This window comes from Lacinutrix iliipiscaria (assembly GCF_042686125.1).
Lineage (GTDB): Bacteria > Bacteroidota > Bacteroidia > Flavobacteriales > Flavobacteriaceae > Oceanihabitans > Oceanihabitans iliipiscarium.
On the sequence record NZ_JBHUOV010000001.1, the window covers coordinates 1,338,383 to 1,396,053 of the forward strand.

Genomic DNA, 57,671 nt, shown 5'->3' on the forward strand with positions numbered 1-57,671 from the left:
TTACTTCTAAAAAAGCTAGACTATTAGAAGTTTATGTTTAATTTTGCAGGAAAATAAATTAAGAAATTATGGCAAATAAAAGAATCCTAAAAAAAGACATTAATTATGTGTTAGGAGATATTATTGAAGCGGTTTATGTTTGGCAATTCGCTAATCCTGAAAAAGATGATAAAGAAAGTGAAAAAATAATTGATGAAGCTATTGCAGTTTTTGACGAGTTAATTGCTAAAGTAAACGACAGAAATGTTGAAGATAAGAAAGCACATTTTAAAGCTATTAACCAAGAGTTAGAAGCTAAAGGACGTTCGCTTATTGAAAAAATCAACAAGTTAAAATAAGTATTGAAATATATTTCGCCGATGTAGCTCAGCTGGCTAGAGCAGCTGATTTGTAATCAGCAGGTCGTGGGTTCGAGTCCCTCCATCGGCTCAAAAAAAATCCCAAACTTAAGTTTGGGATTTTTTTTGTTTTAGCTCTATCTGATGGCTTATTTTTTTCTTTCAGCAATCAATAGTTCGAGTTCTTTACCATATTTGGATGCTTTTATTTTAGGAGTTAGAATATTGTTTATAGTATCTAACCATTTAGTTTGAGCATTAGGAATTTCAGTAAGCGCTATATATGGAGCAACTTCACTATCATTATTCTGCATGGCAAAGTTTACTGTTTGTAAATATTTTGTTTTTAAAAGACTGTTAAAAGAGGCTTCATTTTCTGCAATTTTAATAGAGTCATTATCTTTTTTGGCTTCAAATTCTTCTTTAATTAAATCGAGGTGTTTGTCATTAATACGTGACATTAATAATAGGTAATTCTCTAAAGTTTGCTGTTGTTTAGAACCCTTTATTTTTGCATCTATTACAAAGTTTTTTAAACTTGTGTTTATTTCTGTGATGCCTTTATCCGCAAAAAATGTAATGCCTTCATCTTCTTTTGAGTTTTTATCCAATTGAATAAAAAATATTTCAGGAGAATCTAAATCACTATGCAATTCAATAGGATCTTCTCCATTAATATCTACAGAGTCAACAGTAACAATAATGCTGTCTTGTGCTTTTTTAAGATAAATTGTTCCTTTTTTTAAACCTTTTACTGAAACTTTTACTGTTAAGTCAGAAGCTTCTTTTCCGCAAGAAAATATAAACGTTAATAGAAGTAGAGCGACTATTTTTTTCATTGATGTCATTTTTTTTGAAGCGCAAATATCTTATAAATAATTATGAATTGCTAGCTTACTGCTGCTAATTCCATAAGAATAGTACAACCTATAGCTGCAATGGTTCCAATCGCATATCCAAAGACTGCTAAGAGGACTCCAACTGTTGCCAATGAAGGGTGAAAAGCAGAAGCCACAATAGGAGCTGAAGCAGCACCACCAACATTAGCTTGACTTCCTACAGCTAAAAAGAAATATGGCGCTCTTATGAGTTTGGCTACTCCAATTAATAAAACTGCATGAATTGTCATCCAAACCATACCAATAGCAATTAAGCCAAGGTTGTCAAAAATCATGGTTAAGTCCATTTTCATTCCAATAGAGGCGACTAAAATGTAAATAAAAACACTACCAATTTTACTTGCACCAGCACCTTCATAATTTTTTGCTTTTGTATAAGATAGGAGTATTGCTATTAATGTGGCAATGCTAATCATCCAAAAGAAGCTTGACCCTAAAAATGTAAATATATTTCGTGTTGTAGGAGATTCAATTCCAGATACCATGTTTTCAAAAAATGGAGCCAAATAGCCAGAACATAAATGTGCTATGCTTACAGTGCCAAAAGCAATGGCTAGGATAAGCATAAAATCGGTTAAAGAAGGATTTCTTTTAACACTTTCGGTAAATGTAGAGACTTTATTTTTTAGTTCTTCTATAGACGAAGTGTCAGCTTTTAACCATTTATTTATTCTATTACGTTTTCCAATTCCAATAAGTAGTATGGCCATCCAGATGTTAGCGACTACAATATCCACAAACACCATTCCACCATAAAGCTTTTGATTATAACCATAAATTTCAAGCATAGCAGTTTGGTTGGCACCACCACCAATCCAGCTTCCTGCAAGCGTTGATAAGCCTCTCCATACAGCATCTGGTCCTACGCCACCAACAGTTTCTGGTGACACCATTGAGATTAATAAAATAGCAATTGGACCACCAATAATAATGCCTACTGTTCCTGTAAAAAACATGATTAGAGCTTTCCACCCTAAATTAAAAACAGCTTTTAAATCAATACTGAGTGTCATAAGCACTAAAGCTGCTGGTAGTAAAAAACGGCTAGCAACATAATAAATACTTGACTTTTGACTAATAATTTCACCAGTATCTCCAGTAATTTCCCATTCAGGAGCAATAAGGCCTAAAGAGGTTAAAACGGCTGGAACCATGTACGCCATAAAAAGTCCTGGAACTATTTTATAAAATTTAGACCAAAAGCCTGTTTTAATATTTTCAGTATAAAAGACAAAGCCTAAAGCAAGCATTAGTAGTCCAAAAACAATAGCATCATTTGTAAATAGCGGTTGGTTTTCCATTTGTAGTAATTTAGAGATGCAAAATACCAAAATTAAAGTTCATAAAAAAAGCGACTTTTTTCAAGTCGCTTTTAGATTAATCTTTTTTAGGTTTTGGTGCTCTATTTTTATCTTTTAGGTATTGCATGAGCATCCATTCAATCTGACCATTGGTGCTTCTAAACTCATCAGAAGCCCATTTCTCAATGGCTTTGAGCATTTCTTCATTTATTCGTAGTGCAAAGGCTTTCTTTTTTGACATTTGCTTTTAAGATTGGTCTTTATTTTTTTTAAATATAACTAAAGCTAGAATAACTCCAATTATTGTTCCTATAAACGAACCATAAATAATTCCCATAGCTACGTTTCCAATAATAGCACCTATTGTTGTTCCAAAACTTGAGCCCAGAGCTACACCAAGAGCTATACTATATGTTTGGTTTTTATTCATTTTTAATGGTTTAAAGTTCCTGTGTTTAAAACAGGAGAAGCATCTTTATCTCCACATAGAATAACCATAAGATTGCTTACCATTGCAGCTTTGCGTTCTTCATCTAAGTTAACAATTTCTTTCTTGCCTAATTCTGCTAAAGCCATTTCTACCATACTTACAGCGCCTTCAACAATTTTATGCCTTGCAGCAACAATAGCAGTAGCTTGTTGGCGTTTTAGCATGGCATTTGCAATTTCTTGTGCATAAGCCAAGTAGCCAATACGAGCTTCTAGAACTTCAATTCCTGCAATGGATAAGCGTTCATCGATTTCTTTTTCTAAAGCTTCGCTAACTTCATTAACGCTTGAGCGTAAAGTAATGTCTTCAACATGACCTTCATCTGCAAAATTATCATAAGGGTACATGCTTGCCAGTTTTCTTACAGCAGCATCGGTTTGTACACGTACAAAATTTTCAAAATTATCAACATCAAAAGCAGCTTTGTAGGTGTCTTGAACACGCCAAACTAAAATTGTACTAATCATAACAGGGTTTCCTAGTTTATCATTCACTTTTAAGCGCTCACTATCAAAATTACTTGCCCTAAGTGAAATTTTCTTTTTCGTATAAAAAGGATTTACCCAATAGAATCCATTTTTTTTAACTGTGCCTACATATTTTCCAAATAGCAACAGCACTCTTGAATTGTTTGGCTGTACCATTATAAAACCAATGGCGATTATAATTGCTATTGGAATGATCAAGATATATTTGGGACTTTTAGTAGAAACAGCCATAACTATTGGTCCAAAGAATAATATAAGAAATACCAATAACATTAAATAACCGTTAGCTGGGATAATAATTTTCTCTTCTTTCATAAGTGTTTAATTTAAAATGATATTAAAATGATATCATAAAGATATAATTAAAGTTTGGGATTAACATACTACTTTACACTAAAAATGAAAATTTTAACATTTTTCACTATATTTGAACTCTCCCTATTTTTTATTTAACTAAATCTTTACAATTTGGAAGCATTTTTAACGTTTTTAGAAAGTGTCAACGACTTTTTTATATATAATATGATTGGGAGAATAATTCTAACTATTTTTTCTTCATTCCTGTTTATTTTATTATTATTAAGGTTTTTGAGACCGAATTTAAAAATATCAAAACATATTTGTTATACAGATATAGAGGGTAAAATGTATTACGTTTTTAAAGTTGTTAATATGTCAAAAAATGATTTATATGATATTCAATTTAATTTAGTTAAGAAAATACCATATATGGTAAATAAAGGCAAAAAAATTAATAATAGAATCATTCCTATATCTTTAAGCACCAACCATAAGGATCATTTTGCAAAATATAAAAAGGAAAAAGATTATGGCGATCATGCAATGCTTTTAAGAACTGAACATGATTTAAGTGGAGATATAAAGAATAAAAAAGTTCAAGTCAAATTGACAGTTACTGGAAGGCATGGTTTTAGTAATCTTACACGTATTGTATCTATGGAATTTTTAGACTCCGATGCGATAAAAGAAAATAAAGAATTTAAGTTTGGCAAGAGTCTTGATGTAATGTAGTATAATCGATAATTTGGAATATAATTAGAATATTTAAAATAATATATATATATTTAAATCATTAACACATGAAAAAACACTTTAAAAACAATAATATGGCAAATGATATTGTTACTTGGTAATCAGGAAATTACCAATATAATATTGCATATAACCCTCTATAAATAGTTTTTTTTATTCTTTCTTATCCTTTTTAGGATTGTAATGAATACTCTTTATTAGTGACTGATTAAATTCTGATAGTTGGTCTTTTCTAAAATAGCCTCTGTCAATATTTAATTGCCTAAAAGTCATAAACAAGTCAAAAGTGTTTCCGCCTTCTTGAACCCATTTTAATAGTGCGTTTAATGCAACTTCTAAATGGGTAGAAATATATGCTTGCCTACTATCTGCGCCTCTTTTACCGGTTTCGTCTTTTTTCATTCCACCAGTTAAGAAGATTATTTTTTCTTCTCTTACGAAGTCTCTAACCTCCTTGTATTTATCTCCTTTTGGTAAATGAGTTCTTAATATACCTTCGATAGCATAATAAACTTTATAGGACTTATCTGGGTTCTGAATATCATCTACAATGTCTAATTGTAAAATATTATCTTCAAATTCTGTTTCAAAGCCTAATTGAAAATTTTTATTCTTATCAGCTTCTGCTGCTAACTTTTTAATTTCTTCAAGGTCAATCTCGTTCTTTTTTAAATCTTTATCTTTTGCCATAATTTTAACTAGATATATTTTCTATTATTTGTTTAATTTCTTCTTTTGGATTTTCTGATGTCCAAATGTTACTTTTCATAGATTTTAAGGCAACTTCTGAACTGATTAAATGTTTGCTGAACTTCTTGTATAGATTTCTCTTTATGCTCTCGTCTTGATCGTGTATGTAGAAACCATAAATAATTGATGGATGGATTCCGTGTTCTTCTGCATACATAGAAACTGCATAAGGATTGTTTATATTAGATTCTATATATTTTAGCTTTTCATCAGAAAATAACATTGCTCTTGCAAAAAGATTTGCTCTATCTTCATTAAGCAATAATAAATCAGATGCACCAGATAAATGCAATTGATTCCGTTTTAAATCCTCTAAGTCATAATACACATGGCATAACTCATGAAAAAGAGTGAACCACATCATGTCATATTTCCCATAATAATCAGTAATTATAATACATGGGTTTCCATTAACAATAAATGTAGCGCCTTTAACAGATGTTTTAGAAACGTATTTCTGAACGATTACAGTTACTCCCACAACATATAATGCTCTTACAACCGTTTGGAAGCCTACTGATTCTAACCTTGTATATGGTCTTATTTTTGGAATTAATTTTTTAAAATCTTGAAAGTTAAATTCATTAGGATTATCTATTTTTTCTAACTGACTATAAGCAGACTTAACCCAAAAATCGTTCATCAAATCACTAGAAGCCCTTTTACCTTTACTAAATAAAGGAGCGGCAACCTTATCACTATAATCAAAAACTGATTCAATATCAAAAAAATCTAATATTCTTTTCTCAATATATTTAAAATCAGTTTTAGTTTTAATAAACCCAATTTTCTTTAAACCATCTAAATCAAAATTTTTAACTATATAATTAGCTTTTTTAGTTTCCTCAATTTGCGCTAACGCTTCTGGTTTTAATGTAGAGATATAAACTTTTACTGTTTCTTCAATATTTAATTCTAAAAAACTACTAATTTTAATAATTGATATTAAATCTACTTTTTGATTTTCACCATTTAAAATTCTATTAAGAGTATCATTATTTATCCCCAAAAGAGTAGATAGTTGTCTGTCTGAACTTATTGATAGTTCCTCTTTTTTATCTTCTATTAAATCATTTAAACTCTTGTTGCTACTTATGCCTAAAATCTGGTAAATAGAAGTCAATTCCTGTTCCGAACCCATAGTGTCTCATTTTTAAGACACAAAAATAGTCTATTTTAGGCAAATAAACAAACAGTGTCTCAAAAATAAGATTAATTTATTAAATTCTTGTAAGTTAGTCTGTTTTCAATATTTGAAAGAAGTAAGTTAAACCTTTCGTTTTCTGTTCCTTGACGTGTATTGTATCTAAATACAAATTCATCTACATAGAAGTGTAAGTGTTTTCTTGAAGTAAAATGGTAGATTCCATATATACCTCTTTTTAATATTGCCCAGAAGCTTTCAATAGTATTTGTTGTAACTCGACCTCTAACATATTCGCCTTTATTATGCCTTACTGTTTGGTGGTCGTAAACTCTTTGTAATTTATTATATGCTTTTAATTCATCAGTATAAATCGTAGCATCAAATGCTATGTTATTAAGGATTGGTGGTAACAAAGAATGCTCAGTAGAGTTTCCAACGTGTTTAGCTACTAATTTTCCATCACGCTGAACCATTCCTAAAACCGTTGATTTTCTAAATCTATCTTTAGTTTCAAAAGTCTTATCTTTTCTAATTGCAGCACGCCTGTTTTTAGCCTTACCACCTATATAAGTTTCATCAATTTCTACTTCGCCTTGTAATTGGTCGTTATCTTCTAAACCAAAGCAGTTTCTAATACGTTGTAACATAAACCAAGCTGATTTTTGAGTTATGTTTAAATCTCTACCTAATTGATGCGAAGAGATACCTTTTTTATGCGAAGTCACTAACCAAATACCAACAAACCAAGTTTGTAAATTTATTTTAGTATTGTCAAATATAGTGTTAGTCTTTACATTGAAGTACTTTCCTGTCTCTTTACACTTATACTTATTGCCTTTGCAGTTATACACTTTAGAATTTGGATCAAAAGGGCTTACAACGTTACCATTCCAACGTAGTATCTCTAAATGTTCTATGCAATCCTGTTCAGTAGGAAAGGCTTTAATAAGGTCTAAAATTGATTTTACTTCTTTGTTAAACATAACTGTTGTAATTAGTTATGTAAATATAAGTAGTTTATTACACTAATGCAAATTTATTTAGTGTAAAGTTGTATATTAATCCGTAAAGTTTTTAATATCAAAATAAACTTTGGCACGATGATTGAATAGTATATAACAGTTACTACAATAAAGCTTTTTAAAGTGTGGTTACTTTTAATAAAAGTGTAGTAACTAATTTTTGGTTGGTTAGTTAAGAAAAGCGTCTTTTTAGACGCTTTTCTTTTTTAGTATATGTTGTGTTTTTTTTATTTTATGAAATTAACAATGCGTTCTATGACTTCAGGGTTTATTTTTCTGAAAGCTTCATTATATGATTTTGAATTTTCTAAATCATCACCTTCGATAGTAAAAAGAATATGGTTCATATTTTCTATAATAACTAATTCTGCATTATTTGACGCTTCTTTTAACAGATTAGCTTCAGCGACACTTACTTGTAAATCTTTTGTTCCATTAATTAGTAGAATAGGCATATCAAGCTCTTTAATTAAACTCTGCGGATTGTATTTCATCCAGTTACTCATAAAGGGTTGAATAGAAACATCAAAAATTGAAGCAAGTGCAGGAGGAAAATCTGTTGTTGTTTTATGCTGTTTTAAGATGTCAAAAACTTTTTTTGAATCTTCAGTATACATTGGTGCTGTTTTTTCTATTTGTTCTAGTATAACGGCATCAATAGATTGACCAGCACCTGCTAACGAGATAAAACCATTAGCTCTAGCTTTAGCAGCTAACATTCCTACTAAACTCCCTTGACTATGTCCAATAATATATATTTTGGAAAAGCTGTTTTTTTCTTTGAAATGGTCAATTATTGAAATTGCATCAGTGACAAAATCATCAAACATCATGTTTTTGTCTACTTTACCCTTTCGTATTTGTTTGACAATACGCTTATCATACCTAAACGTAGCTATTCCTTGATTTGATAAGCCTTCTGCTAATTTTTTAAGGGAATTGTTTTTTAAAAAATTTTGATTTCCATCTCTATTAGTAGGGCCAGAACCAGCTATAATTATAGCTAGAACCGACTTAGAATGATCAAGAGGAGTTAATAACGTACCATCAATTAAATCATTAATAGCGATTTCTTCTGAACTAAAAACCTTGTCTTGTGCACAGACAGAAAGACTAAATAAGAAAGTAATAATTATAAATTTAAGCTTCATATAATTTATTTTTATTATAAAGTTAATCAAACAAAATGCCAACCCATTATTTACGTAAAATTAGATTATTTAAATTTTATAAAGATCATTTAAAGGCTGTTTTTTTATGTTAATAAACGTGCATTTCATCGATAATATTGATTATTTTGACTTTAAATGTTAAAAAAACGTGCATTTCATCGAAAATAAATACACTTAAACGTTATTTTTCAAATATAATTTTACATTTGAAGTGTACTAGAAATTTACTTTTTAGTTCAATGGATTAATTAATTAATATTTGCATTATGTTGATGATACTAGAGACCCTAAATCTGACCCATAATAAAAATGCAAATTATAAGAACCGAGGTTGAGGGACCTCGGTTTTTTTTATGTTATAATTTCACATTTTATATGTTAATGCTTATTTGATTAACGGTAACTTTATCAGATAATTATATTTTTCTCTAAATTAGCATTTAAAGAACTCACAATGAAATTTAAGAATTTGCTTTTATTGTTCCTGATGCATTTAACAGCATTTGCTCAGCTACCTGACGGATTTGTGTACGTTGAGGATGAGATTTTAGATATTCAATTGGAAATGCGTTACTGTTTGAATAATAATTTCGTTGGTCAACCTATTGATGGATATCATGCTGAAGTTTGTATTTTAACTAAAGAAGCCACTCATGCTTTAAAAAAGGTTCAAGAGGCCCTGAAAAAACAAAACTTAGGGCTTAAAATTTTTGATGCTTACAGACCACAACGTGCAGTAAATCATTTTTCTAAATGGGCCAAGAATGTGAATGACACCTTAATGAAACAAGAATTCTATCCTGAAGTTGATAAGCGTAATTTGTTTAATGAAGGTTATATTGCTTCGCGTTCTAGACATAGTAGTGGAAGTACGCTAGATCTAACTATAGTTGATTTATTAACAGGAGAAGAGCTTGATATGGGAACACCTTACGATTATTTTGGAAAAGCTTCTTGGTTGTTACATGAGGCGTTAACTGAAACTCAAAAGTCCAATAGAATGTTGCTACACAACACCATGATTAAATTTGGGTTTAGGCATTATCCCCAAGAGTGGTGGCACTTTACATTGCGAGGAGAACCTTTTAAAAATCAATATTTTGATTTTCCTGTAGAGTAATTATTCTTCTTCTTTGTAGACCTGTAAGCCTAAGCCAATACCATAATTATTTAAACCAGCTTTTAATAAATTAGAGTTGTCTATATTTTTTTCGTCAAACAAAACCCATTGATTATTATTTAAAAAGATGCGTTTTACATAGGTTTTTGGCGTATCAATGGCATCAGTAAATGGAAGTAAAGGTCTAAATGTGGTTGAAATCTTAACAATACCTTGTTTCGTTTTTATTTCTCTGTATTTTTTATTGGGTAATAATTTGCCAGTTTTATCTGTATAACCTAAAACTTGAAGTGATACAAATAGGCCTTCCTTTGGTATAAAAATGTCAGAGTTAGATACATCTAGTTCAAAAACACTTTCACTCGCTTCAGTAACTCGAAAAACAATTTCATCATAAGTAATAACATCACCAGGAAGTCCATTATTGTTTTCATAAAAATGAACTCTAAATAAAGTCGAAAACGGAATTTTATTAGAGGTCTTTGTTTTGCGTTTACTCCAATCTTTGGCTTCAACCTTAATAGGAAGAAACAAGGTGCTTATTTTTTTTGCTTTTGAAGGATTTTCGTTATTGAAAAATACAGCAATTTCACTCTCTATAGTTGGTAACCAGCACTTATAATAATCGTCATGTAACGTAGGTTTTAATTTTTCAACTTTAGATTTCCCTTTAGGTTTAAATCTTAATAATACTTCATCTAAAGCATCTTGAAATGGAGTTAATTCTATTTCTTTTGAAAGGTTTTCAGTAGGAATATCAAGACTTTTATAGCCTAAAGCCGAAATGTAAATAGTATCAATATCTGAATATAGTTTTTTTGTAAAAATAAACTGACCTTCATCATCTGCAAAGATGCCATTTCCATTTCCAAATGAAATTGTGGCATAAGAAACGGGTTCACCATTCTTTTGATCTAGAATTGTAGTTTGACTAAAAATACTAAGACTCGTAAAAAGTAGGATTATAAATCCAATATAAAGCTTCATTAATAATGAAATTTAATGTTTGAATGCTAAAGATACATTATTAAATAAAAAAAACTGCTAATGATGAGTTAGCAGTTTTAATGATTGATTGGTTGTTAAGTGCTATTCCTTGTCTAAATCTTTGGTCATTTTAAAGCCGATGAATAGTCCAATTCCAGCCATAAAGAAAATGGTAGCAGGGTAAACAGCTTCTTCATCTAAACTGGTATAGCTGTCTAATAAAGAGGCTATAAAAACACCAATTCCAATTCCCATTAATAATAAGGCTGCATTTAGTATTAGCACTTTCCAGATAGGAGCTGTATGGCCTTTTCCCTTCATGAAAATACTAGCGTCAGCACCTTTTTCAATAAGGGCTAAGCGTTCTTTATTGCGTGTTGAGAAGTATAAATAAAATACTCCAAAGATTGCACCAAATATAATTGGTATAATTATTAATTCTGATCCCATAATTGTTAGTTTTTAATTGATTATTTTTAATGTGTTCTTAGCTTAAGACGATAACTTTTAAATGATGGTTACAACTTTTCCAAAATATTTTCTTTTCTCGTTTGTAACCAAGCCTAATGATTGGTCGTCAAATGCACAAATGACCACCAACAGCGACCAAATATTAATTCATAGGATAATGAATGGCGATACACAAGTATTCGCTGTATTGGTTGATCGTTATAAGGATTTAGTATTTACTCTAGCGTTGAGAATGATGAAAAATAGGGAAGAAGCTGAGGAAGTGTCTCAAGATACTTTTATAAAAGTTTTTAAATCATTAAAAAAATTTAAAGGCGACTCTAAGTTTTCAACGTGGATTTATCGCATTGCTTATAACACGAGTTTAGATCGATTAAAAAGTCATAAACGTAAGCAGCAAACCGTTGAAATTAATGAATTTACAGAACATCAAGTCAAAACCATAGATGATGCTTTAAACATGATGGAAGTACAAGAACGTCAGCAAGCAATTCAAGACTGTTTGCAATTATTGCCATCTGAAGATTGTGCTTTATTAACCTTATATTATTTTGAAGAATTATCGTTAGAGGAAATATCTAAAGTGGTTAATTTGAAAGCAAACAATGTAAAAGTGAAATTATTTAGAAGCCGTAAAAAGCTGGCCGAAATTTTAAGAGTAAAGTTAGAACCAGAAATAATAGAGAGTTATGAAAGCACACGAAGATAAAGCAATAGAACGATTAGTGAGAAAAGTGATGCAAGACACTGAATTAAAATCACCATCAGAAGATTTTACAAGTCAGATAATGTCTCAAATTGAAGCTATAGAATCTAATACGATTACAACATACAAACCTTTGATTTCTAAGCGTGTTTGGAGTGTTATTGGTTTTGCTATTTTGGCGATTAGTGTTTATTTGTTTATAATAACACCTTCTAATGAAACAAGCTGGTTTAGTCATGTTAATTTTGAAAGCCTAACTAATAATAGTATTATACATACTGTTTCTAGTTTTAAAATGTCAAAAACATTAATGTATGCCCTTGTCTTTTTGTCAATAATGATTTGTGTGCAGATTCCTTTATTAAAAAATCATTTTGATAAACGATTTGAAGTTTAGTCTAAATAATACCAAAACGGAATTTTCGAGACTTCCCTAGTCGTTGTGTCATTTTTTTCAACAATTAACCTATTAATTTCTAGAAGGTGTTTTCCTTCTAGAAGTCTTTTAGTACTTATGTAGGTTTCAAAGCCAAGGTTTCCTTTTTTACTTTTTGAAATGATAAAATTAGAGTCAAATGATAAAGTGTCAATATTAATTTTATAAATAGCATTGAAAGTCTTTAAATACTCTCTACGTAAGCTATCTCTTTTATTAGTGCTCACCATTTTGTTGCTAAAGGTAATATCTGATAATAACCCTCTTTTGTCTTTTTCGGGTTCTAAATCAGGGTTAAAATCAAAAATTCTATCTTCAATATTATCATTAAAAGCCACAAATATTTTAATAAATGGATCAGTTATAATTTTAGATTGAATAACAACATCTTCAATAAGACCATTATTTACTTCAACTAAATCTTCATAATTATCATTGTTTGATATAAAATCATTAGACGATGCAGTTTCACTTAAGTAATTAGAATAGTTATAGCGAACAGAAGTCATTAATAAAATAATAAAATAAATAGGGACAAGGGTGAAACTTAATCGTCTTCCAAATTTATTATCTAAGAAATTATAAACTAGTGGTCGATATAAAAATGATAAAGTTATAAAGCCAAAAACCCAATAAACAGGGAAGTAGAGTTTTGATAACCATTTTTTCTTTTTTAAGAACCCTTGCGTTACAAAATCAATAAAACTAATGAGCATGCCAAGAATTATAAAAATCATCAGTGTAATACCAACACCTTTAGATAACCAAGTAGGTAAATCTTCATTACCAATAATAAAATTGCCTATCAAGCCAATGGCAATTATCGTAAAAGTAATGGCTAAAACATAAAATATAAGGAGAAAGGAAATGGCAAAAATAATACTACAATAGTTTTCTAAGGTCCCGATATATTTGTCAAAAGACCCTACTTTCTTTTTGAGGTAATTCGTGAATTTTGCGCTGTAATTTAATTCGTCATATTCAATATCTCCAGAGACATATCTTAAGCCTAGTGCTCCAATCCATAGTCCACGCAAGAGTACATGAAGTAATAAATTAAAAATAAGAATAGCGCAAGAAATCTGTGCGACTATCGATATCACAAACTTATACATTTGTTGCGTGTTCTTTGATTCAAGAACGCTTTCTGAAATGGCTGGAAATGCAGTGAAAAGCCCAAAAATGGCAAATCCAGAAATTAGAAGTTCTAATTGCCAGCTTTCTTCTTGAAGTTTTGAAAGTAGTTTTTTGAATGCTGGATTGTTATAATCTTGACTCATAATGCGTTGATTTCATCAGAAAGATATAACTTTTTTTAGAATTTATAAATGTCTAATACCAACGCTTCTTTTTCTTTTTAGAGGCTTCACTTTTTCGTCCTTTTTTATGTTTGCTGCCTGTTTTTTTAGATTTATGTTGAATGGGTTTTGCTTTCGGATCTAAAGGATAAGGATGCTCTTCCTCTATAGGAATTTGAATATTAATTAATTGCTGAATACTTTTAACATAAGTCTTTTCATCTGCAGAACATAAAGAATATGCGTTTCCAAAGTTTCCAGCACGACCAGTTCTGCCTATACGATGTACATAAGTTTCAGGTACGTTAGGTAAATCGAAATTCACAACAGCATCTAACTCATTTATATCTATACCTCGTGCAGCAACATCTGTAGCAATAAGTATATTAACGTAGCCACTTTTAAATTTATTTAAGGCATCCTGGCGTAAGTTTTGTGCTTTGTCACCATGAATGGTATCTACCTTATATCCATTTTTGAGCAGTGTTTGCTCTAATTTATCTACACCGAATTTAGTACGTCTAAAAATTAAAATATTACCTTTTATAGTATTACGAAGCAAGTGCAGACATAATTCTATTTTATTGCGCTTAGGCACGTAATATAAGGCCTGACTAACATTTTTTGCTGCTGAAGATGTTGGCGTGACTTCAATACGTTTAGGGTCTTTTAAGATTGTATTTGCAAGTTGCTCTACCTTATAAGGCATTGTTGCAGAAAATAATAATATCTGTTTGCCTTCTGGACATAAACGTTCTATTTTTTTTACATCGTCTATAAATCCCATATCAAGCATTAAATCGGCTTCATCCAAAACAAGCGTTTCAATATAATCGAGATTAATACAGTCCTGTTTATGTAAATCTAACAAACGACCAGGAGTTGCAATAAGAATATCGACGCCTTTTTTTAGCACATCTTTTTGTGGTTCTATGCTTGTACCACCAAAAATAACTGTACTGCGTAAGTTGGTGTTTTTAGCATAGGTTTTAAAATTTTCTAGTATCTGTATAGCGAGTTCTCTAGTTGGACTTACAATTAGTGCACGAATTTTTTTTCCTTTTTTTGGAGCATCTTGTTTGTCAAATAGCAATTGAAGTATTGGCAATGCAAAAGCAGCCGTTTTTCCAGTTCCTGTTTGAGCCGAGCAAATCACATCTTTTTTGTCTAAAACAAAAGGAATCGTTTTTTCTTGAACCAAAGTCGGATTATCATAACCTGCTTCAGCAATGGCACGAAGTAAAGGTTTATTAATTTGTAAGTCTTTAAATGACATGTGCTTTATTTGTAACAAAGGTAAGTTTTTTAGTTGCATTTTACTTCAAATTAATAGTATATACTACTAATTAAGCACAAGTAGTTGTCTTTTGTCCTTAGTGACGTTTATAGTATAAGTAGCAACAATGTCGTTGCCAATTTTTAGGTGGACATCATAAAGCCCTTTATGTTTAAACTGATGTTTAAAGCTGATGATTCCATGTTCAGTTTTAAGATCATAAATTTTTAAGGATATTTCTTTAATTCCTAAATATTGTATTAAAGCAATTTGACCTAAAGACGTCTGTTTTAAGGGTTTAAAGCTAAAGTTAATTTCTTCGTTTGTTGTTGCTGAAGAGTTTAGCTCTTTTGGGCTAATAGGTATTATTTTATGCAAAAAAGTTTCGCCATAAACTATTGGTGATGCTACAAATTCAGTATTTATTAAAGCCTCATCTAATAACCATTTTTTTTGAATTGGATAATGACTTTGCGCAAATAAAACTGGATCTGTTAAAAAATAACCATCATTATAATCCTGTACAAAATCATCCGTTTCAGTCGAATATCCACTAGACCAAGTCGCATCACATAAATACCATTTGTTATTTAATTTTACGGCGTTCCATGAATGATTTGCTAATTCGAGTTTCTCAATATTGCTATTTACAGTTCTTCCATAACCATTAACAATTTCACAATCTATATTAGCCAAAAAACACAATTCTTTGATGAGGTAGGCATAACCAGTGCACATGGTTTTTTTATGTTTCACTAATTTTTTAAAAGCTACTTTTTTATATTGATTACTCCACTTTATATAAGCTAGACTATCATTTTTAAGTTTTATAAGCTTTTTTTCTACTTTGTGATCTTGGCTAGCATCTCCTTTTATGTTATTACAAACCCAAGAATAAATAGCCCTAAATTTTTCAACTTTTGTTGGAAGATTAAACGTCAAGTTGTGTACTAGTAATGGCAAATTATTTAAAGGAGCACCTTCATTTAATTTAGCAATATTATCAGCTCTTGTAAAATCTATAGTTTTAAAATCTGATACTTGAGCATTTGAGCTATTTATAATTAGAATTGATATGAAAAGGAATATCTTTTTCATTTAATTTCTGTTAGATGAATATACTTTTTTTGTTGCCATTTTAGTCATGATAACAACTTCGGTCATATTCATATCTATTTTTAGTTCAATTTTTGAAGTTGAATCTTCATCATTGATAGCTACTTTTTGAGGTTTTAAGCCAATATAGCTAAAGATTAAAACATCTCCTTTTTTAAGTTTTTGAGGAAATTCAAAATTTCCATCTATGTCTGTAACGGTTCCTATTCGCGTACCTTCTAAAACAATATTAACACCCAAAAGAGGAGCGTTTTCATCTGAAACATTCCCTTTAACAATAATATTTTTATCACTTTCAGGAGTTTTTTTGGTGTCTTGTGCCTGTGTTGTAGAAACAGAAAAAAGCATTAAGCATAAAAAGGCAATAGCTGTTAAATATTGAATTGATTTACTTTTTTGAGATTTTGTGTTATAATTTTTCATAATATATAGTATTAATGTTATTATGCATCAAACCTAAATATCTATTGCGAATAAAAAAAGGTGCATTTAGTTAAAGCTGCTTTTCAATGAGTAAAGCTAGATTATAATTTAGCCATGTATAGTCTCTTTTTTACCATAACTTTTAATAAGTTCACCTTCAAATTGTAGAAATTCTTCCCAGCGTTTATCAACATTGACATTTTGTCCATACTGCCTTGCAAAACCAATAAATGTGGTATAATGCCCAGCTTCACTAATCATGAGTTCATGGTAAAATTTAGCGAGTTCCTTGTCTTTTATCGTTGTAGATAATAGCTTGAAACGTTCACAGCTTCGGGCTTCAATCATTGCCGAAAATAGAAGTCTATCAACTAAGCTTTGATGTTTATTACCTCCTTTAATAATGAATTTAAAAAGCTCATTAACATAACTGTCTTTGCGTTCTGGACCTAGTTTGTATCCTCTTGCTTTAATAATGTTATGCACCATTTGAAAATGTTCCAATTCTTCTTGAGCGATAATGAGAAGTTCAGTAACTAAATCGACATGTTCAGAATTTAAGGATACCAATTTTATGGCATTAGTTGCAGCTTTTTGTTCACACCAAGCATGGTCTGTTAAAATTTCTTCTAAATTAGATTCAGCAATATTAGCCCAACGTGGATCAGTTTCTAATTTTAAACCTAGCATTTTTGTGTTTTAATTTTATCTATTTATTCTGTTGCTTTTTTAAAAGCCTCAATTCCGCCAACAACAGGAAGTGTTATGCTTGTTTTGTCTAAGTCTGTAGTTAATTCTGTTCCTGGTTTAGGATGAAGTGTAAATTCTTTATCACTTGAAAAAATAATTAAACCAATTTGCTGCCCAGTTCTAATAATTTGGTCGTCAGGTTGAAGTTTAAAAGTCAAGTCGTAAAACTCACCAGGTTTTAAAGGTGAACTTTCTGTTAATGACTTAGAATTTTGTGGATCTGCCCAACCACGAGTAATAATATTGTCTGTTATAATTTTTGAATCGTTTTCCCATGGTAAAGATACAAGCCACACAGATAAATTTACTGCAGGCTTATTGCTTGATACACTAATGGTTATTGAAGCTTCACCAGATAGATGTAAGTCTTGGGTTAGTGTTGGCGTTACAAATAGCAATCTGTTTTTAGAGTTTTCGGCTTGCGCATGTTCTTTTCCAGAGATATTAAAATCGTCTATTAGTGTCTCTCTCCCTTGGTTCTTATTTTGTTTTGTTGTTAATGCGCCAATTTTATTTTCACTTTTATTTAAATGAAGTGTTACAGGTTGCGCCTTAGTGTTTGGATACGCATCATAAGCTGTTGGGTTGTCGTGATTATCATTTTCTCTAACAATCCAAGCTTGAGGATCTTTTTCAACACCATTTTCAATACCATGAAGATATCTAGTAAACCAACGGTTCATCATTGTTATTGGAGGTGGTCCACCATGTCCATTTTGATGGTAATAAATTTGAGTAGGCAGGCCTTGTTTTTTTGCTTGTTCGTAAATTCTGTAACTATGTTCTGGCATCACATTCCAATCATTAAATCCGTGAGACATTAATAAAGCGGCTTTCATGTTTTTCATATGATTTAAATAATCGCGTCCAGCCCAAAAATCATTATAATCTCCAGTAAGTCTATCCATGCCATTCATCATTTCAGTATCTCTAACTGTTTTATTGTTGTATGGACGTTTACTTTCATCTCCACTATGAATAAAATCATATAAAACATCAATGTCTTCACCTAAATAACCACCAGGAGAGCGCACTAAACCATTTGACCTATAGTAGTGATAATATGAGGTGTTAGGTGCAATAGGTATAATAGCTTCTAAGCCCTCTACACCTGTGGTTGCCGCAGCTAGAGGAAGGGTTCCGTTATATGAAGTTCCTGTCATTCCAACTTTTCCAGTAGTCCAAGTAGCTTCAACAGTTTCATTGCCATCAGGAGATGTGTACCCTTTTGCATGACCATTTAACCAATCTATAACAGCTTTAGGAGCAAGTGATTCATTTTCTCCACCAACCGTAGGTGCGCCTTGAGATAAACCTGTTCCTGGAGAAGAAGAATGGACTACAATATAACCACGAGGCACCCATTTCATAAGATGAGAGTTAGAAATTATAGGACGTTTACCAGTGCGAACAACTTCAGGGTGTACTCGTTCTTCATTAGCGGGTTCACCTAGTTCATGTTCTACATTCCACATCACACCATTTACATCTCCAGCTACACCTGCGAAATATGGACTAGTTACATAAATGACAGGAAGTTTCAAGCCTTCGGTATCTGTTTGACTTGGTCTTGTTACAGATACATGCATGCGATCGAGTTTATCATCACCATCTGTATTAAATGTGGTTTCGACCCAAAGGTCGTGTCTTATCCATTCTTTATAATCACTAAAACCTTCTACTATTTGAGCTTCTCCATTTTCAAAAATAGGAACTGTTTTTTCTTGTGCTATTGTGGTTGTAATGCATACCGTAAATAAAAATAAAGCGAAAAATTGATGTTTTTTTGTCATGTTATAAGGTGATAGTTATAAGCTAACAAGTTAATAATTTTTTGTGAGATGGTTGTGATAAAAATAGGGTTAAAAAAAGCGCAAGTTGAAGAACTTGCGCTTAATTAGCTATTAATAGGGATTAAGTTTATAGTGTTTATAACACTTATAAGGAACTGCAAAATTACAGGAGTAACTCTGAAAAAAAATTGATGTATGTTAATAAATTTAATTGTTAACTAATTCCTTTCTAATTCTACTTAGACTTTCTGTAGTGATTCCTAAATAGGAAGCGATATGATAATTTTTTAAATGAACTTCAATGTTTGGATAGGTATTAATAAAATTAGTGTAACGCTCAGCAGCAGATTGTGATAAATTTATTATCGTTCTTTTTTGAAATGAAGCAAATGCTCTTTCTAGTTTTTTTCTAAAGAAAGACTCAATTTTAGGGATTTGTTTATATAAAGCATCTCGATCTTTTTTTGATAGTTCATACACAATTGTATTGCTAATGGCTTCAATATTAAGAATTGCTTTCGTGTTATTAAAAAAGGCAGTTGCATCACTAATCCACCAATCATTAACTGCAAATTGTACTGTATGGTCTTTTCCATTTGAATCTACATAATATAATCTTAAGCAGCCTTCTAAAACATAATACTGAATGTTTCCTTTCTCATTTGCTTTTAGAAGCTGTTCCCCTTTTTTATATTCTACTTTATGAAATACAGATTCTATATTTTTTATTTCTTCTTTGGAAAAAGAAAGGTTTTTAAAAATAGCTTTAACTATAGAACTGTCGAGTTGCACTTAAATGTAAAATTGGTTAGCTTAAAGTACATAATGCTTTCTAGATGATGGTAGTGTAGCCGATGTTCTCTTTATAAATTAGATTATCGGTTTTAGAGGTAAGAAAAAAACCACTTCAATTGCGAAGTGGTTTTGACTTTTAAAAGGTGTTAATATATTATTCCATAGTTAATATTAAATCGTCTTGTTTTACCATGCTGCCTTCTTTTAAAGTAATAGATTTAATGGTTCCTGATTTAAATGCGGTTACAGTTGTTTCCATTTTCATTGCTTCAATAACAAATAAAGCATCATTTTCATTTACTTCTTGTCCTTTTTTGACCAAAATTTTATACAAAGAACCTTGTAAAGGAGCTCCAATTTGATTACTATCTGCAGGATCTATTTTAGTGTTTTCTTCAATTTTGATATTTAAAGATTTGTCTAAAACTTCAACAAATCTATTTTCGCCATTAACCTTAAAAAAAACAGTTCTCAAACCTAATTCATTAGGAACACTTATCGAAAGAAGCTTGATTATGACTGTTTTTCCAGGCTCTAATTCTACTAATATTTCCTCGCCAGGCTTCATGCCATAAAAGAAATTTTTGGTAGGAATTAAAGCGAGGTTCCCATAAAGTTTATAATTTTCATGAGCTTGCTCAAACACTTTTGGATATAATGTATAAGATAAAAAGTCCTCAATTTCTATAGCTCTTGTAAATCCTTTTTGAAATTTCTTTTTAAAAGCTGAATACGCTTCAGTAAAATCAATTGGTTTTAAATGTGCATTTGGCCTATTTGTATAAGCTTTTTTATTCTTTAAGATTATTTTTTGAAGTGCCTTAGGGAAGCCACCAACAGGCTGGCCTAAATCGCCTTTAAAGAAATTAATAACAGATTCTGGAAATGAAATTCCTTCACCTTGCGTCATAACATCTTCTGGGCTAAGGTTGTTGGTTACCATGAAAATAGCCATATCTCCAACAACTTTAGAACTAGGTGTTACTTTTACTAAATTACCAAACATGGTATTTACTTGCGCATACATTTTTTTGACCTCATCAAAACGGTCTCCTAAACCTAAAGCTGTTGCTTGAGGTCTTAAATTAGAATACTGTCCTCCAGGAATTTCATGTTGAAATACTTCAGCAGTACCAGCTTTTAAGCCTGACTCAAAAGGATAATACATCTCACGTGTGTCTTCCCAAAAATTAGAAAATTGATTGAGCGTATCCATATCAAAATCATGAGCACGTTCATGGTGTTTTACCATTTCTATTACAGCATTGAAGTTAGGTTGAGACGTTAAACCAGACAAACCACCAAGCGCAACATCAACCACATCCACACCAGCTTCAATAGCTTTTAAATAAGTTGCTGTTTGTAAAGAAGAGGTGTCGTGTGTGTGTAAATGTATTGGTAGATTGACAGTATCTTTTAACGCTGTTACTAATTCTGTAGCTGCATAAGGTTTTAGTAATCCTGCCATGTCTTTAATGGCTATCATATGTGCTCCAGCGTTTTCTAAATCTTTAGCTAATTGTGTATAATAGTTTAGGCTGTATTTAGTTTGTTTAGGATCTAAAATATCTCCAGTATAGCTAATAGCTGCTTCTGCAATACCACCTGTTTTATTACGTACATAATTTATACTTGGCTCCATTGCTTTGACCCAATTTAGGGAGTCGAAAATTCTAAAAATATCAACCCCATTTTCCCAAGATTTTTCAACAAACTTTTCAATTAAATTGTCTGGATAAGCTTTGTAACCAACACCATTTGAACCACGTAAAAGCATTTGGAATAAGATATTAGGAATTGCCTTTCTTAGCTCTCTTAAACGTGTCCATGGACTTTCGTGTAAAAAGCGTAAACAAACATCAAAAGTTGCTCCTCCCCAGACTTCCATACTAAACGTATTTGGGTGATTTTTAGCAAAGCTTTCAGCAACCTTTAACATATCATAACTTCTCATGCGAGTGGCAAGAAGTGATTGATGTGCATCACGCATGGTAGTGTCTGTATAATGTATTTTTTTGTCTTCTTTTAACCATTTGCAAAAGGCTTCTGGACCAAGTTCCGTTAATAAATCTTTGGTGCCTTTTGGGAATGGAGATGATTTACTAAATTTTGGGGATTTAGCATTTCTAAAGACTTTGGTGTTGTCTGTGAATTTAACATCAGAATTTCCGTTAACACTAACTTCTGCAAGAAATTTCACAGCTTTTGAAGTTCGGTCTTGTGGTAATTTAATTTTGAAAAGACTAGGAGTATTTTGAATAAAATTTACAGACACTTTTCCATTTAAAAAGTCTTCATGTTGGATTACATTTTGTAAAAAGTGAATATTCGTTTTTACACCTCTGATTCTAAATTCTTTAAGGGCTCTTACCATTTTGCGAGTAGCGCCATCTAGAGTTCTGCCATGTGCTGAAACTTTTACTAGCATGGAATCAAAAAACGGACTGACATTATATCCTTGATAAATGCTTCCTGCATCTAAACGAATTCCCATTCCTGCTGCAGATCGATATGTTGTTATGTTGCCATAATCTGGAGTGAAATTATTTCCAGGATCTTCAGTGGTTAATCTGCATTGTAATGCAAAACCATAAGTTGCAATTGTTTCTTGACCATAAATTTTTATTTGTTCATCAGATAATTTGTAACCTCCAGCAATAAAAATTTGCGTTTTTACCAAGTCGAATCCTGTAACCATTTCGGTTACTGTGTGTTCTACTTGAATTCTTGGGTTGACTTCAATAAAATAAATATTATCATCGGCATCGACCAAAAATTCTACTGTACCAATATTATTGTAATTAACTTCGGAAGTTATCGCGACAGCATATTTATATAAATTTTGTTTAACAGCATCTGAAATATTAAAGGAAGGTGCAATCTCTACGACCTTTTGGTGGCGGCGTTGCACCGAACAATCTCTTTCATGTAAATGACGAATATTACCATGTCTGTCGGCAACGATTTGGACTTCTATATGTTTTGGGTTTTCAACATATTTTTCTAAAAACATAGTGTCATCACCAAAAGCATTTAAGGCTTCATTTCGAGCTGAGTCAAAAAAATGTTCTAGGTCTTCTGTGTTTCTAATAATTCGCATCCCACGACCACCTCCACCAGAAGCAGCTTTAAGCATTAATGGATAACCAATAGTTTTAGCTTCTGAGATTGCGACTTTTAGCGAACTTAATTTTTTCTTATTACTTTCTATAATTGGCACTTTACATTTTACTGCTATTTTTTTAGCTGTAATTTTGTCTCCAAGCGCATCCATAACTTCAGGATCTGGTCCAATAAAGATAATGTTGTTTTCAGCGCATTTTCTGGCAAATTCTGAATTTTCAGATAGAAAACCATAACCAGGATGAATAGCATCAACATTTTTAGATTTTGCTAAATCTATAATAGCATCAATATCTAAATAAGGCTTTAAAGGCTGATTCTCTTCACCAATTTGATACGATTCATCGGCTTTGTTTCTATGTTGTGAATACCTATCTTCATAGGTGTAAATAGCTACTGTTACAATATTTAATTCAGTGCAAGCGCGTAGAATCCTAATAGCAATTTCACCTCTATTGGCAACCAGAATTTTTTTGATTTTCATTTGTTGTGTTATTTAATGATATATGGGTTTTCGTTTTTATAGTTTCTGATAATAAAATCTAAGGCTGTATTTAACAATTCGCCCATGTTTTTAGATTTTTTAAACTTCACATCACCTGTGAGTTTGAATAAACCTGATTTTAATTCTTTAATTTTTTCTGGAAATGAAATATGGTCTTCCTTCATACATTTAAGAAGATCAAATAACCTTTCATGTTCGCTAGTGGCTCGTTTTGCTAAAAGAGAACGTTCTTCCTTTTCATATTGCTCAATAGATTCTGAAGTTAATACTTTTAAGCTCATTTTTACTAAAGCATTATTTTCTTTAAGAAATTGAGGTTTGTAAACCTTAGGGTTACCTTCAAAGCTTTGTTGGTCAAAATCTATTGCACGAATTCTGTACTGAATGCGATCAAAATCATGAGTAATAACAATGACATAATTATACGATCTCATATCAGCTAGAAGTCTAACGAAACAACGTTCGTTAAATTTTACAAATTCTTTTGCTAAAGCACGTTTGTCTTGTTCAGGTAAAGCTTCTAAATGACGACTTATAAAAGTGTCTCCAGGAATTCCAGAGATGTGTTCTTCAATAAGAGTGTCTTTATGGACTAAAAAATTGATGTGATTTGGAGAGAGTAAATGCTCTAATTCTAATCCGTAAATTCTAGAAGCATCTGCTTTTTTGATATACAAGAAAATATAATTGTCGTTAATAATATTTCTGACTTTAACTCGGAAAGGTTTAGTATTGCCAAAAGTGCAAAAGTCAATACTATCAATATTAAGATAAGGCAAAATAGAATCACTACCATCAGAATGTAAAATTGAATACATCTGTTTTAAGCTGAGTTCTATTTCATCACGTTCATGTTCTGCGAAATAGCAACTAATCCAAAGTGTATCATTTCCTTGATCATCAAAAATTTCTACAGCACCTTGAAAGCGCAATAAATCGTCATAGAAGATGGGGATTTTTATATTTCTTCCTTGATCTGTTAAATAATTTGACAGCAAATCTGTAATAGGAAATGCTGGTTTTTTCTTTGAAATTAGCTTCTCGTCCATCGTATGAATTGAAGGCTATAAGGTAATTTTAAATTATTAAAAATACAATGCATGCATAGCATTTTTTTTGATGACTTATTAAAATAAAAAACCACTTCGATTAAGAAGTGGTTTTAAGTCTCTGTGATGTTGTATGAATTGAGTAATACTACTACTTTATCATATCATAACTTCGTTTGATAAAGTTTGTTAACTCTTCACCTTTTAATAATCCTTGAGATAGTCGAGCTAAATCTAAACTTTGATTAATTAAGCGCTCTTGCTTCTTTTTGGTTTTAGTGTTTAAAATTTCACCAACCAATTCAGAGTTTGTATTGACTATTAAGTTGTACATTTCTGGCATATTACCCATTCCAAATGGTCCACCACCAGTTTGTTGCATTTCTTTCATGCGTCTCATAAACTCAGGTTGAGTGATTATAAAAGGACTTGCTTGACTGTCCATAGCCTCTAATTGCACCATGAATTTTTCAGATGGTATTATTTCTTTTAATAATTCATCTAAAGCCTTCTTTTCATCATCATTTAATTTAGAAATCGTTGTATCGTCTTTCTTAATTAAATTGTCGATATGATCGCCATCAACTCGAGCAAAAGAAATATTTTCTTTAGTGGTTTCTAATTTTTGAATTAAATGCGAAACAATAGGAGAGTCTAGTAACAAGACTTCATAGCCTTTAGCTTTAGCAGATTCAATATAGCTGTGTTGTTCATCTTTATTCGATGCATAAAGAATTACTAATTTGTCATCTTTATCGGTTTGCTTTGCTTTAATTTTGTTGAATAATTCTTCATAGGTAAAATAGGCTCCATCAACTGTTGGATATAATGCAAATGCATCAGCTTTTTCAAAGAATTTTTCTTCTGAAAGCATACCATATTCAATAACAATTTTGATGTCATCCCATTTCTTTTCAAAGTCTTCTCGATTGTTGTTGAATAAGGACTTTAACTTATCGGCAACTTTTCTAGTGATATATGACGAAATCTTTTTAACTGCACCATCCGCTTGTAAATACGAGCGTGACACATTTAAAGGAATATCTGGCGAATCTATAACACCACGAAGCATAGTTAAGAATTCTGGCACGATACCTTCAACATTATCAGTAACAAAAACTTGGTTTTGATACAGTTGAATTTTATCTTTTTGAATGTTTAAATCATTCGTCATCTTAGGGAAGTACAAAATTCCTGTTAAGTTAAACGGATAATCTACATTAAGGTGAATGTTAAATAAAGGCTCTTCAAATTGCATTGGGTACAATTCTCTATAGAAACTTTTATAATCTTCATCTTCTAAATCTGCAGGCTGTTTTGTCCATGCAGGATTTGGATTGTTTATAATATCATCTACAGTAATTTTCTTGTGAGGTTCTGTAGTTTCTTTACCATCTTTGTCTTTAGTTGTTTTAGGCGTAAAGTTAGGATCGTTTATTTCTTTAGTTCCAAATTTTATTGGAATAGGCATGAACTTGTTATATTTTAAAAGCAGTTCGCGAATACGCGCATCTTCTAAAAATTCAGTAGAATCTTCAGCAATATGAAGAATGATTTCTGTGCCTCTTTCGGTTTTATTTGAAGGTTCTAAAGTAAATTCTGGACTTCCGTCACAACTCCAATGTGCAGCAGGTGCGTCTGTATGCGATTTAGTAATGATTTCAACCTTTTCAGCAACCATAAAAGCGGAATAAAATCCTAATCCAAAATGCCCAATAATTCCAGAGTCTTTAGCAGAATCTTTGTACTTATCTAAAAATTCTTCAGCGCCAGAAAACGCAACTTGGTTGATGTATTTTTCAACTTCTTCTGCAGTCATTCCTAAACCTTGATCAATAATATGAAGCTTTTTAGCTTCTTTATCAATTTTGACTTCAATTTGAGGGTTGCCATATTCGGTTTTAGCATCACCAATACTTGTAAGGTGTTTCAGTTTAAGGGTTGCATCTGTAGCATTACTAATGAGCTCACGCAAAAATATTTCGTGGTCACTGTATAGAAATTTCTTGATTAAAGGGAAGATGTTTTCTACTGAAACATTAATATTTCCTTTTGCCATAATTTAATTTGTTTATTGATTATTTCCACAATAGTGAAAAACGGTTTAAACTTTTATTTAATTTTATTCTAATCTCTATAGTCAACAAAAATGCCAATGACATAAAAGTGACAAACTGACATTTTATTAATAATAATTTTAGGAAAAATGTAATATTAATTAAATTGCGCCAGCATTTATTGTTATATTAACAGGATGTAATTTTTTATACTTTAAATTGAAAGTACTATGTATAATTCTAAAATAATTGGACTTGGACATTATGTTCCAGATCATGTGGTTACAAATCATGATTTAGCAAAATTCATGGATACGAATGACGAATGGATTCAAGAAAGAACAGGAATTAAAGAGCGACGATGGATTGAAAAAGGTTCTGAAGATACTTCTGCGGTTATGGGAGCAAAAGCTTCTAGAATAGCTATTGAGCGTTCTGGTTTAGCTACAGAGGATATTGATTTTATTGTGTTTGCAACAATGACACCTGATTATTTTTTTCCAGGATGTGGCGTTCAAATTCAAGATATGCTAAACATGAAGAACATTGGAGCTATAGATATTAGAAATCAATGTTCTGGTTTTGTATATGCTTTGTCTGTTGCCGATCAATTTATTAAAACTGGCATGTATAAAAACATCTTGGTAGTTGGTGCAGAATATCATTCAAACGGCTTAGATAAGAGTACAAGAGGAAGAGGGGTTACAGTTATTTTTGGTGATGGCGCAGGTGCTTGTGTACTCTCAAGAGAAGAAGATACTTCAAAAGGAATCTTGTCAACACACTTACATAGTGAAGGTAAGTATGCCGAAAAACTTACAGTAGAATCTCCTAGTATTAGACATTGGGTTCCTGACATTATGGAAGCAGGAAAAGAGGATACATCTTATTTTCCTTATATGGATGGCACTTTTGTGTTTAAACATGCTGTGGTTCGTTTTAGTGAAGTGATTAAAGAAGGTTTAGAAAAAAATAACCTTAAAAAAGAAGATATAGATTTATTAGTTCCGCATCAAGCTAATCTTCGTATAGCTCAATTTATTCAGAAGAAATTTGAATTAAAAGATGATCAGGTTTTTAATAATATTATGAAATACGGTAATACAACTGCTGCGTCTGTTGTTATTGCCTTAACCGAAGCTTGGGAACTTGATAAGATTAAAGCAGGTGATGTTGTTGTGTTAGCGGCTTTTGGTAGTGGGTTTACTTGGGGAAGTGCTATTATTAGGTGGTAATTCAAGTTTAATATGGCTCAAAAAAAAATCCGAATACTTAGCAAATTCGGATTCTTTTTTTACAATTAACGGTACTTCAATTAACGAATAAAGGTGAAAATAGACTAATTCAAATAAATAATTCGTTGTCATGTTGTGTGTTATTTAAGACGTTATTTTTATTATTTTATTGCGCTGATAATCAGTCTTTAACGAAAGTTTAACACAAACTAAAAAAACAAAAACCCAAAGCAATGACACTTTGGGTTTTCTTATTTAATAACCAGACATTAACACTAACCATCAACTATTATGTTGGCTATTAAATTTTACTTTAAGTTTTATATAAATCCTCCGCTTCCAGATTTTTCATTATTATCTCGTCTTTTACGTTGTAAGGCTCTGTATTTTCCGCCACCAAACCTATAGTTTAGACCAATACGCCAAGCATTACTTTCCCAATTGAATTCACCACTAGATGGATATGGTCTGTTTTGGTCGAACTCAAATTTCATGGTATCAAAGATGTCGTTATAGCTAAAACTAAATGTCGCTTTGTTATCTAAGAATGTATATCGTAAACCAGTATTAACTAATACCATTGGTTTTCTAATAAATTGTAAGCCTTCATCTTCACCTCTGTACATTCCGAATAATGATAAGCTTAATTTTTTAGTGACTTTAAAATTATTGTTCATCCTAAAGTTAAAATTTGAATTGTTGATGTCTACATTTTCTGTTTCTACAACACCTTTAACATTTTTAAAATAATACTCAGCACTTGCATTTATATTCCACCATTTTACAGGTTTATAATTACTAGATGCTTCAAATCCATAAGCAGAATTTTTATCAAAATTATCATAAGATAAAAGGATGTTGTCTCCTGAAGGATCTTCGGGATCTATAGATACAGATCTATTAATTTCATCATTAATAATTCTATAGAAAGTTCCTGCAGTAAGGCTTCCTTTTTCTAATTGTCTCGTATAATTAAACTCAATAGAGTTGGTGAATTGTTGTTTTAATTCTGGATTACCAACAGATGTAATTCGAGGTGTGCTCCATTCTCTTATAGGATTTATTTGGCCTAAACCTGGTCGGTCAACTCGACGACTAAAGCTTAATTGATAAGTGTTTTTTTCTGAAGCATTGTAAGTTACAAAGGCAGAAGGATATATGCTCAATTGCTCATCAGTAAATTTAGCATTCTCTTGAGTGTCTTGTGCAAAATTAGCCTCGACTTCATATTGCTCTAAACGCGCTCCAACTTGGTAAGACCATTTCTCATAGGTTTTTCCGTAAGTAGCATAAAATGAATAAATACTTCTATCATATTCATAGCTAGAATCAAAAAGATTAGCATTTGTCGTATCATAAATATTGTCTGAACTGTTCACTCTATATTCTGCACCTACTTCAAGCTTCACACTTTCAGATAATGGATTGGTATAATCTAAATTAACGATTACGTTTTTTCTGTCGTTTTCAACTAAATCAATATAGTTAGGAGCATTATTAAATCTAAAGTTTGCAATTTCATCACTATTAAAAAGACTATAATCTGCTTCTAAAACAATATTGTGACCTTCTTTTTCAAAATCATGTTTGAATGAAGTGTTATATGAAGAGGTGTTGTTATCATTTGTATTATCAAAAACTTGACGAAAATTTGGTGCATCATGATCTAAAAAAAGAATGTCTGTTGAGCCCGAACCTTTGCCATCATAAATATTTTGATTGGTGTAAATTGAAAACGTGTTTCTATCATTTATATAATAATCGACTCCAATTTTATAAAGATGAGATTTGTTGTTATTATTAAAGTCGAAAAGCTGTTGAGTGTTATCATCAAATCGTTCTATTTGACCATAATTATCGCTTTTCCCTATATTGTTACCATAATTACCATAGACATTAAACTTTCCATTTCTATAATTTAAGTCAATAGCACTATTAAAGTTAGCGTTAATTTCCTTTCTTAATCCTAGGTCAATACTTCCATTAAAGCCTAATTTCGTGTTTTTATGAAGTATAATATTAATAATTCCACTCATGCCTTCAGGATTATATTTTGCTGAAGGGTTTGTAATTAGCTCGACACTTTTGATAGACGAAGAAGGAATTTGTTTTAATAATTGAGCAGCAGGAACATTCGTTGGTTTTCCATCTACAAGTACACGAACATTCTCGTTGCCACGTAAACTTATGTTTCCATTTTGACTATCTACACTAACCGAAGGTAAGTTGTTCATGATTTCACTGGCAGTAGCTCCAGTAGTTGCTAAATCTTTACCTATAGTAATTACTTTTCTGTCTACTTTTTGTTGAATGGTTGATACTTCAGCAACTACTGTAACTTCATCTAAACCTGTAGCTTCTTCTTCTAAAGCAATAGTGCCAAGATCAATTTTGCTATTGTTCGAGTCTATAGTAACTTCTTTTGTTACTGTTTTGTATCCTATAAATTGAATATTTATTATAATTTTTCCTTCTGGAATATCTTTAACTTTAAAATCGCCATTATCATCTGTGATGCTTCCATTAATGACCTTATCGGTATTATCTTTTATAACAATTGTAACATAAGGTAAAGGTTCGTTTAGCGTTGCATCTATCACTTTACCTGTAATAGTTCCAAATTTTAATAAGGCTTTTGTTGAGGTTTGTCCCTGTACTGATATGGCTAACAATAACAGGAAAACTGTGATTAGTTTTTTCATTTTTTTGATTGATTTTGGTTGATTGATGTTTGTTATTAATAGTATAGACGACTACTTTTATATCTTGTTACTTTTTTTAACAATCCTTAACATCACTTTAACAGATGAACAAAAAAACTTTAGTTCTAGGCGCTTCTCTTAAACCAGATCGTTATTCGAATATGGCACTTAGAAAACTGGTGAATTATAAATATGAAACTGTTGCTTTTGGGATGAAAGCAGGTGAAGAAGCTGGCGTTGTTATTGATACGCAATTGAAGACCTATCAAGATTTAGATACAGTAACGATTTACCTCAATCCGAAGCGACAAAAAGCGTATTATGAGTATATCGTGGCCTTAAAACCAAAGCGCGTTATCTTTAATCCAGGAACAGAAAATCCAGAGTTCTATGAAATTTTAGACGACAACCATATCGCTTATGAAGTTGCTTGTACATTAGTTTTACTTTCTACGAATCAATACTAAGCCGAAGAAAGTTAGTAATCCGTTAAGAATTAGAATGAAAAAGCCAAATTCAAATCCAAACCATTTTAAACTATTTACACTTATAATATAAGATAAGATAGGAGAAAGGATGGCAATAATAGGCACGATTTTATCTTTGATTTGCCATTTGGTAAATAAACCGAAGGCGTATAAACCCAGAAGAGGGCCGTAAGTATAGCCCGCAAATACAAATAGTTTAGCAATAACACTTGCATCTTTTATAAGATATTTAAAGGAAACAATTACTAAAATAAGCACAAGAGAAATTAAAACATGAATCCGTTTTCTAATTTGTACTTGTTTTTCAGGCGTATGTTTTTTTTCTATATCTAAAATATCAATGCTAAAAGAGGTTGTTAAAGATGTTAAAGCAGAATCTGCACTACTATAAGCAGCAGCAATTAATCCAAGTAGAAAAAAGGCAAAAACACCAAAACCTAAATGGTTTTTAGCCAATAAAGGAAATAAATCATCTTTATGTGCATCAATACCATTTTGTTCGGCATAAACCGTTAATAATAAACCTAAGCTTAAGAAAATAAAGTTGACTACAGTAAGAACAATAGTAAACCAAAACATGTTTTTTTGTGCGTCTTTTAAGCTTTTGCAAGTTAGATTCTTTTGCATCATATCTTGATCTAAACCTGTCATTACTATGGCTATAAACGCACCAGAAATAAATTGTTTCCAAAAGTAATTTCCAGATTTAAAGTCGTCAAAAAAGAACATTTTACTTAAATCGCTATCTAACACAAAACCAAGAATATGATTACCGCCTAAGTCAAGTTCATCACTAACAAAATAAATAGCAACACCAACTGCAATAAGCATAAATAAGGTTTGTAAAGTGTCCGTCCAAACTATAGTCTTTATTCCAGATTTAAAAGTGTATAGCCAAATTAAAAGTACAGTAATAGTCACAGTTTGCCAGAATTCAATACCAAGTTCATCAAAAAGAATAATTTGCAACACGTTAGCTACTAAAAACAGTCTAAAACTGGCGCCAACAATTCGTGATATTAAAAAGAAAGAAGCTCCAGTTTTATAGGCATAATTGCCAAAGCGTTCTTCTAAATAAGTATAAATAGACGTTAAGTTTAACTTGTAATAAAGCGGAAGTAAAACAGTACCAATAACAAGATACCCAATAATATACCCAAGAACGACTTGCATATAGCTAAATTGCGATGCTTCAACCCAACCAGGAACAGAAATAAATGTGACTCCAGAAAGTGAAGCTCCAATCATACCAAAAGCGACGACATACCAAGGCGATTGTTTATTGCCTTTAAAAAAAGCATCGTTTCCAGACTTCTTTCCAGTAAAGTAGGATATTAAAATAAGCATCCCAAAGTAGGATGCAATAAGTAAAATGATTTGAGTAGCTGACATATATTTTAGTTTGCGAGAACAAAATACGAATTACTTTAAAAGTTTTTCAAACAAGTTGAGAATAAATATTAAATTCGCCATTATGGAATTTTCTTCAAAATTATTAGAAAACGCAGTTAACGAAATGTCTCAGTTGCCAGGAATTGGTAAACGAACAGCATTGCGTTTGGTTTTGCATATGTTACGACAGCCAGAGGAGCAAACCTTAAAGTTGTCTCAAACATTAGAAGCAATGCGTTCTCAAATTAAATTTTGTAAATCGTGTCATAATATTAGTGATGTAGATATCTGTGAAATTTGTGCTAATCCTCATAGAAATAAAGATCTTATTTGTGTGGTGGAAGATGTGCGTGATGTTATGGCTATTGAAAACACGAGTTCGTTTAGAGGCTTATACCATGTTTTAGGTGGAAAAATCTCACCTATGGATGGTGTTGGTCCACATGAGTTAAACATTACGACTTTGGTTGAAAAAGTAAAACAAGGTCAAGTGAAAGAGCTTATTTTTGCTTTAAGCTCAACAATGGAAGGTGATACAACAAATTTCTATATCTTCAAACAAATTCAAGATTATAGCGTTATTACATCTACAATAGCTCGAGGGATTTCTGTTGGAGACGAATTAGAATATGCCGATGAAATTACATTAGGAAGAAGCATTATTAATAGAATTCCATTTGAAGCCTCGTTAAAATCATAAGCATAATTTGCAGCTCTCAGTCATCATATTAAATTATAATGTGCACTATTTTTTAGAATTGTGCCTTCAAAGTGTGCAAAAAGCTATAGCAAATATAGATGCAGAAATTATTGTTATAGATAATAATTCTCCAGACGATAGCTGTGCTATGGTAAAAGCCAAATTTCCAGAAATCCAACTTATCGAGAATAAAGAAAACTCAGGGTTTTCTAAAGGTAATAATATAGGTGTGGCTCAAGCTAAAGGAGAGTATATTTGTATTTTAAATCCAGATACAGTCGTTGCAGAAGATACCTTTACAACGCTATTGCAGTTTGCGAATCAAACTCAAAATATAGGCGCAATTGGATGTAAGCTTATAGATGGAAGTGGACGGTTTTTGCCAGAAAGTAAAAGAAATGTGCCTGTGGTGCGTGTCGCTTTTCAAAAAATGATTGGGCATTCAAAAAACTATTACGCAAATCATTTAAAAGAGAATGAAACAGGTAAAATAGAAATTCTTGTTGGTGCTTTTATGTTTATGAAACGCCAAGTATATAATCAGGTGAATGGTTTTGATGAAGATTATTTTATGTATGGTGAAGATATTGATTTGTCATATAAATTAATAAAGGCGGGTTTTGATAATTATTATTTTGGCGATACCACTATCATTCATTATAAAGGCGAAAGCACTCTAAAAGATAAAATTTATGCCAAGCGATTTTTTGGTGCTATGCAGATTTTTTATGAAAAGCATTTTAAAAGCAATATTTTTTTCGATACTGTGGTTTGGTTTGGGATTCAGTTTGCTAAAGTATTTAAAACTGAAACTAATTCAGAAGTCATAAAAACGAAGCATTATGCTGTGTTTTCAATTGATTCACAGGAGAGATTTAAAACGGTTTTACCATTTGCTTACACTCCTATTAATGCAATAGAAGCGATTAAGCCAAATACAGAGGTGATTTTTGATGCTAATACCTTAAGTTATAAAGCTATTATTGATTATATGATTACTTTGCAAAAAAATAACACACATACTTTTAAAATTCTTCCAAAAAATTCTAATTTTATCATCGGAAGTAATAACTCTAAATATCGCGGAGAAATTCTTCATTTTTAATAGAATCAGTCATGTAAAATTTTGTTGAATAATGAATAAAATCATTCATTTTTTATTAATTTTGCAAATAGAAAATAAAAAACAGTCTTTAGATTACAGATATGGCAAAATTTGAACTAAAATTACCAAAAATGGGAGAGAGTGTTGCTGAAGCGACAATTACTTCATGGTTAAAAGAGGTTGGAGATACTATTGAAGCAGATGAAGCAGTTCTAGAAATTGCTACAGATAAAGTAGATAGTGAAGTGCCAAGCGAAGTTGATGGCGTTTTAGTAGAGAAGCTGTTTAATGTTGATGATATTGTTCAAGTTGGTCAAACTATTGCTATTATTGAAACTGAGGCTAGTGCATCATCATCTACTTCAACTCCAAAAATTGAAGAGGTACAGCAAGAAGTTCCAAAAGTTGCTGTTGCTGAAGTGTCAAAAACTGTTGTTGCTGCTCAAGAAGTTACTGCTCCTGTTATCTCAAGTGGAGATCGTTTTTATTCACCTTTAGTTAAAAATATAGCTAAACAAGAAAATATATCACAGTCTGAACTTGATGCCATTCCTGGAACAGGAAAAGATGGTCGTTTAACTAAAAATGATATTTTAGGACATTTAGAAAGTAGATCATCTAAACCAGCAGCACCTGCTGTAGTCGCTCCAGCGCAATCTAATGGTGTTGCCGAAAAATCGAAAAAAGAAGAAGCTCCAGTTATTGCTAGTGGAGAAGATCAGATTATTGAAATGACTAGAATGGGCAAACTTATTGCGCATCACATGATAGAGTCGGTTCAAACGAGTGCTCATGTGCAAAGTTTTATTGAAGCCGATGTGACTAAAATATGGAATTGGAGAAAGAAAGTTAAAGATGGCTTTATGAAACGCGAAGGCGAGAATTTAACGTTCACGCCAATCTTTATGGAAGCTGTAGCTAAAGCGCTTCGCGATTTTCCAATGCTAAATATTTCTGTTCAAGGCGATAAAATTATAAAAAGAAAGCATATCAACCTTGGTATGGCTGCTGCTTTAGGAGATGGGAACTTAATTGTTCCTGTGATTAAAAATGCAGATCAGTTAAACCTTGTTGGTATGACTAAACAAGTTAACGATTTAGCTAATCGTGCTCGTGAAAATAAATTAAAGCCTGATGATATACAAGGAGGAACTTATACTGTAACAAATGTAGGTACTTTTGGTAGTATTATGGGAACTCCAATCATTAATCAGCCACAAGTTGGTATTTTAGCGCTAGGTGCTATTCGAAAAATGCCTGCAGTTATAGAAACTCCAGAAGGCGATTTTATTGGTATTCGTTATAAAATGATTATGTCTCACTCTTATGATCATCGTGTTGTTAATGGTGCATTAGGAGGTCAGTTTGTAAAAGCTGTAAAAGATTATTTAGAAGCTTGGGATAGTAATAGAGAGATTTAAAATTAGTTAGCAAATAATAAAAGCACAGTTTAATAACTGTGCTTTTTTGTTTAATCCAAGAGATTTTTAATATTAAGTGTGGTCTTTTGCTAAAGCAAAAATAATAGTCTCCTCTCTATGAATAGTGTAGTGGTCTAAATATAGTTCATAACCCAAGTCTAAATCTAATATCCATTTAGGAATATTTATAAAATCATCCATGCTATGGTAAATAGAAATGGCTAATTTGGGTTTGAACTTTCTAATGGTTTTTTCGGCTCCAATTAAGGCGCTTGGTTCAGATCCTTCAATATCCATTTTTATAAAATCTACTTTAGATATTGAATTCCTAGATACAAAATCATCTATAGCTATTGTACTTGTTATTCCTGTTTGTTCATCAAAAGGATAAGACTTGATAATACTTCCAGGACCATTGTCTTTAATGTAAGTTTTAATATCACTTTTATCGCTCAAAGGGTAAGGAACTATTTCGATTCTCTTTTTTAAACTCGGATTTAAACTTAGGTTAGTGTTAAAAATTTTAATGTTATTTGGAATAAATTCAAACGAATATACTTTTCCGTGTTCACCCACACAATGAGCAAAATAAAGTGCAGTATCTCCCCAACAGCCTCCACAATCAAGTACTATATCATTCTTGTCAACAGAGACGATTTTTTTATTGTCTAATTTATACGCATATTGCTCAAGAACGTAACACGCCATTACTCCTATTGGCGAGTAGTACAAATTGATGTCATAACCAAATTTATTTAAATCCATTTTATGTAGCATAAAATGTTTGAAATTTGGATTGATGGAATCGTTAAGATCTCTTAAATCTGTACATGTTTTTAAACTATTCCAATAAAAGTCATTGTTGGTTTTAAGTTTAATTTTTTTATAACCTAGTAAACGATACGCCATTAATTGAACTAAGGTTACTTTGTCTTGTTCATTTAAATGACTCCAAAGCAACTCAAGGCCATTATTGTATTTTTGTACAAAGGAATTTATTCGTTTGTCATAACCGAAAAACTTATAAATAACGAGCTTTAAATGGTTTTTTATTCTCTTTTTTTGAGTTTTTATCTTATTAGGTGTGTAGTTTCCAAACCTGTTTTCATCATAATTTTCAAGACCAAAATTATTTGAAATATTTTTTTTAGTTAATGAATATAATTCAGTTGTAAAGGATTTCATTTATTCTTATTAAGTGTAATAAATCACAGAAAGAAATGTGATTTTTTTATGAGAACGAAAAGATAATAATTTATTTAGATATTATGTAAATTAAATCCATTAAGGTTTTTTATAGGCTAGGCATTTTTTTTGTTTATTCTCTTTACCTTTGCATAAACTATATGTTATTAATGAATTTAAATCTTACTAAACCCATTTGTTTCTTCGATTTAGAAACTACAGGAATCAATATTTCTAAAGATCGCATTGTCGAAATTTCTATATTAAAAGTTTATCCAGACGGAAAGCAAGAAAGTAAAACGTGGCTAGTCAATCCTGAAATTCCCATTCCAGCTGAAGTGACAGCCATTCATGGTATTTCTGATGAAGATGTTGCAGATAAGCCTACATTCAAAGAACTTGCTAAAGAAATTAATACGGTTATTAAGGATTCAGATTTAGGCGGATTTAACTCTAATCGATTTGATATTCCATTGTTAGCTGAAGAAATGCTTCGCGCTGATATCGATTTTGATATGAAGAATAGACTTGCAGTCGATGTGCAAACTATTTTTCATAAAATGGAACAACGCACCTTAAGTGCAGCATATAAGTTTTATTGCGATAAAGATTTAACAGGTGCGCATAGTGCTGAAGCTGATACGAATGCCACTTTTGAAGTTCTAAAAGCTCAGCTTGAAAAATATGACAGCTTGCAAAATGACACCAAGTTTTTAGCCGAATTTAGTTCTCGTAAAAAGTTTGCTGATTTCGCTGGATTTATTATTTATAATAAAAAGAATGAAGAATGCTTCTCTTTTGGCAAACATAAAAATAAGCGAGTGGTTGATGTATTAAATGATGAACCTGGTTATTTTGGTTGGTTGCTTAATGCAGACTTTCCTCTGTATACAAAAAAGGTACTCACCGCAATTAAATTGAGAGCGTTTAATAATAAACTAGATTAGCATGAAACTTATCTGTATTGGACGAAATTACACAGAGCATATTAAGGAGCTAGAAAATGAAAAACCTTCAGATCCTGTCGTTTTTTTAAAACCAGATACAGCTATATTACTCAAAAAACAACCTTTTTTTATTCCTGATTTCTCTAATGATGTGCATCATGAAGTTGAAATTTTAGTAAAAATCAATAAAGTTGGTAAGCATATTCAGAAAAAATTTGCTCATAAATATTATGATGAAATAGGGCTAGGAATCGATTTTACAGCACGAGATTTACAGAAGCAATTAAAGGAAAAAGGTTTGCCATGGGAAAAAGCAAAATCCTTTGATGGAGCAGCAGTTATAGGACGTTGGCTCAATAAAAACGAATTCGAAGATGTCAATAATTTAAATTTTACTCTTCAAAAAAATGAAGCTCTCGTTCAACAAGGTAATACAAGTTATATGCTCTGGAAAATTGATGAAATTATAGAATATGTGTCAAAATATTTCACTTTAAAGATTGGAGATATTATATTTACAGGAACTCCAGCAGGAGTTGGCAAGGTAGTTGCTAATGACAAACTAATCGGATGTATAGAAGACAAACAATTGTTTTCAATAACAGTTAAATAAATGGAACAACATTATAAATTATTTAGAGTAAGAGAGTTAGCAGATGGCGATCAAGAATTCATCAATGTGCTTGCACAAACCTTTTTGGAAGAAGTTCCAGTAGATGCTGCAAGATTAAAAGAGGCTGTTGAAAATAACAACCACTTAGCCACTTATCAAACAGCTCATAAGATGAAGCCTACTATTGATATGTTTGAGCTTGGAGTATTAGACACTTTAATTGAGGTTCAAGATTGGGGTAAATTCGAAAAAAAAGAAATCGATATTCTTCCTAAACTTGCAATAGTTTTATCTGCAGTAGAACAAGCTGCTAACGAAATTCGATCTGACTTTAACTTATAATGCAAGCTGAAATAATTACCATTGGCGACGAGATTCTCATTGGTCAAATAGTTGATACCAATTCGGCTTTTATTTCACAACATCTTAATAATATTGGTGTGTCTGTTTATCAAATCACTTCGGTTCAGGATGACAGACAGCATATTTTACAAGCCCTTCAAGAAGCCGAAAACAACGCAGATATTATTATAATCACTGGAGGTTTAGGACCAACCAAAGATGATATTACTAAAACAACAATAGCAGAGTATTTCAATGATACCTTAGTGCAAGATCCTGCAGTTTTGAAGAATATTGAAAGCCTTTGGGAAAAGTATATCAATACACCTTTAGCGCAAGTTAATATCGATCAAGCTTTAGTCCCAAGCAAAGCAATAACCTTAATGAATATTTACGGAAGCGCTCCAGGCATGTGGCTAGATAAAGGAAATAAAACCTTTATTTCGCTGCCAGGTGTGCCCTTTGAAATGCGAGCTTTAATAGAACAAGAAGTCCTGCCAAAACTTCAAAAAAAATATAAGTTTCCATATATATTGCATAAAACACTACTCACTTATGGTATTGGTGAAAGTACTTTGGCTGCAAGAATAGAAGGCTGGGAAGACCAGCTGCCAGACTATATTAAACTGGCATATTTACCTAATTTAGGAAAAGTAAGATTACGTCTTTCAGCTAAAGGAAATAATAAAGAACTAATACAACAAGAAGTCGAAAAGCAAATCCAATTGCTTTTACCTCAAATAAACGATGTGTTTGTTGGCTTTCAGGATATTGAAGAATCGCTTGAAGCTATTATTGGCAAGCAATTAACTCAATTAAATAAAACACTTGCAACTGCAGAAAGTTGTACAGGCGGAAAAATAGCGGCTCACTTGACAGCGAATTCAGGAGCATCTGCTTATTATAAAGGAAGTGTTGTCAGTTATGCGACAGAAGTAAAAATCAATGTGTTAAAGGTGCCAGAAAAACTTATTAACGAATATTCAGTGGTTAGTGCAGAAGTTGCTGAAGCTATGGCAAAAAATGTACTCGACTTGTTTCAAACCGATTATGCGATTGCTACCACAGGAAACGCTGGGCCAACTAAAGGCGACGCAGATGCTGATGTAGGAACTGTTTTTATAGCTATAGCGACAAAAAGCTCGGTGTATTCAGAACAATTTGCCCTTGGAAACCACAGAACTAAAGTGGTAAATAAAGCCGTAAATAAAGCCTTTGAAATGCTGCAAAAAGAAATTTTAAAAAATTGATAAAAATAAGATTGTCAAAAGATAAAGAATTTGTATATTTGCACCTCGTTTTGAAATAACAATATTAAAGTTTAGAAAGAATGTCAAGAGTTTGTGAACTTACAGGAAAGAAGGCAATGGTTGGAAACAACGTGTCTCACGCTATGAATAAGACTAAACGCAAGTTCGATGCGAACTTAATTAAAAAGCGTTTCTTTATTCCTGAAGAAGATAAGTGGGTAACTTTAAAAATATCTACTTCTGCATTAAAGACTATTAACAAAATAGGAATTTCTGCTGCATTAAAAGAAGCTAGAACCAAAGGGTTTATTAAATAATTAGCCACATTTAAAAGTTTAAGAAAATGGCAAAAAAAGGTAATAGAGTACAAGTAATATTAGAGTGCACAGAGCACAAAGAGTCTGGACAACCAGGAACATCTCGTTATATTACTACTAAAAATAAAAAGAACACTCCAGATAGAATGGAAATTAAAAAATTCAATCCTATCTTAAAGAAAATGACTGTTCATAAAGAAATTAAATAACAACAAACACATTAGGTCATGGCAAAGAAATCCGTAGCATCATTACAAACTGGATCAAAAAGATTAACAAAAGCGATCAAAATGGTAAAGTCTCCTAAAACAGGCGCTTACATGTTTGTAGAGTCAGTAATGTCACCAGAATTCGTAAACGATTTCTTAAATAAGAAATAAGTTCACTAAGTAAAAGATATATAAAAGCTGCTTTCGTTAAGAAAGCAGCTTTTTTTATATTTACACGTTTTAATGACAAAATAGCAGCTAGGTAAAAAAGGCGCGACTATTGTTATTGTAATTATGGCGTTACCTAAAGGTCGCGCTTTCGCAAGTCGCTATCAGAGATGAGCTCCAACAATTGCTCAATCCCTAACGCGAAAAAGTTTCAAAAAAACGTTTGCGTATAAATAAATAAACATGTTTAGATGAGTTTTTTTAAAAAAATATTTTCTTCAGAAAAAAAAGAAACCTTAGATAAAGGCTTAGAAAAAACAAGCACTAGTTTTTTAGGTAAACTTAGTAAAGCTGTCGCAGGAAAGTCTAAGGTTGATGATGATGTGTTAGATAATCTTGAAGAAGTTTTAGTCTCAAGTGATGTTGGTGTTAATACCACATTAAAAGTCATTGAGCGTATTGAAGCACGTGTGTCTAAAGACAAATACTTAGGGACAGATGAATTAAATAAAATCCTTCGCGAAGAAATTGCTGGACTGTTAAGCGAAACCAATTCTGGTGAAGCTACAGAATATACTATTCCAGATTTGCCTCCACAAGAAAACGGAAGCAAAACACCTTATGTGCTAATGGTTGTTGGTGTTAATGGTGTTGGTAAGACAACAACTATTGGTAAGTTAGCTTATCAATTTAAAAAGCAAGGACTTAAAGTGGTGCTTGGTGCTGCAGATACATTTCGTGCTGCTGCTATAGATCAGCTACAGGTTTGGGCAGATCGTGTCGATGTGCCAATGGTACGTCAAGATATGGGAAGTGATCCTGCTTCAGTTGCTTTTGATGCTTTGCAATCTGGTGTTACTCAAGATGCAGATGTTATTATTATTGATACTGCTGGACGTTTACACAATAAAGTCAACTTAATGAATGAGCTAACAAAAGTAAAACGTGTCATGCAAAAAGTGATAGGAGATGCACCTCACGATGTTTTATTAGTGCTTGATGGTTCTACAGGTCAAAATGCTTTTGAACAAGCTAAACAGTTTACAGCAGCAACAGAAGTCACTTCACTTGCAGTAACTAAACTAGATGGTACCGCTAAAGGTGGTGTTGTGATTGGGATTTCAGACCAATTTCAAATTCCTGTTAAATATATTGGCGTTGGTGAAGGCATAGAAGATCTACAAGTTTTTAATAAGTATGAGTTTGTAGATTCGTTTTTTAAGTAGGACTTAATTTATAAACGCATTTATTTTTTCCCAGAGTTCATTATCAAAACCAGATAAGGCAAAGTTCTCGTCTTCTGCTGCATCTCCCATACGTATAACAACGAGGTCTTTACTCGGAACAATGTAAATCTTCTGGTCGTTTTTTCCTAAAGCAGCATACATGTCTGCTGGTGCATTTGGAATGAGTTCACCAGGAAATTCTAATTGACTTTGAGGTAAGTGATAACTTGATTTTCCGTTTAACCACCACAAATATCCATAGGCTTTATTAATGTCTTGCGAGGTCGTAGTCGCTTCATTTACAAAAGCTTCTGAAACAATTTGAGTGTCTTCCCATTTTCCTTTAGCAGAAATTAACAAACCAAAACGTGCCATGCTTCTGGTATGACTCCAATAAACATTTAAACCTCCTAAAGGAATCCAACTACCAGACATGCCAATTTTATCTTTTAAACTAGAATTAAAATAGTTAGTCCATGTCTGATTGCTAGCTTCAGCAATAACGTCCTGCATTTTTACATAAACATTATGATATGCCCAACGACTTCCTGCATCTGCTATATATTGTAAGTTAGAAGGCGATACATCATCTCCTAAACTATCATCTAAACCAGAGGTCATCGATAATAAATTTTTAGGGGTAATTAAATCCTCTTTATCTAAAGTTAAGCTCGTCCATCCAGTTCCCAAATGTTCTGAAACTTTATCATTTAGATCTATTAAACCTTCATCTTGTGCAATTCCTGCAACGGTAGAGGTTAGGGTTTTTCCTGCGCTTGCCCAATACCACGGAGAAGTATTCGTGTGTCCATTCATATAATGCTCTACCACAATTTTTCCATGGTGTAGCATGATGAAACTTTTGGAATGCTTTACTTCTAAAAAATCCAATAGTTGTTGAAGTTGATCTTCATTCCAGCCAGCTTCAGTTATAGACTGAGTTGCCCAAACATCTGAGCTTATTGGTGGAAAATATATTGTATTTTCGATTGGATTTTCCTCTTCAGAAGTTGAATCATCAGAGGTACAATTCAGTATGAGAAGACTTAAAAAGAATAAAGTATAGATTGAAGCTTTCATAAAAATGAAGAGATAGGTTTGTATTTAGGACTATCAAATATATAAAAGGTTTAATTAAGGTTGTATCTTTGCAGACCAAAATATTAGGATGAGAACAAAATCGCTTAAGAAGAATAAAATCAATGTCGTGACATTAGGATGCAGTAAAAATGTGTATGATAGTGAAGTGTTAATGGGACAATTAAAAGCCAGTGGAAAAGAGGTTGTGCATGAAGAAGAAGGGAATGTGGTTGTTATAAATACCTGTGGCTTTATTAATAACGCTAAAGAAGAGAGCGTGAATACAATTTTAGAATTCATGCAGAAAAAGGAAGCTGGCGAAGTCGATAAGGTTTTTGTAACTGGATGTCTTTCGGAACGTTACAAACCTGATTTGCAAAAGGAAATTCCGAATGTGGATGAATATTTTGGAACAACCGAACTGCCTCAATTATTAAAAGCATTAGGTGCAGACTATAAACACGAACTCATAGGTGAACGTTTAACCACAACGCCTAAAAATTATGCCTATTTAAAAATTGCTGAAGGCTGTGATAGACCTTGTAGTTTTTGTGCTATTCCACTTATGCGTGGTAAACACAAATCAACACCAATTGAAGACATTGTTATTGAAGCTGAAAAATTAGCCGCAAATGGCGTGAAAGAGCTGATTCTAATTGCACAAGATTTAACCTATTATGGTTTAGATTTATATAAAAAACGAAACTTAGCCGAACTTCTAGAAGCGCTTGTAAAAGTGGAAGGTGTAGAATGGATTCGATTGCATTATGCATTTCCAACGGGATTTCCTTTAGATGTTTTAGACGTTATGAATCGTGAACCAAAGATTTGCAATTATTTAGATATTCCGTTACAACATATTAGTGATTCAATTTTAAAGAGCATGCGTCGTGGAACCACTAAAGAAAAAACCACAAAACTCATTCATCAATTTAGAGAAACGGTTCCTAATATGACAATAAGAACAACACTTATTGTTGGCTATCCAGGAGAAACGGAAGAAGATTTTGAAACTTTAAAAGATTGGGTTCAGGAAATGCGTTTTGAACGTTTAGGTTGTTTTAGATATTCTCATGAAGAAAACACACACGCTTTTAATTTAGAAGATGATGTGCCAGAAGAGGTGAAAATTGACAGAGCAAACCAAATCATGGAAATCCAATCACAGATTTCATGGGAATTAAATCAACAAAAAATTGGTCAAGAATTTAAAGTCATTATTGATAGAAAAGAAGGGAATTACTTTATTGGTCGAACGGAATTCGATTCACCTGATGTCGATAATGAAGTGCGAATTGATGCCACAAACACCTATTTAAAAACTGCCGAATTTGTTACTGTTAGAGTAATAGAGGCAGAGGATTTTGATTTGTATGCTGAAGTGATTTAGTCTTACTTTTCAAGAGTAGTTTCAATCGCTTCGTAATACCTGTCTGCGACTTCTTTTGCACCTAAGTGGTTATAATGTAAGTTATCTTCCATATAATCATCAGTCCAATGGGCAGACATATCAACAGCTATAACACTAGATGATTCATTAGTTTGTTCGCTGGCTAAGTTGGAAATGTTTTCGTTAAAGGTGTTATAAATAACTAAAGCTTCAGGTGTCATCACGTTAGACCTTCCAGGTGCAATTTGCTCTATAAATATGGTAACGTTAGTATTGCTGTTTTGTAATATATCTACAATTTGATTAATATTATCAATTACTGTAGTCACAGAAATATTTCTGACTAAATCATTACCACCAATACCTAATAATACAACATCTGGAGCGCCAATATCTTCAATGAGATCGTCTATATTATCTAGTATGTCCTGAGTCTTGTAACCACCAATACCTTCATGATCAGGATCAAAATGTTGTCCCATAAGTTCTGGATAAATTGTGTTGTCTTGCTGTGTTCCTATATAATCAAAATTCCATTCATTCTTTACAAGGTCTTTCCATAAATCATAGCGATAACTGACAGAGTTAGATGTAGCGCCTTCAACCCTTGAATCGCCCAAAGGAAGTATTTTGTAAAAGGGGTTAGTTGTATTTCCATTAGGAGTAAATTCATTGTTTAATGCAGAAGCATGCTTTTTGTTGCTACAAGAAATAATAAATAATAATGTGAAAATATATAAATTGACAGATGATATTTTAAAATGAGACATAATAACTTTGCTAAAATTAATTACGATTACCACACTTCGGCTTCTAACCATGTTGCTGCATCTTGTAAATAACTAGTGTATTCGCAAGGCTCAGTATGAGTTAATCCTGTAGCAACGACTAGAGTAACATCACTTCCAGAAAGAATAGTGTCGTCAACCCATTCTTGAGTATTTTCCAAAGGAAATAAAGTGTCGTTTTCGCCATGAATAACATATACAGGAATAGGAATTACTCGAGCTTCGCCATCAGGTTCGTATGAACCGTATGCACTTGCCATTGGAATTCCAGCCGAATATAATTCAGGATGAGTTTCACTAAAAAACCAAGCACCATTCCCACCATCACTATACCCATTTACAACAACTTTCGAACCATCTACTGGAAGGTATTGTTTTGCTAAAACAGTTAAGTTTAAAACCATCTCTTGGTTATAAGGTTCAAACCACTGTTGATCACCTCCATTCGGACTTAAAATTATGGCATCTAAAGCTTCAAAACCAGGCTCTGCATAACAATCTGTAAACTGATGCGCATTTGCAGCACCACCAGAATAGCCATGTAATGTGACAATTAATGGTCTGTTGTTATCAGTAAAATCTACATCTGGCATTACAACTCTAAAATTCCAAGTAAAATTATTAAAGTCTAATAAAGTAACATCATTTACGCCAGGATTAAAAGTTAGCGCACTAAAGTCTGCTTGTAAATCGGCAAATGTTCTCGTGTTGTCAGTGTCAGAATCATCATTATTACTACAACTCAAAAAGGCAGTAGTTACCAATAGGTAAATAAGAAAATGTTTAATACGTATCATAGCTTTTTTTATTAAAAGTAATAAAAAAAACAGATTATAACTGTGTTTTGTTAAAGGAATATTAAAAATAGAGTATGTTAAATTAGATTTTAAAAAGGCTGTATATTTACAAAATAATAGAATTGGTTTTATGACTACAGATTATATTTCGTTTAAAAAAACAGGTTATTTTTCAGAATTAATTTGCGATTACTTAGAAGAATCAGATGCGCTTAAAACATTCTACTATAACTTTCCTAAGTTAGAGAATTTTAAAAATCAAATTGAAAGTAAACAAAGTTCTTTTTCTTCAAATACTAGAAGTGTTTTAGTTAAAGCACTGCAAAAACAATATAAAGACGTAAATATTTCACAACCTACATTGTTAAATATTAATGCACTTTCTAATAATAATACGTTTACAGTAACCACAGGTCATCAATTAAATCTGTTTACTGGTCCTTTGTATTTTCTGTATAAAATTGCCTCAACAATTAATTTAGCAAAGACGCTTAAACAAGAATATTCTAATTATAATTTTGTTCCTGTCTATTGGATGGCTACAGAAGATCATGACTTCGATGAAATCAATTATTTTAACTTTAAAGGAAAAAAAGTACAATGGCCAAGACAAGCAAGTGGAGCTGTTGGCGAATTGTCTAATGAAGGTTTAGAATCTGTTTTTGAAGTGTTTTCAAAAGTTTTAGGCCTAGGCAATAATGCTGAAACATTAAGACAATTATTCGAATCTGCCTATTTAAAAAATAATAATTTAGCCGATGCTACACGTTATTTAGCTAATACACTTTTTGCAGATTATGGTCTAGTTATTTTAGATGCAAATGATAAACACTTAAAGGAATTATTTATTCCTTTCATGAAAGAAGAACTGGTAGATCAAACAGCTTATAAGTTTGTAACCGAAACCTCAAAAGAACTTAACAGTTTAACAACGAACTACAAAGTTCAAGTTAATCCTCGAGAGATTAATCTGTTTTATTTAGCAGAAGGTTTAAGAGAACGCATTGTATTTGAAGATAACACTTATAAAGTAATAAATACCAAATTGTCTTGGAGTTCAAGTGAGATTAAAAAAGAGCTTTTAGCGCATCCCGAACGTTTTAGTCCAAATGTAATTATGCGACCACTTTACCAAGAAGTCATTTTGCCAAATCTTTGTTATATTGGAGGAGGAGGTGAATTAGCCTATTGGTTGCAGTTGAAATCTTATTTCGAAAAAATGAAAGTCACGTTTCCTATGTTACTTTTAAGGAATTCGGTACTTGTAAAAACTGAAAAACAAGCCGAAAAACAAGAAAAATTAGGATTGTCTAATGCAGACTTATTTTTAAAACAGGAAGCGCTTATTCAGAAAAAAACGAAACAACTGTCTGCTATTGAAATCGACTTTTCAACACAAAAAATACATTTAAAAGAACAGTTTAAAGAGTTACACAAACTCGCCAAACAAACTGACAAATCATTTTTAGGAGCAGTTTCAGCCCAAGAACGCAAACAAATTAAAGGGTTAGAGCATTTAGAAAAGCGTTTAATGAAAGCTCAAAAACGGAAGTTAAGTACACAGTTAAATAAAGTTAAAATGCTTCAAAATGAGTTGTTTCCAAATCAAAGCTTACAAGAGCGTAACACTAATTTTTCAGAATTATATTTAGAATTTGGCGATGAATTAATTCCGACTTTAATAAAAAAATTAAAACCTTTAAAAAGAGATTTTACAGTGTTAACAATTTAATTCAAAATTCATGAATCAGCATTCATAATTCAAAAATCAATTGTTATTTTTGTGCATGCAACACAACAAAGTCCTTATATTAGATTTCGGATCGCAATACACACAACTTATTGCGCGAAGAGTTAGAGAGCTTAACATCTTATCCGAAATTCATCCTTACAATAAATTACCTTTAAATATAGAAGACTACAAGGCTGTAATCCTTTCTGGAAGTCCGAATTCTGTAAGAGGTGAAGCTGTATTACATCCCGATTTATCTAAAATTAGAGGCCACAAACCCTTATTAGCAGTATGCTATGGTGCGCAATATTTAGCACACTTTTCTGGAGGCGAAGTGGCACCTTCAAATACTCGTGAATACGGAAGAGCAAACTTGTCATTTATTAAAGAAAATGAACCGTTCTTTAGTCAAATTTCAAAGGGAAGTCAAGTTTGGATGAGTCATAGCGATACAATTAAAAGTTTACCAACAAACGGTGTGCTTCTAGCAAGTACTCATGATGTTGAAAACGCAGCTTATAAAATTGAAGGCGAACAAACCTATGCGATACAGTTTCATCCCGAAGTCTATCATTCTTCAGATGGAAAACAGCTGCTGGAAAATTTCTTGGTGAATATCGCTGAAGTTAATCAAGATTGGACACCAGACTCTTTTGTAGATGAAACGGTTCAGGCTTTAAAAGAACAACTCAAAGACGATAAAGTTGTTCTTGGTTTGTCTGGAGGTGTAGATTCTTCCGTTGCAGCGATGTTATTGCATAAAGCAATTGGTAAAAACCTGTATTGCATTTTTGTAAATAATGGTTTGTTACGTAAAAACGAATACCAAAGCGTATTAGAACAATACAATGGCATGGGCTTAAATGTCAAAGGTGTAGATGCTTCGGCACGCTTTTTGGATGCACTTGCAGGAGAAAGCGACCCAGAGAAAAAGCGTAAAGCTATTGGTCACGTGTTCATTGAGGTTTTTGATGATGAAGCGCATCAAATAGAAGAGGTGAAATGGTTGGCGCAAGGGACTATTTATCCGGATGTGATTGAAAGTGTCTCTGCAACTGGTGGACCAAGTGCCACGATTAAAAGCCATCATAATGTTGGCGGATTGCCAGATTTTATGAAGCTAAAAATTGTCGAACCACTTAAAGCATTGTTTAAAGATGAAGTACGTCGCGTAGGTGCTTCAATGCTCATGGATAAAAATTTATTGGGACGTCATCCATTTCCTGGACCAGGATTGGCGATTCGAATTTTAGGAGATATTACTCCAGAAAAAGTTCGTATTTTGCAAGAGGTAGATGCCGTTTTTATAGACAATCTAAAAAAATGGAACCTCTATGATAGTGTTTGGCAAGCTGGAGCTATACTATTGCCAGTAAATAGTGTTGGTGTGATGGGAGATGAACGAACGTACGAAAAATGTGTAGCTTTAAGAGCTGTAGAAAGCACAGACGGAATGACCGCAGATTGGGTGAATTTACCTTACGAGTTTTTGCAAAAAACAAGTAACGAAATAATAAATAAAGTAAAAGGCGTTAATAGAGTAGTGTACGACATTAGTAGTAAACCTCCTGCAACAATCGAGTGGGAATAGTTTATTCTAATTTGGGCGTTACAACATGAACATGTTGTCAGGCTTTCACAACTCGCTTTTCTTTTTTTGTCTTCTACATTTTCATGCAGAAATCAAAAAAATAAAGAGCTCAAACAAATTGTTCAATCCTTAACGCAGTTTTGAACGTATAAATAGTATATGAAGAAATTATTATACATCCTAAGTCTAGTTTTAATGTTTAATTGTGCTTCAACTCAAGCGCAAAACTATAAAACACATCGTGTAAAATCGGGTGAAACCATAGAGAGCATTGCCAAAGAATACAGCGTGACCCCTTACGATATTTATGCCCTAAATCCAGATGCTAAAAAAGGATTAAAAGATAATGCACTTTTAATTATTCCGAAATCAAAAGTCACTTCTCAAACCAATACAACAACGGTTAAAGAGTTAGACGGTTTTAAAGAACACAAAGTTAAGCGTAAAGAAACACTATATAGTTTAGCTCAAAAATACAACGTAGAACAAGACGATATTAAAAAACATAATCCGTCTTTATACTCTAAAAACTTAAGACGAGGCGATCGCATTAAAATTCCAATTTATAAAACAAAACAAGTTGTTGAAGTTATAGAAACAACTAAAGATTATACTGTTTTACCAAAGGAAGGAAAATGGCGTATCGCGTATAAATTTGGAATTACAGTTGACGAGCTTGAGGCGCTAAACCCAGATATGAATGCCGTTCTAACGATAGGTGAAGTAATTAAAGTACCAAACATTACAACGGAAGAAGTTAAAGAAATAGATGAACGCTATTCTTATTACACAGTGTTGCCTAAAGAAGGATTTTATCGATTAAAATTAAAACTAGGTGTTGAACAAGAAGACCTTGAGGCCTTAAATCCAGGCTTAAAAGAAAGCGGTTTAAAATCGGGAATGGTTTTAAAAGTGCCTTACTCAAGTCAGCTTAACGAAGCAGAAGCAGAAACTTCTAGTTCTAACTTATCAAGCCATATTAAAAATTACGACGCAAAGCGTATTGCAATTTTACTGCCTTTTCGATTAGATAGAGTCAACACAGATTCTATTTACGATGCTAAAAAACAAATTCAAAATGATAATTTTTTAAGATCCTCTTTAGATTTTTATTCCGGAATTTTAATGGCTGTAGATTCGCTTAAAAATTTAGGAATTTCTTTGAAAGTAGATGTGTACGATACTAAAAACCAATTAAGCGAAGTGAGCTATTTGTTGAATTCTAAAGATTTAGAAAGCGCAGATGCTGTTATAGGACCATTAATGCCTAAGAATTTAGAACGTGTAGCATCAGATTTAAAAAGAAAAAAAGTGCCTGTATTTTCTCCGAACTTAAAAGATTTAAAACTATCTGATAATGTCTTTCAATCCATGCCTTCATCAGATTTGCTAATAACTAAAATTGTTAACTTCGTTAAAGCAGACAGTACTAAAAACCATGTTATAGTTATTTCTGATTCTAAAAATGTAGCGACAAGTAATGCTTTAAAAAGAGAGTTTGGCTCAGCGTCATTAATAAGCTCAAGAAAAGATAAAGAAGGAAAAGATTCTTATTATGTCATGGAAAGTGATATTGTTAGTAAATTAAAACCTGGAAAAAATATTATTTTTTTAGAAACAGAAAATTACACCTTTGTTTCTAATGTAACTAGCATTTTGAATTCGTTAAATAATGAAGACCACCAAATCATATTAACAACAACAAATATGAATGGTGCTTTTGAAAATGATGAGATTTCAAATTACCATTTATCAAATCTTAATTTCCATTTTCCTACGGTATCTAAAACGTATAATGAGGATGATAATAACGGATTTTCAAAACGTTATAAATTAGTTTACAATGAAACGCCAAACAAAACTGCTGTTAGAGGATTTGATTTAATGATGGATGTTGTTTTACGTTTATCTGTATCAGATGATATTTATAATTCTGTAAATGAATTCCCTTTAACAGAGTATGTTGAAAACAAGTTTGCTTATAAAAAGCACTTATTTGGAGGATATTATAATGACACTATTTATGTTGTTAAATATCAAGATTTAAAAATTATTGAAGCAAAATAATATATAGTGATAAGAATTTTTTTAATAGCTGCTTGTATGCTAATGCTTCATAAAGATGAAGCCACAATTCCTTGGAGTGAAACGTATAAATTATCTTGGGACGATTTTCAAGGTCCTCCAAAGCAGGATTCTGATGCTGTCGCAACAACAGCTTCTGGAATCACATTTAGCTATTCTATAAAGAAAACAAGTAAACGAATAGTGAGTTTTAAAACACAAATATCTGCTCACTTTTATCCAGAAAAATCTTGGTATAAACCTAACCATGCTGATAATCATATTTTAGCACACGAGCAGTTTCATTTTAATATTACAGAATTGCATGCTAGAAAATTTAGACAACGTGTAAGTGAACTTCCAGTAACCCAATCATTAAGTACAGTATTAGACCACATTCATCAAGAAATTAATACCGAGTTATCTGCTTTACAGGAAAAGTATGATGCAGAAACCAACTTCTCTAGAAACTTTGAACAACAAGCACTTTGGCAAAAGTATATTGAAGGTGAGTTAGCAAAACTGGCGAAATTTAAATCGAATAAATAAAAGTGCTTCAGCCAGACAGAGATTTTCTTGTAAAATTAGCACATACAAAAATGCCTTATGGCAAGTATAAAGACAGGTTTTTAATTGATTTGCCTGAGTATTATGTGGTTTGGTATCATAATAAAGGCTTTCCTAAAGGGAAACTAGGTGAAATGTTAGAAACCGTTTATACTTTAAAATTAAATGGTTTAGAAGAATTAATTAGAAATATTCAAAGAAATTTTCCGAAGAAATAAGTTTCTAAAATTCCAAACTTTCAACTTTAAATCGTAAATTTGCTCGCGTTTAACAGCGCAACATGACAACGACAACAAAATACATATTTGTAACTGGAGGAGTAACGTCTTCTCTTGGAAAAGGGATTATAGCGGCTTCTTTGGCTAAACTTCTGCAAGCTCAAGGTTACAGAACTACGATTCAAAAATTAGATCCTTATATTAATGTTGATCCTGGAACGCTAAATCCATATGAACATGGTGAATGTTACGTTACAGATGATGGAGCAGAAACCGATTTAGATTTAGGGCATTATGAACGTTTTTTAAATGTGCCAACCAGCCAAGCCAATAATGTAACTACAGGGCGTATTTACCAAAGCGTTATTGAAAAAGAACGTCGTGGTGAATTTTTAGGAAAAACAGTTCAGGTCATTCCTCATATTACTGATGAAATTAAAAATAGAATCCAGATTCTTGGAAATTCTGGAGATTATGATGTCGTAATTACTGAAATTGGTGGCACAGTTGGTGATATTGAATCCTTGCCATATATAGAAGCTGTACGTCAACTAAAATGGGACTTAGGCGATAATAACGCTATTGTTATTCATTTAACTTTAGTGCCATATTTATCTGCTGCTGGAGAATTAAAAACCAAACCAACTCAGCACAGCGTAAAAACATTAATGGAAAGCGGAGTGCAAGCCGATGTTTTGGTTTGTAGAACCGAACATGAATTACCAGATGAGTTACGTAGCAAGCTCGCAAAATTTTGTAACGTAAGAGAAGAAGCGGTCATTCAGTCAATTGATGCCTCTACGATTTATGATGTTCCTAATTTAATGCTAGAACAAGGCTTAGATAAAGTGGTTCTTAAGAAATTAGCATTAGACAGTGAAACTCCAGATTTAACGCAGTGGAATCAGTTTTTACAGCGCCATAAAAATCCTAAAACAGAAGTTACTATAGGTTTAATTGGTAAATATGTAGAATTACAAGATTCTTATAAATCTATTTTAGAAGCCTTTATACATGCAGGTGCAGAAAATGAAGTCAGAGTCAATGTAGAGTCTATTCATTCAGAATATTTAAATAATGAGAATGCCAAAGCCATGCTAGCACATTTAGATGGTGTTCTTGTAGCACCAGGTTTTGGAGAACGTGGTGTAGAAGGCAAAATAGATGCTGTAAAATATGTGCGAGAAAATAATATTCCATTTTTTGGTATTTGTTTAGGCATGCAAATGGCAGTTATTGAATTTGCTAGAAACGTGCTTAAATTAGAAGATGCTAATTCTTCCGAAATGGATGCTGAGGCTAAAAACCCTGTGATTAGTTTAATGGAAGAACAGAAAACAATAACAAATAAAGGAGGTACCATGCGTTTAGGTGCTTGGTCCTGTGATCTTATTAAAGATAGTATTGTTGCAAGTGTGTATAAAAAGGAAACGATTAAAGAACGTCATAGACATCGCTATGAATATAATAACCAGTATAAAACTCAAATTGAAGCTGCAGGGATGCTAGCAACAGGATTGAACCCAGACACCAACCTTGTTGAAATAGTTGAAATAACAAATCATCCATGGTTTGTAGGTGTACAATACCATCCAGAGTATAAAAGTACTGTGGCTAATCCGCATCCTTTATTTGTAGCTTTTATTAAGGCCGCATTAAAACATAATAAAAATAAGAAAGGTGTCAGTATGGCACAAAACTAAGATTGGATAGCTTTTTGAGTTATTCAAAAAGATTTATCATTCCTGCGAAGGCAGGAATCTATTTTTAAAACTATAACCAGTTTAGTCTATATAACGACGACTTAGCAACTAATGGAAGAAAAAAAATTAGACCTCAATTCAATAATAGGATTTATCCTAATATTCGGAATCTTAGTGTACATGATGTACACCAATCAACCAACTCCTGAAGAAGTTGAAGCACAAGAAAAAGCAAAACAAGAACAAGTTGAAGCAGAACAGAAAGTAAAAGAAATTGAAGCAGAAACGACTAAAACAACTGTAGCAGAAGATTTTTCTGCCGCTGCAGTTACAGATTCTACACAACTTGTAGCGTTAAGTAATAAATTAGGTGCTTTTGCATATGCATCAACTTTGCCTTCTGCAACAGACCAGGAAACCCTTGTTGAAAGTGATTTATTGTCATTAAAGTTTAGCAATAAAGGAGGATACCTTTCCGAAGTAAAGCTTAAGAAATTCGTGAATTATGATTCTATTCCTATCTATATTATTAAAGATGGCAATGCTGCTTTCAATATAAATTTTAGCACTACTGATAATAGAACTTTAAATACCAAAGATTTGTTTTTCGAACCTACAGTAACTAAAAATGGTGATAATACTGTGGTGTCTATGAAGCTTAAAGTCTCTCCAACGCAGTTTTTAGAATATCGTTACGAATTAAAACCTGATGATTATATGATGGATTTCACCATTCGTTCTCAAGGGTTAAGCCAAGTCATTAATAGTTCTCAAGAGGTTAATTTAGATTGGAGATTAAAAACTTATCGTCATGCCAAAAGTATATCTTATGAAAATCGTTATACAGATTTGCATTACGATTATGAAGATGGAAAAGATGATTATTTAGGTCAGATGGAAGATGAAGAAACCATTCAAGATGTCTCTTGGATTGGGTATAAGCAGCATTTCTTTTCTTCAGCTCTACTTACAGACACACCTTTTAAAACGGTACATTTAGCGTCTAAAAATTTAGTTGAGGATGAACAAATTGATACGGTTTTTACAAAATCTTTTGTTTCTAAATTGCCTTTAGAATTACAAGGAGGTGAGTTAAATGCAAATATGGATTGGTATTATGGACCAAGTGATTATAAAATACTTGATGCCTATCAAAGAAATCTTGACGAATTAATACCATTAGGTTGGGGGATTTTTGGATGGATTAACCGTTATGTGTTTATTCCATTATTCGGATTTTTATCAGGATTTTTACCTCATGGAATTGCGATCATTATCATGACTATTTTAGTTAGAATTGTCATGTCACCAGTAACTTACAAGTCATATGTATCTCAAGCTAAAATGAAAGTGATTAAACCAGAAATTGCTGAGATTAATGCAAAGTTTAAGGATAACGCAATGAAAAAACAGCAAGAAACGATGGCTCTCTATAGTAAAGCTGGAGTGAGTCCGATGGCTGGTTGTTTACCTGCATTTTTGCAACTTCCAGTCTTTTATGCGTTGTTTCAATTTTTTCCATCTGCATTCGACTTAAGACAAAAGCCTTTTCTTTGGGCAGAAGACTTATCGTCTTTTGATACCATTTATAAATTCCCTGATGGCTTTAGTATTCCATTCTATGGAGACCATATCAGTCTGTTTCCTATACTAGCGTCTTTAGCCATTTTCTTTTATATGAAAATGACTACTGGACAACAAATGGCATCACAACCTACTCAAGAAGGTATGCCAGATATGGGAAAAATGATGAAGTATATGATTTACTTTTCGCCAATAATGATGTTGTTTTTCTTTAACAATTATGCATCAGGATTAAGTTTATATTACTTTATTTCTAACTTAATTACAATTGGTATTATGTTAGTGATAAAAAAATACATTATCGACGAAGATAAGATTCATGCTAAAATTCAAGAAAACAAAAAGAAGCCTAAGAAAGAGAATCGTTTTCAAAAGAAAATGAAAGACATGATGGAACAGGCAGAAAAGCAAAAGCAACAAAAAAAATAATTTAAAAAGCTGTCCTATTTGGCAGCTTTTTTGCTATTACAATTTTGATTTAAATATTACGTTATTCAAATTATGAAAAATATACAGTTTCTTATTGTTTGTTTACTTAGCATTTTTGCTTCAGCGCAAACGATTAATCAATTTGATGCTCAAGGCCAACGCCATGGTAAATGGAAAAAACACTATGATAGTACTGAAGTTGTAAGATACGAAGGTGAATTTCTTCATGGTAAAGAAATAGGCGTCTTTAAATACTATAAAAATGTTGATGGAAAAGCTTTATTAGCTGCTACAAAACAATTCAATAAAGATAATGATTTAGCCGAAGTAACCTTTTTTGCATCAACTGGAAAGCTTATAAGTAAAGGCCAGATGAAAGGCAAACTATTCATTGGTACTTGGATTTATTATCAGAATAAAACAGATCATATTTTAAGTAAAGATCAATATAATAATCAAGGGAAACTACATGGTGAACGGTTAGTATATTATGAAGATGGGACTTTAGCCCAAAAAGAAATGTATGATAATGGTAATTTACATGGACCAACAATTTGGTATGCGGAAAATGGAGTGGTTATAAAAGAATATGTTTATGATAAAGGCGAATTACATGGTCCCGCAAAGTATTATAACCAAGCTGGAACGATCGTTTTAGAAGGCCAATACCAACGCGATAGAAAGCATGGTGTCTGGAAATATTATGAAGATGGTAAATTGATAAAAGAAAAAGATTTTACTAGACGGAGTAAAAATCCATATAAGAATAAAAACTAGAGCGTTATAAAGTATAAAGCTCCTTATGAGGATAAGGAGCTTTTTTAAATTTAGATAGTCATTTTATGAATTTGCTATTAATTAATCGAATGGGATTATCTAAATATTAAATGCAAGTTAAATAAATTTGTAATACATTTTTAGGAATTATAATTTTTTCGACGAACGACAAGTGTCACACGCCTATAGATATCCATTAATTTGTAGTATTCAATTTTATTTTATTCGTAAATTTGCAGTATGAAAAGAGTAATAGTCGGACTTTCAGGTGGTGTAGATTCAAGCGTTGCTGCATATTTGTTAAAAGAACAAGGTTATGAGGTGATTGGCTTGTTTATGAAAAACTGGCACGATGATTCTGTAACCATCTCTAATGAATGCCCTTGGTTAGACGATAGTAATGATGCCATGCTTGTTGCAGATAAATTAGGGATTCCCTTTCAAACGGTAGATTTAAGCGAGCAGTATAAAGAACGTATTGTGGACTATATGTTTCATGAATATGAAAAAGGAAGAACTCCAAATCCAGATGTGTTATGTAATCGTGAGATTAAGTTTGATGTCTTTATGAAAATTGCTTTAGACCTAGGCGCAGATTATGTGGCTACAGGACACTATTGCAGAAAAAGAACTATAGAAAAAGAAGGTGAAAACATCTATCAGTTACTGGCTGGAGCAGATGCCAATAAAGATCAATCTTATTTCTTATGTCAGTTGTCACAAGAACAATTAGCAAAGTCTTTATTTCCAATAGGAGAACTAACAAAGCCAGAAGTTAGAGAAATTGCTGCAAAATTAGATTTAATTACAGCAGATAAAAAAGATTCTCAAGGCTTATGCTTTATAGGAAAAGTAAAACTTCCAGACTTTTTACAACAACAATTAAAACCAAAAGAAGGTGTTATTGTTGAAATTCCTGAAAGTAACCAAGTTTATCATAGATCTATTCCGAGATTTAAAAATAAAGAAGATGAACTCGCTTATTTATCAGAAAAAGCAAGCTATTCTATTGCTGATGGAAAAGTAGTAGGGAAGCATCAAGGCGCGCATTATTTTACTAAAGGTCAGCGTAAAGGATTAGGCGTT

56 protein-coding genes and 1 tRNA gene (2 of these 57 running past the window's edge) are annotated in these 57,671 nt (G+C 32.0%); 30 read left to right on the forward strand and 27 right to left on the reverse strand.

Annotated elements, in window-relative coordinates; genetic code table 11:
• From ACFS5M_RS06080 to ACFS5M_RS06090, 3 genes are all read left to right on the forward strand, one after another.
• On the forward strand, nt 1-41 hold the 3' end of the coding sequence (locus tag ACFS5M_RS06080; RefSeq protein ID WP_183486810.1) for a type I phosphomannose isomerase catalytic subunit. It extends 931 nt beyond the left edge of the window; the window shows 41 of its 972 coding nt (coding positions 932-972); its start codon lies off the left edge, out of view; its stop codon occupies nt 39-41.
• Between the two features lie 27 nt (nt 42-68).
• Nucleotides 69-338, forward strand: a complete 270-nt coding sequence (locus ACFS5M_RS06085; RefSeq protein ID WP_183486812.1) for a hypothetical protein — start codon at nt 69-71, stop codon at nt 336-338.
• A 17-nt stretch (nt 339-355) separates the two neighbouring features.
• A tRNA-Thr gene (locus ACFS5M_RS06090) sits at nt 356-429 on the forward strand.
• A gap of 58 nt (nt 430-487) precedes the next feature.
• Here the strand turns inward: ACFS5M_RS06090 and ACFS5M_RS06095 are convergent.
• The 5 genes from ACFS5M_RS06095 to ACFS5M_RS06115 all read right to left on the reverse strand — a co-directional run bounded on the left by ACFS5M_RS06095 (nt 488) and on the right by ACFS5M_RS06115 (nt 3,831).
• Entirely contained in the window at nt 488-1,177 is a 690-nt protein-coding gene (locus ACFS5M_RS06095) for a DUF4369 domain-containing protein (protein WP_183486814.1), read from the reverse strand.
• Between the two features lie 50 nt (nt 1,178-1,227).
• On the reverse strand, nt 1,228-2,538 hold the full coding sequence (locus tag ACFS5M_RS06100; RefSeq protein WP_183486815.1) for a DUF819 family protein: 1,311 nt from the start codon (nt 2,536-2,538) through the stop codon (nt 1,228-1,230).
• 76 nt (nt 2,539-2,614) lie between these two features.
• Nucleotides 2,615-2,779 carry an Arc family DNA-binding protein gene (locus ACFS5M_RS06105; protein WP_183486817.1) on the reverse strand — a complete coding sequence of 55 codons (165 nt, stop codon included), beginning with the start codon at nt 2,777-2,779 and terminating at the stop codon, nt 2,615-2,617.
• 6 nt (nt 2,780-2,785) lie between these two features.
• Nucleotides 2,786-2,968 carry a hypothetical protein gene (locus tag ACFS5M_RS06110; RefSeq protein WP_183486819.1) on the reverse strand — a complete coding sequence of 61 codons (183 nt, stop codon included), beginning with the start codon at nt 2,966-2,968 and terminating at the stop codon, nt 2,786-2,788.
• A 2-nt stretch (nt 2,969-2,970) separates the two neighbouring features.
• Nucleotides 2,971-3,831, reverse strand: coding sequence for an SPFH domain-containing protein (locus ACFS5M_RS06115; protein ID WP_183486821.1), 861 nt, complete (start codon nt 3,829-3,831; stop codon nt 2,971-2,973).
• Nucleotides 3,832-3,984: 153 nt separating this feature from the next.
• Between ACFS5M_RS06115 and ACFS5M_RS06120 the strand changes: the two genes are divergently transcribed.
• Nucleotides 3,985-4,548: a hypothetical protein gene (locus ACFS5M_RS06120; RefSeq protein ID WP_183486823.1), complete on the forward strand. Its 564-nt coding sequence runs from the start codon at nt 3,985-3,987 to the stop codon at nt 4,546-4,548.
• Between the two features lie 174 nt (nt 4,549-4,722).
• Here the strand turns inward: ACFS5M_RS06120 and ACFS5M_RS06125 are convergent, their stop codons facing one another.
• The 4 genes from ACFS5M_RS06125 to ACFS5M_RS06140 form a co-directional block, all read right to left on the reverse strand.
• On the reverse strand, nt 4,723-5,259 hold the full coding sequence (locus ACFS5M_RS06125; RefSeq protein WP_183486825.1) for a hypothetical protein: 537 nt from the start codon (nt 5,257-5,259) through the stop codon (nt 4,723-4,725).
• Nucleotides 5,260-5,263: 4 nt separating this feature from the next.
• Complete coding sequence (locus tag ACFS5M_RS06130; protein ID WP_183486827.1) at nt 5,264-6,460, reverse strand: ImmA/IrrE family metallo-endopeptidase; 1,197 nt, start codon at nt 6,458-6,460, stop codon at nt 5,264-5,266.
• 71 nt (nt 6,461-6,531) lie between these two features.
• On the reverse strand, nt 6,532-7,449 hold the full coding sequence (locus ACFS5M_RS06135; RefSeq protein ID WP_183486829.1) for an IS1595 family transposase: 918 nt from the start codon (nt 7,447-7,449) through the stop codon (nt 6,532-6,534).
• A gap of 266 nt (nt 7,450-7,715) precedes the next feature.
• On the reverse strand, nt 7,716-8,639 hold the full coding sequence (locus ACFS5M_RS06140; protein WP_183486831.1) for an alpha/beta hydrolase: 924 nt from the start codon (nt 8,637-8,639) through the stop codon (nt 7,716-7,718).
• Nucleotides 8,640-9,114: 475 nt separating this feature from the next.
• Between ACFS5M_RS06140 and ACFS5M_RS06145 the strand changes: the two genes are divergently transcribed.
• Complete coding sequence (locus ACFS5M_RS06145; protein WP_183486833.1) at nt 9,115-9,780, forward strand: M15 family metallopeptidase; 666 nt, start codon at nt 9,115-9,117, stop codon at nt 9,778-9,780.
• Here the strand turns inward: ACFS5M_RS06145 and ACFS5M_RS06150 are convergent, their stop codons facing one another.
• Both ACFS5M_RS06150 and ACFS5M_RS06155 read right to left on the reverse strand, forming a co-directional pair.
• A complete protein-coding gene (locus ACFS5M_RS06150; RefSeq protein ID WP_183486835.1) occupies nt 9,781-10,767 on the reverse strand; it encodes a hypothetical protein in 987 nt (328 codons plus the stop codon).
• A 102-nt stretch (nt 10,768-10,869) separates the two neighbouring features.
• On the reverse strand, nt 10,870-11,217 hold the full coding sequence (locus tag ACFS5M_RS06155) for a DUF6249 domain-containing protein (RefSeq protein ID WP_183486837.1): 348 nt from the start codon (nt 11,215-11,217) through the stop codon (nt 10,870-10,872).
• A gap of 139 nt (nt 11,218-11,356) precedes the next feature.
• Here ACFS5M_RS06155 and ACFS5M_RS06160 point away from each other — a divergent pair, with 139 nt between their 5' ends.
• Together ACFS5M_RS06160 and ACFS5M_RS06165 are read left to right on the forward strand one after the other, a co-directional pair.
• Complete coding sequence (locus ACFS5M_RS06160; protein ID WP_183487301.1) at nt 11,357-11,947, forward strand: RNA polymerase sigma factor; 591 nt, start codon at nt 11,357-11,359, stop codon at nt 11,945-11,947.
• Complete coding sequence (locus tag ACFS5M_RS06165) at nt 11,928-12,341, forward strand: hypothetical protein (protein WP_183486839.1); 414 nt, start codon at nt 11,928-11,930, stop codon at nt 12,339-12,341. The genes ACFS5M_RS06160 and ACFS5M_RS06165 overlap by 20 nt, the downstream gene beginning before the upstream one ends.
• Here ACFS5M_RS06165 and ACFS5M_RS06170 read toward each other — a convergent pair.
• The 10 genes from ACFS5M_RS06170 to htpG all read right to left on the reverse strand — a co-directional run bounded on the left by ACFS5M_RS06170 (nt 12,338) and on the right by htpG (nt 26,567).
• Nucleotides 12,338-13,660, reverse strand: coding sequence for a hypothetical protein (locus ACFS5M_RS06170; protein ID WP_183486841.1), 1,323 nt, complete (start codon nt 13,658-13,660; stop codon nt 12,338-12,340). The genes ACFS5M_RS06165 and ACFS5M_RS06170 overlap by 4 nt on opposite strands.
• Nucleotides 13,661-13,712: 52 nt before the next feature.
• A complete protein-coding gene (locus ACFS5M_RS06175) occupies nt 13,713-14,954 on the reverse strand; it encodes a DEAD/DEAH box helicase (protein WP_183486843.1) in 1,242 nt (413 codons plus the stop codon).
• A gap of 66 nt (nt 14,955-15,020) precedes the next feature.
• On the reverse strand, nt 15,021-16,052 hold the full coding sequence (locus ACFS5M_RS06180; protein WP_183486845.1) for a transglutaminase domain-containing protein: 1,032 nt from the start codon (nt 16,050-16,052) through the stop codon (nt 15,021-15,023).
• Nucleotides 16,053-16,493: a carboxypeptidase-like regulatory domain-containing protein gene (locus ACFS5M_RS06185; RefSeq protein ID WP_183486847.1), complete on the reverse strand. Its 441-nt coding sequence runs from the start codon at nt 16,491-16,493 to the stop codon at nt 16,053-16,055.
• 108 nt (nt 16,494-16,601) lie between these two features.
• Entirely contained in the window at nt 16,602-17,183 is a 582-nt protein-coding gene (gene miaE / locus ACFS5M_RS06190) for a tRNA-(ms[2]io[6]A)-hydroxylase (RefSeq protein ID WP_183486849.1), read from the reverse strand.
• Between the two features lie 23 nt (nt 17,184-17,206).
• The gene (locus ACFS5M_RS06195) at nt 17,207-19,036 is read right to left on the reverse strand and encodes a Xaa-Pro dipeptidyl-peptidase (protein ID WP_183486851.1); all 1,830 of its coding nucleotides are present in this window, start codon (nt 19,034-19,036) and stop codon (nt 17,207-17,209) included.
• A 207-nt stretch (nt 19,037-19,243) separates the two neighbouring features.
• Nucleotides 19,244-19,828: a Crp/Fnr family transcriptional regulator gene (locus ACFS5M_RS06200; protein WP_183486853.1), complete on the reverse strand. Its 585-nt coding sequence runs from the start codon at nt 19,826-19,828 to the stop codon at nt 19,244-19,246.
• Nucleotides 19,829-19,985: 157 nt separating this feature from the next.
• Nucleotides 19,986-23,438, reverse strand: coding sequence for a pyruvate carboxylase (locus tag ACFS5M_RS06205; protein ID WP_183486855.1), 3,453 nt, complete (start codon nt 23,436-23,438; stop codon nt 19,986-19,988).
• 8 nt (nt 23,439-23,446) lie between these two features.
• Nucleotides 23,447-24,508 (reverse strand): hypothetical protein, encoded by a 1,062-nt coding sequence (locus ACFS5M_RS06210; protein ID WP_183486857.1) that lies wholly within the window; start codon nt 24,506-24,508, stop codon nt 23,447-23,449.
• 151 nt (nt 24,509-24,659) lie between these two features.
• Nucleotides 24,660-26,567, reverse strand: a complete 1,908-nt coding sequence (gene htpG, locus ACFS5M_RS06215; RefSeq protein WP_183486859.1) for a molecular chaperone HtpG — start codon at nt 26,565-26,567, stop codon at nt 24,660-24,662.
• 228 nt (nt 26,568-26,795) lie between these two features.
• On the opposite strand from htpG, the gene ACFS5M_RS06220 reads away from it, so the two are divergent.
• On the forward strand, nt 26,796-27,800 hold the full coding sequence (locus tag ACFS5M_RS06220; RefSeq protein WP_183486861.1) for a 3-oxoacyl-ACP synthase III family protein: 1,005 nt from the start codon (nt 26,796-26,798) through the stop codon (nt 27,798-27,800).
• 320 nt (nt 27,801-28,120) lie between these two features.
• Here the strand turns inward: ACFS5M_RS06220 and ACFS5M_RS06225 are convergent, their stop codons facing one another.
• Nucleotides 28,121-30,502 (reverse strand): TonB-dependent receptor domain-containing protein, encoded by a 2,382-nt coding sequence (locus tag ACFS5M_RS06225; protein ID WP_183486863.1) that lies wholly within the window; start codon nt 30,500-30,502, stop codon nt 28,121-28,123.
• A gap of 104 nt (nt 30,503-30,606) precedes the next feature.
• On the opposite strand from ACFS5M_RS06225, the gene ACFS5M_RS06230 reads away from it, so the two are divergent.
• Nucleotides 30,607-30,969, forward strand: a complete 363-nt coding sequence (locus ACFS5M_RS06230; protein ID WP_183486865.1) for a CoA-binding protein — start codon at nt 30,607-30,609, stop codon at nt 30,967-30,969.
• Here the strand turns inward: ACFS5M_RS06230 and ACFS5M_RS06235 are convergent.
• Nucleotides 30,946-32,382: a sodium:solute symporter gene (locus ACFS5M_RS06235; RefSeq protein ID WP_183486867.1), complete on the reverse strand. Its 1,437-nt coding sequence runs from the start codon at nt 32,380-32,382 to the stop codon at nt 30,946-30,948. The genes ACFS5M_RS06230 and ACFS5M_RS06235 overlap by 24 nt on opposite strands.
• A gap of 82 nt (nt 32,383-32,464) precedes the next feature.
• On the opposite strand from ACFS5M_RS06235, the gene recR reads away from it, so the two are divergent.
• The 3 genes from recR to ACFS5M_RS06250 all read left to right on the forward strand — a co-directional run bounded on the left by recR (nt 32,465) and on the right by ACFS5M_RS06250 (nt 35,608).
• Nucleotides 32,465-33,082 carry a recombination mediator RecR gene (recR, locus tag ACFS5M_RS06240; protein WP_183486869.1) on the forward strand — a complete coding sequence of 206 codons (618 nt, stop codon included), beginning with the start codon at nt 32,465-32,467 and terminating at the stop codon, nt 33,080-33,082.
• A gap of 7 nt (nt 33,083-33,089) precedes the next feature.
• A complete protein-coding gene (locus ACFS5M_RS06245) occupies nt 33,090-34,187 on the forward strand; it encodes a glycosyltransferase family 2 protein (protein ID WP_183486871.1) in 1,098 nt (365 codons plus the stop codon).
• A 101-nt stretch (nt 34,188-34,288) separates the two neighbouring features.
• A complete protein-coding gene (locus ACFS5M_RS06250; RefSeq protein WP_183486873.1) occupies nt 34,289-35,608 on the forward strand; it encodes a dihydrolipoamide acetyltransferase family protein in 1,320 nt (439 codons plus the stop codon).
• Nucleotides 35,609-35,680: 72 nt separating this feature from the next.
• Here the strand turns inward: ACFS5M_RS06250 and ACFS5M_RS06255 are convergent, their stop codons facing one another.
• Nucleotides 35,681-36,793, reverse strand: coding sequence for an FkbM family methyltransferase (locus tag ACFS5M_RS06255; RefSeq protein ID WP_183486875.1), 1,113 nt, complete (start codon nt 36,791-36,793; stop codon nt 35,681-35,683).
• 170 nt (nt 36,794-36,963) lie between these two features.
• Here ACFS5M_RS06255 and ACFS5M_RS06260 point away from each other — a divergent pair, with 170 nt between their 5' ends.
• The 8 genes from ACFS5M_RS06260 (at nt 36,964) to ftsY (ending at nt 41,865) form a co-directional block, all read left to right on the forward strand.
• Nucleotides 36,964-37,740, forward strand: a complete 777-nt coding sequence (locus ACFS5M_RS06260) for an exonuclease domain-containing protein (RefSeq protein ID WP_183486877.1) — start codon at nt 36,964-36,966, stop codon at nt 37,738-37,740.
• A gap of 1 nt (nt 37,741) precedes the next feature.
• Nucleotides 37,742-38,353 carry a fumarylacetoacetate hydrolase family protein gene (locus tag ACFS5M_RS06265; protein ID WP_183486878.1) on the forward strand — a complete coding sequence of 204 codons (612 nt, stop codon included), beginning with the start codon at nt 37,742-37,744 and terminating at the stop codon, nt 38,351-38,353.
• Nucleotides 38,354-38,695, forward strand: coding sequence for an Hpt domain-containing protein (locus ACFS5M_RS06270; RefSeq protein WP_183486880.1), 342 nt, complete (start codon nt 38,354-38,356; stop codon nt 38,693-38,695).
• Nucleotides 38,695-39,945 carry a competence/damage-inducible protein A gene (locus tag ACFS5M_RS06275; RefSeq protein ID WP_183486881.1) on the forward strand — a complete coding sequence of 417 codons (1,251 nt, stop codon included), beginning with the start codon at nt 38,695-38,697 and terminating at the stop codon, nt 39,943-39,945. Before ACFS5M_RS06270 ends, ACFS5M_RS06275 begins: the two co-directional genes overlap by 1 nt.
• Nucleotides 39,946-40,025: 80 nt before the next feature.
• On the forward strand, nt 40,026-40,262 hold the full coding sequence (gene rpmB, locus ACFS5M_RS06280) for a 50S ribosomal protein L28 (RefSeq protein ID WP_183486883.1): 237 nt from the start codon (nt 40,026-40,028) through the stop codon (nt 40,260-40,262).
• 26 nt (nt 40,263-40,288) lie between these two features.
• A complete protein-coding gene (gene rpmG / locus ACFS5M_RS06285; protein ID WP_076733668.1) occupies nt 40,289-40,471 on the forward strand; it encodes a 50S ribosomal protein L33 in 183 nt (60 codons plus the stop codon).
• A gap of 18 nt (nt 40,472-40,489) precedes the next feature.
• Complete coding sequence (locus ACFS5M_RS06290; protein WP_183486885.1) at nt 40,490-40,642, forward strand: DUF4295 domain-containing protein; 153 nt, start codon at nt 40,490-40,492, stop codon at nt 40,640-40,642.
• Nucleotides 40,643-40,890: 248 nt separating this feature from the next.
• Nucleotides 40,891-41,865, forward strand: a complete 975-nt coding sequence (gene ftsY / locus ACFS5M_RS06295; RefSeq protein ID WP_183486887.1) for a signal recognition particle-docking protein FtsY — start codon at nt 40,891-40,893, stop codon at nt 41,863-41,865.
• A 3-nt stretch (nt 41,866-41,868) separates the two neighbouring features.
• Here ftsY and ACFS5M_RS06300 read toward each other — a convergent pair whose 3' ends face one another.
• On the reverse strand, nt 41,869-42,945 hold the full coding sequence (locus ACFS5M_RS06300; RefSeq protein WP_183486889.1) for a serine hydrolase domain-containing protein: 1,077 nt from the start codon (nt 42,943-42,945) through the stop codon (nt 41,869-41,871).
• A gap of 88 nt (nt 42,946-43,033) precedes the next feature.
• Between ACFS5M_RS06300 and rimO the strand changes: the two genes are divergently transcribed.
• Nucleotides 43,034-44,335, forward strand: a complete 1,302-nt coding sequence (rimO, locus tag ACFS5M_RS06305; protein WP_183486891.1) for a 30S ribosomal protein S12 methylthiotransferase RimO — start codon at nt 43,034-43,036, stop codon at nt 44,333-44,335.
• 2 nt (nt 44,336-44,337) lie between these two features.
• Here the strand turns inward: rimO and ACFS5M_RS06310 are convergent, their stop codons facing one another.
• Nucleotides 44,338-45,105: an SGNH/GDSL hydrolase family protein gene (locus ACFS5M_RS06310; RefSeq protein ID WP_183486893.1), complete on the reverse strand. Its 768-nt coding sequence runs from the start codon at nt 45,103-45,105 to the stop codon at nt 44,338-44,340.
• A gap of 26 nt (nt 45,106-45,131) precedes the next feature.
• On the reverse strand, nt 45,132-45,920 hold the full coding sequence (locus tag ACFS5M_RS06315) for a dienelactone hydrolase family protein (protein ID WP_183486896.1): 789 nt from the start codon (nt 45,918-45,920) through the stop codon (nt 45,132-45,134).
• Between the two features lie 130 nt (nt 45,921-46,050).
• Between ACFS5M_RS06315 and bshC the strand changes: the two genes are divergently transcribed.
• The 9 genes from bshC to mnmA all read left to right on the forward strand — a co-directional run.
• On the forward strand, nt 46,051-47,652 hold the full coding sequence (bshC, locus tag ACFS5M_RS06320; RefSeq protein ID WP_183486898.1) for a bacillithiol biosynthesis cysteine-adding enzyme BshC: 1,602 nt from the start codon (nt 46,051-46,053) through the stop codon (nt 47,650-47,652).
• Between the two features lie 55 nt (nt 47,653-47,707).
• Complete coding sequence (gene guaA, locus ACFS5M_RS06325) at nt 47,708-49,243, forward strand: glutamine-hydrolyzing GMP synthase (protein ID WP_183486900.1); 1,536 nt, start codon at nt 47,708-47,710, stop codon at nt 49,241-49,243.
• Between the two features lie 159 nt (nt 49,244-49,402).
• Nucleotides 49,403-51,310: a LysM peptidoglycan-binding domain-containing protein gene (locus ACFS5M_RS06330; RefSeq protein WP_183486902.1), complete on the forward strand. Its 1,908-nt coding sequence runs from the start codon at nt 49,403-49,405 to the stop codon at nt 51,308-51,310.
• 6 nt (nt 51,311-51,316) lie between these two features.
• Nucleotides 51,317-51,856, forward strand: a complete 540-nt coding sequence (locus tag ACFS5M_RS06335; RefSeq protein WP_379898235.1) for a DUF922 domain-containing protein — start codon at nt 51,317-51,319, stop codon at nt 51,854-51,856.
• Nucleotides 51,857-51,858: 2 nt separating this feature from the next.
• Nucleotides 51,859-52,092 carry a DUF3820 family protein gene (locus ACFS5M_RS06340; RefSeq protein ID WP_183486904.1) on the forward strand — a complete coding sequence of 78 codons (234 nt, stop codon included), beginning with the start codon at nt 51,859-51,861 and terminating at the stop codon, nt 52,090-52,092.
• Nucleotides 52,093-52,154: 62 nt separating this feature from the next.
• Entirely contained in the window at nt 52,155-53,795 is a 1,641-nt protein-coding gene (locus tag ACFS5M_RS06345) for a CTP synthase (RefSeq protein WP_183486906.1), read from the forward strand.
• A 111-nt stretch (nt 53,796-53,906) separates the two neighbouring features.
• Complete coding sequence (gene yidC / locus ACFS5M_RS06350) at nt 53,907-55,808, forward strand: membrane protein insertase YidC (protein WP_183486908.1); 1,902 nt, start codon at nt 53,907-53,909, stop codon at nt 55,806-55,808.
• 72 nt (nt 55,809-55,880) lie between these two features.
• Nucleotides 55,881-56,585: a toxin-antitoxin system YwqK family antitoxin gene (locus ACFS5M_RS06355; RefSeq protein ID WP_183486910.1), complete on the forward strand. Its 705-nt coding sequence runs from the start codon at nt 55,881-55,883 to the stop codon at nt 56,583-56,585.
• Between the two features lie 240 nt (nt 56,586-56,825).
• Nucleotides 56,826-57,671 carry the 5' portion of a tRNA 2-thiouridine(34) synthase MnmA gene (gene mnmA, locus ACFS5M_RS06360; protein WP_183486912.1) on the forward strand. The gene runs 342 nt beyond the window's last position, so 846 of the gene's 1,188 nt are visible here — the first part of the coding sequence; the start codon lies at nt 56,826-56,828; its stop codon lies beyond the right edge, outside the window.

Bases quoted from the DNA above. Each gene is read 5' to 3' on its own strand.
- miaE (WP_183486849.1), bottom strand. From the start codon at position 17,183: ATGCTAGGTTTAAAATTAGAAACTGATCCACGTTGGGCTAATATTGCT.
- ACFS5M_RS06155 (WP_183486837.1), bottom strand. From the start codon at position 11,217: ATGGGATCAGAATTAATAATTATACCAATTATATTTGGTGCAATCTTT.
- ACFS5M_RS06230 (WP_183486865.1), top strand. From the start codon at position 30,607: ATGAACAAAAAAACTTTAGTTCTAGGCGCTTCTCTTAAACCAGATCGT.
- yidC (WP_183486908.1), top strand. From the start codon at position 53,907: ATGGAAGAAAAAAAATTAGACCTCAATTCAATAATAGGATTTATCCTA.
- bshC (WP_183486898.1), top strand. From the start codon at position 46,051: ATGACTACAGATTATATTTCGTTTAAAAAAACAGGTTATTTTTCAGAA.
- ACFS5M_RS06315 (WP_183486896.1), bottom strand. From the start codon at position 45,920: ATGATACGTATTAAACATTTTCTTATTTACCTATTGGTAACTACTGCC.
- ACFS5M_RS06330 (WP_183486902.1), top strand. From the start codon at position 49,403: ATGAAGAAATTATTATACATCCTAAGTCTAGTTTTAATGTTTAATTGT.
- ACFS5M_RS06165 (WP_183486839.1), top strand. From the start codon at position 11,928: ATGAAAGCACACGAAGATAAAGCAATAGAACGATTAGTGAGAAAAGTG.
- htpG (WP_183486859.1), bottom strand. From the start codon at position 26,567: ATGGCAAAAGGAAATATTAATGTTTCAGTAGAAAACATCTTCCCTTTA.
- ACFS5M_RS06355 (WP_183486910.1), top strand. From the start codon at position 55,881: ATGAAAAATATACAGTTTCTTATTGTTTGTTTACTTAGCATTTTTGCT.
- ACFS5M_RS06210 (WP_183486857.1), bottom strand. From the start codon at position 24,508: ATGGACGAGAAGCTAATTTCAAAGAAAAAACCAGCATTTCCTATTACA.
- ACFS5M_RS06135 (WP_183486829.1), bottom strand. From the start codon at position 7,449: ATGTTTAACAAAGAAGTAAAATCAATTTTAGACCTTATTAAAGCCTTT.
- ACFS5M_RS06250 (WP_183486873.1), top strand. From the start codon at position 34,289: ATGGCAAAATTTGAACTAAAATTACCAAAAATGGGAGAGAGTGTTGCT.
- ACFS5M_RS06145 (WP_183486833.1), top strand. From the start codon at position 9,115: ATGAAATTTAAGAATTTGCTTTTATTGTTCCTGATGCATTTAACAGCA.
- rpmB (WP_183486883.1), top strand. From the start codon at position 40,026: ATGTCAAGAGTTTGTGAACTTACAGGAAAGAAGGCAATGGTTGGAAAC.
- recR (WP_183486869.1), top strand. From the start codon at position 32,465: ATGGAATTTTCTTCAAAATTATTAGAAAACGCAGTTAACGAAATGTCT.
- ACFS5M_RS06270 (WP_183486880.1), top strand. From the start codon at position 38,354: ATGGAACAACATTATAAATTATTTAGAGTAAGAGAGTTAGCAGATGGC.
- ftsY (WP_183486887.1), top strand. From the start codon at position 40,891: ATGAGTTTTTTTAAAAAAATATTTTCTTCAGAAAAAAAAGAAACCTTA.
- rimO (WP_183486891.1), top strand. From the start codon at position 43,034: ATGAGAACAAAATCGCTTAAGAAGAATAAAATCAATGTCGTGACATTA.
- ACFS5M_RS06205 (WP_183486855.1), bottom strand. From the start codon at position 23,438: ATGAAAATCAAAAAAATTCTGGTTGCCAATAGAGGTGAAATTGCTATT.
- ACFS5M_RS06275 (WP_183486881.1), top strand. From the start codon at position 38,695: ATGCAAGCTGAAATAATTACCATTGGCGACGAGATTCTCATTGGTCAA.
- ACFS5M_RS06130 (WP_183486827.1), bottom strand. From the start codon at position 6,460: ATGGGTTCGGAACAGGAATTGACTTCTATTTACCAGATTTTAGGCATA.
- ACFS5M_RS06235 (WP_183486867.1), bottom strand. From the start codon at position 32,382: ATGTCAGCTACTCAAATCATTTTACTTATTGCATCCTACTTTGGGATG.
- ACFS5M_RS06185 (WP_183486847.1), bottom strand. From the start codon at position 16,493: ATGAAAAATTATAACACAAAATCTCAAAAAAGTAAATCAATTCAATAT.
- ACFS5M_RS06345 (WP_183486906.1), top strand. From the start codon at position 52,155: ATGACAACGACAACAAAATACATATTTGTAACTGGAGGAGTAACGTCT.
- ACFS5M_RS06310 (WP_183486893.1), bottom strand. From the start codon at position 45,105: ATGTCTCATTTTAAAATATCATCTGTCAATTTATATATTTTCACATTA.
- ACFS5M_RS06115 (WP_183486821.1), bottom strand. From the start codon at position 3,831: ATGAAAGAAGAGAAAATTATTATCCCAGCTAACGGTTATTTAATGTTA.
- ACFS5M_RS06150 (WP_183486835.1), bottom strand. From the start codon at position 10,767: ATGAAGCTTTATATTGGATTTATAATCCTACTTTTTACGAGTCTTAGT.
- ACFS5M_RS06125 (WP_183486825.1), bottom strand. From the start codon at position 5,259: ATGGCAAAAGATAAAGATTTAAAAAAGAACGAGATTGACCTTGAAGAA.
- ACFS5M_RS06175 (WP_183486843.1), bottom strand. From the start codon at position 14,954: ATGTCATTTAAAGACTTACAAATTAATAAACCTTTACTTCGTGCCATT.
- rpmG (WP_076733668.1), top strand. From the start codon at position 40,289: ATGGCAAAAAAAGGTAATAGAGTACAAGTAATATTAGAGTGCACAGAG.
- ACFS5M_RS06300 (WP_183486889.1), bottom strand. From the start codon at position 42,945: ATGAAAGCTTCAATCTATACTTTATTCTTTTTAAGTCTTCTCATACTG.
- ACFS5M_RS06140 (WP_183486831.1), bottom strand. From the start codon at position 8,639: ATGAAGCTTAAATTTATAATTATTACTTTCTTATTTAGTCTTTCTGTC.
- ACFS5M_RS06260 (WP_183486877.1), top strand. From the start codon at position 36,964: ATGAATTTAAATCTTACTAAACCCATTTGTTTCTTCGATTTAGAAACT.
- ACFS5M_RS06095 (WP_183486814.1), bottom strand. From the start codon at position 1,177: ATGAAAAAAATAGTCGCTCTACTTCTATTAACGTTTATATTTTCTTGC.
- ACFS5M_RS06220 (WP_183486861.1), top strand. From the start codon at position 26,796: ATGTATAATTCTAAAATAATTGGACTTGGACATTATGTTCCAGATCAT.
- ACFS5M_RS06195 (WP_183486851.1), bottom strand. From the start codon at position 19,036: ATGACAAAAAAACATCAATTTTTCGCTTTATTTTTATTTACGGTATGC.
- ACFS5M_RS06225 (WP_183486863.1), bottom strand. From the start codon at position 30,502: ATGAAAAAACTAATCACAGTTTTCCTGTTATTGTTAGCCATATCAGTA.
- ACFS5M_RS06265 (WP_183486878.1), top strand. From the start codon at position 37,742: ATGAAACTTATCTGTATTGGACGAAATTACACAGAGCATATTAAGGAG.
- ACFS5M_RS06290 (WP_183486885.1), top strand. From the start codon at position 40,490: ATGGCAAAGAAATCCGTAGCATCATTACAAACTGGATCAAAAAGATTA.
- ACFS5M_RS06110 (WP_183486819.1), bottom strand. From the start codon at position 2,968: ATGAATAAAAACCAAACATATAGTATAGCTCTTGGTGTAGCTCTGGGC.
- ACFS5M_RS06105 (WP_183486817.1), bottom strand. From the start codon at position 2,779: ATGTCAAAAAAGAAAGCCTTTGCACTACGAATAAATGAAGAAATGCTC.
- ACFS5M_RS06170 (WP_183486841.1), bottom strand. From the start codon at position 13,660: ATGAGTCAAGATTATAACAATCCAGCATTCAAAAAACTACTTTCAAAA.
- guaA (WP_183486900.1), top strand. From the start codon at position 47,708: ATGCAACACAACAAAGTCCTTATATTAGATTTCGGATCGCAATACACA.
- ACFS5M_RS06100 (WP_183486815.1), bottom strand. From the start codon at position 2,538: ATGGAAAACCAACCGCTATTTACAAATGATGCTATTGTTTTTGGACTA.
- ACFS5M_RS06085 (WP_183486812.1), top strand. From the start codon at position 69: ATGGCAAATAAAAGAATCCTAAAAAAAGACATTAATTATGTGTTAGGA.
- ACFS5M_RS06180 (WP_183486845.1), bottom strand. From the start codon at position 16,052: ATGAAAAAGATATTCCTTTTCATATCAATTCTAATTATAAATAGCTCA.
- ACFS5M_RS06160 (WP_183487301.1), top strand. From the start codon at position 11,357: ATGACCACCAACAGCGACCAAATATTAATTCATAGGATAATGAATGGC.
- ACFS5M_RS06255 (WP_183486875.1), bottom strand. From the start codon at position 36,793: ATGAAATCCTTTACAACTGAATTATATTCATTAACTAAAAAAAATATT.